The sequence below is a fragment of the Streptomyces sp. NPDC001515 genome, assembly GCF_053597115.1.
Genome location: NZ_JBSFHN010000036.1, coordinates 1 through 56,535 on the forward strand (window position 1 = coordinate 1; position 56,535 = coordinate 56,535).

Genomic DNA, 56,535 nt, shown 5'->3' on the forward strand with positions numbered 1-56,535 from the left:
GGGTGGTGGTGGCCCCCCGGCCGCCGGGGGGGGGGCGCGCCGGCGACCCGGTCGACGTCCGGCAGGCCCCGGTGTGGGGGCTGGTGCGGGCCGCGCAGGCGGAGAACCCGGGCCGGTTCGTCCTCCTCGACCTGGAGGACGACGCCCCGTCGCCCCGTACGCTCGCCACGGCGCTCGCCTCCGGCGAACCCGAACTGGCCGTGCGCGGCACGAAGGTGCTCGCCCCCCGGCTCGCCCGGTCCTCGGCGGCCGGCGGCGCGTCCCCGTGGGACCCCGAGGGGACCGTCCTGATCACCGGCGGCACCGGAGGGCTCGGGGCGATCGTCGCCCGGCACCTGGTGACCGGGCACGGCGTACGGCATCTGCTGCTCGCCGGACGGCGCGGACCGGAGGCCCCCGGTGCGGCCGGGCTCCGCGACGAACTGACCGCGCTCGGCGCCCGGGTGGAGATCGCCGCCTGCGACGTCTCCGACCGGGCGGCCGTGGCCGCGCTCATCGCCTCCGTCGGCCCCGCGCACCCGCTGCGCGGGATCGTCCACGCGGCGGGCGTCGCCCACAACGGACTGGTCGGGGCGCTCACCCCCGAACAGATGGACCACGTGCTGAAGGCCAAGGCGGACGCGGCCTGGTATCTGCACCAGCTGACCGCCCACCTCGATCTGACCGTCTTCGCGCTGTTCTCCTCGGCGGGCGGCCAGGTCATGGCGGCCGGCCAGGGCAACTACGCGGCGGCCAACGTCTTCCTCGACGCGCTCGCCGCCCACCGCCGCTCCCGGGGCCTCCCCGCCACCGCGATGGCCTTCGGCCTCTGGGCCACCGAGACCGGGCTCAGCCAGTGGCTCGGCGAGGCCGATCTCCAGCGGATGCGTCGCACCGGAACGCCCGCGCTGACCGAGGAGGAGGGCCTGTGGCTCTTCGACGCCTCGGTCGCCGCCGACGCCGCCGCGCTCGTCCCGCTCCGCGTCGACCCGGCCGCGCTGCGCGCCCGCACCGACGAGGTGCCCGCGCTGCTCCGGGGCCTGGCCCCCGCCGGGCGCCGCCGGGCCGGTGCGGCGGCGGCGACCCGGGAGGCCGGAGGGCTCGCCCAGAAGGTGCGCGGACTCGACGACGCGGCCCGCGACCGGGCGGTGCTCGACGCGGTGCTGCACCACGCCGCCGAGGTCCTGGGGCACGCGGACGCCACGGCGGTCGACGCCGAAGCGGGCTTCCTGGAGGCCGGGTTCGACTCGCTGACCGCCGTCGAACTCCGCAACCGCCTGGGCGCGGCCTCCGGTCTTGCCCTGCCCGCCATGGTCGTCTTCGACAGCCGCGACCCGCTCGAACTGGCCCGGCTGGTCTCGGCCCGCCTGGCCTCGGACGCCTCCCCGGCCGAGACGGCCGCCGCCCCGGAGCCGGCGGCGACCCCGCTGGACGACACCCTGTACGGGCTGTTCCTGTCCGCGATCACCGCGGGCGACATCCAGCCGGGACTGGCGATGCTCCGCTCGGTGGCCGCGCTGCGGCCCTCCTTCGCCACGGCGGCCGACCTCGACGCCCTGCCCGAGCCGGTGTCCTACGGGGCGCGCACCAAGCCCGGTGCGGACGGTTCCGGGCCCCGGCTGATCTGCCTCAGCACCCCGACGGTGGCCGGCGGCGTCCACCAGCACGCCCGCCTCGCGGCCCGGCTGTCCGTCCCGGTCTCCGGCCTCCCGACCCCCGGATTCGCCCGGGGCGAGGCCCTGCCCGAGTCCTTCGACGCGGCCGTCGACGTCCTCGCCGAGGCCGTCCTGCGCACGGCGGACGGCGAACCGTTCGTCCTGCTCGGCTTCTCCTCCGGCGGGCTCCTCGCCCACGCCACCGTGTCCCGCCTGGAGCGGGTGCACGGGGTGCGCCCCGCCGGGCTCGTCCTCCTGGACACGTATTCCATGGGCGCGGCCAACGACGCGATCTTCGACCAGATGGCCTCGGCCGTCGAGGACAAGGGGTCCACCCTCGGCGCGTTCAGCAGCGCCGAACTCTCCGCGATGGGCCGCTACGTCGAACTGCTCCCGCAGTTCACGCAGGCCGACATCGAGGCGCCCGTCCTCTTCGTCCGGGCCGGGGACCTCTTCGAGGCCGGCGAGCGCGCCGGGGTCGGCGAGGGCGCGTGGCAGGCCGACTGGAAGGGCGCCGACACCGTCGCGACCGTCCCCGGCACGCATTTCACCATCGTCGAACAGCACGTCGACACGACGGCCCCGGTGGTCGACGGCTGGCTGAAGGACCTGAAGGAGCGGATCTCCTCGTGACCACGCGGAACAACGCACTTGTACGAGCGCAGGAGGAAGACCGATGAGCCTGAGTACGCGGCACCCGGCGGCGGTGGACGCCCCGGCCGAGCGCATCCACGAGTTCATGCTGGCCGCGGCCCGCACCGCACCCGACTCCCCGGCCGCCTGGGAGGCCGCCGAGGACGGCACGCACCGGGTGCTCAGCTACCGGCAGTTGGAGCGCAGGGCGCACGCCTACGCGGTGACGCTGGACGCGCTCGGCCTGGACATCGGGGACCGTGTCGTCCTGGAGTCCGACAACTCGGCCGCCGCCGTGGCCGCGCTGCTGGCCTGCTCGATGCTCGGGCTCACGTTCGTCCCGGTGAGCCCGGACGTCCCGGACGCCCGGCTGCGGACCATCGTCGACACGGCGGAACCGGCCCTGCACCTCCAGACGGTCAAGGGCACCCGCGACGGCCTCCCGGAATCCGTCGGCACGGCCCGCTTCGGCCCGGACGGCGTGACCGTGGAGCGAGCGCCCGCCCCGCGCACCCGGCACCGCCGCGAGCCGGTCACCACCGACGCCGCGTACATGATCTTCACCTCCGGGACCACGGGCCGTCCCAAGGGCGTCGTGATGAGCCACCGGGGCGTCCTGTCCTTCTACCGGGGCATGCTGAGGCACCGCATCGTCACCCCGCAGGACCGTCTCGCGACGACCTCGCCCCTCCAGTTCGACTTCGCCCTGCTCGACATCGGCCTCGCGCTGGGCTCGGGCGCCCAGCTCATCCCCGTACCGCGTGAACTCATGCACTGGCCGCGCCGGTTCCTCCGCTTCCTCGCGGACACGGGCGCCACCCAGGTCGACGGCGTCCCGTCCATCTGGCGCCCCGTCCTGCGCCACGAGGCCGCCGGCCTGGCTGCCCTCGCCGGCCAGGTCCGCGGCGTCCTCTTCTCCGGCGAGGCGTTCCCCCTCCCCGAACTCCGCCAGCTGCAACAGCTCCTCGGCCAGGTCCGGGTGGTCAACTGCTTCGGCCCCACCGAGGCCATGGCCTTCTCCCTCACCGACGTCCCCAACCCCCTGCCCGAGACCGTCGACAAGCTCTCCATCGGCTTCGCCTACCCCGGCGCCGAAATGCTCCTCATCGACGACGACGGCCGCCCCGTCGAACGGCCCGGCGAGATCGGCGAGATCCACCTCCGCGGCCCGTCCCTCTTCACCGGCTACTGGGACGACCCCGAGGCCACCCGCGCCGTCCTCGTCCCCGACCCCCTCGACCCCCGCACCGGCCAGCGCGTCTACAAGTCCAGCGACCTCGCCTACCGGGGCGAGAGCGGCGAGCTGTACTTCGTCGGCCGCTCCGACCTCCAGGTCAAGATGCGCGGCAACCGCGTCGAACTCGGCGAGATCGAACGCCGCCTCCTCGAATTCCCCGACACCGAGGCCGCCGCCGTCGTCGTCCGCCCCCGCCCCGGCCAGGACCCCGAGCTCTACGCCTACGTCGTCCCCGGCCGCGCCTTCACCGCCGAACCCGTGGCCCTCAGCGCCTTCTGCCGGCAGACGCTCCCCGACTACATGATCCCCCGCAAGGTCGCCCTCGTCCCCTCCCTCCCCCTCACCCCCAACGGCAAGACGGACCGCCGGGCCCTGGCGGCACGGGCGGCGGAGGAGGGGTGAGGGAAGGGGGCCGGGCCGTGGGCCCAGCCCCCTTCCCGTGGGCGAGTGCCTGCACCGCCTGCTTGTGCGACAGCGCGATCAGGCGCCGTTCGGGGTCCACGAGAAGGATGACGACGGTGAGCCACTGGCCGACCCGGACGACGTCCTCGGGCTTCTCCACCGGTGTGTCGGCCAGTTCGCTGAGGTGGACGAGCCCTTCGAAGCCGTCCTCGCGGTCCTCGACGCGGACGAACGCGCCGAACGGGACGAGCCTGGTGACGCGGCCGGTGACGACGCGGCCGACCTGGTGCACGAGGTTCTGCATCGGATCCGGCTGGAGGGCCTTGAGGGACAGGTGCACGCGCTCGTCGATCATGTCGACGCCGAGGATCTCCGCCGTGACGGTCTGGCCTACGGTGACGACGTCGGTGACGGCGGCGACGTGCCGCCAGGAGAGCTCGGGGACGTTGATCATCGCGCAGAAGCCGCCGATGTCCACGAACGTGACGCCGAAGGGGGGTATCTCGGTCACCGTCCCGGTGACGATCTGACCGGGGCGCAGGGTCTTGAGCAGGGCCCAGTGGCGATCGCTCAGGGTCGGTTCGGTGCGCCAGCGGGCCCGCAGGACGCCGTCGCCGTCGGGCAGGACGGCGGTGAGGAGGGGCCGGCGTTCGTCCGCGTCCATGGAGAGCACCGCCGCGGCGCGGGCCCCCGCGGCCTGCGCTCTGAGCTCCGCGAACCGGGTCTCATCGGCCACGGTGCTCGTGATCCGGCCCTCCGGATCCTCCAGGACAAGCTCGATCAGCCCCTCTTCGGGAAGGCCAGCGAGCACACCGGGGACATCGTCCGACGGCCCCGGCCAGACCGCCAGCCGCGCCCGGGGAGCAAGCCCGCCCCGGACCTCGTCGAGCCCGCCCGCGCGGAGCCGGTGCCAGCGCGTGGCGTTGCCGACGTACGCCTCCTCCAGCATCCCGGCCTGCCCCGTCGCCACGCACCAGCCCACGCGCGCCCAGAAGTCGTCGTCCGCGGGCCGCTGTTCACCCGGTTCCGTGTCGTGAGCGATGTCGTACGGGGAGGCGTCGATGCGTTCCGGGAACAGCCCGAAGGAGCGGGTACGGGCCACCGCCTCCTCGCAGGGCTCGCCGCTCCCCACGTACACGTACTGGTCCCACCCCACATGAACCGCGAACCGCCCCTCCACTTCGAGCCGGCACCACGCCCCGCCGTCCCGCAGCATCACCCGCACCAGCTCCAGACCGACCCCGAGCGGGACGACCGCCCCGTCGTGAAAGCCCGCGAGACCGGCGGGGAGGAGCCCCTTCAGTCCGTGCCCCTCCACGGCGGGCTCCGCCCCGAACTCGGCCACCCCCGGCCCGATCTGCGGCTCCCGGATCTCCAGCCGGTCGACACCCGCCTCCTCCGCGAACGCCGCCACCGCGCGCAGGTACGCCGCCTCGACGGGCCCGTGGTCGCTGACCGCTTCGACGGTGCCGGTGTACGCGCCGGTCGCGTCGCGGTCGGCGGGGTCGTACTGGGTGATTCGGTGGACGTGGGGAAGCACGTCACCTTCCGTTCGAGACGAAGGGGGCAGGGGGCGGTCGGGCCGGGCTCGCGCTCACACCTTCTCGACGTGGACGCGGTGGCCCGCGAGAAGCTGGTTCATGTCATCCGTCTCCGGGGTGAAGACCGTGGTCTCGGCCCCTGGAGCCGCCTCCCGGCCGGCCACGGCCGCCAGGACGGCGTCGATGGCGTACTTGTGCCCGTGGAGGCCTGCCGTTCTCAGCATGTCGCGGGCCATGGTGATGATCTGGTCATCCGTGTGCACGACGCGGATCCGGGACAGCGTCCAGTTCGGTGATCGGGGCATTCCTCGACGCCGCGCTGGGACCACAACAGGGGCGGTTCACCGTCGAACCGGCCCATGGCCTCGGCTCACCCTCCCTCACACCACGTCGAACTCGTTCCCCTCCGGATCCCGCATCGCCGCCGCGAAGAAGCCCATCTCCGGCTCCTCCCGGAACTCGATGACCGTCGCACCGGCCTCGACGAGCCGGGCGGCCATGGCTCTGACGCGCTCGGTGCGGACATCGAGCGGGACGTCGCGACCGCCGCCGACCTTCAGGTCCAGATGCGAACGGTTCTTGACGGTCTTGACCTCGGGGACCTGCTGGAACCAGATCCGGGGCCCGTGGCCGGATGGATCGACGATGGACTCCGGAAGGTCCCCGGTGCCGGGCGGCAGCTCTTCCTCGGGCACGCCCATGTCCTGCCAGTACGCGCGCCAGGTGGTGTGGCCGGCGGGCGGGGGCTCGGGGACGTAGTTCAGGGCCTCGGCCCAAAAGGCCACCATTCGCTGCGGATTGGCACAATCGATGGTCAGCTGCACGGTCATCTCCATCCGGGCAGCCTCCCAGAGGGGTCTGACAGTCGGCCGTCCACCGCCGCCGCCCTCGGGCGACGGGCCAAGCGCAGTTCCGCCCAAACCAGCTTGCCGGGGCCGATGCCTAGGCTGATCTACGACTCCTTCCGCTCTACGACTCCTTCCGCTCCCTCGCGCTGAGTCCCGAGGCCGGCCTGGATGCGATCGCCAAGGCACATCGGCAGCGGGGACGCGCGTGATACTCAAGACGGCGTCACGTCGTGCGGCGCCCCGGGTCGCGCGTCAGCAGATCCGCGAAGCGGGGCAGGCCGGCCTTCGCGAGGCGGGCGACGGCTTCGGCGCGTGTCAAGGGTGGATTGCGTTTCTCCCGGGCGAGCCTGAACACGGTGTCGGTCACTTCATGGGGTAACTCGTCGTACAACGCGCACAGATAGGAATCCGGGTCGATCACCCGCAATCCGTGCTCGGCCAGTTCATCGGCAGGGAAGTCGGAGAGATTCCAGGTGATCAGCGCGTGCGCGCCGGCGGCCACCGCAGCTGCCGCATGGTGCCGATCGTCGGGGTCGTCGCCCGGCATCTCGTCGACGAGGTGTTCATAGAGCGCCGCCGGGATCTCGCAGTCGGCGAAGAAGCGTCGAACGGTCCGGGCGACCGCGGCGGCGGACTCCGGAGAACGTCCACCCTCCCGAACGATCACCCGCTCCCATTCGGCGAGCAGTCTCTCGGACCACACGATGTCGTGGACGGAGTCCTCGGTGAGGGCCAGCACCAGGTCCATCACCGAGAACGGAAACAGGACGTTCGTATCCACGAAGACCCGCGTTGCCACGCTCCCCCTCTTCCTTCCGTTCCGCTGCCGGTGGCATGGGCACCACCGGTGACACGCGCATCAATCGGACGGGCCGGTGTCCGCCAGAGCTTCGGCGATCTGGCGTCGGCCCTCCCTGCGGCGCTCGCGGCGTTGCTGGAACGCGAGTATGTCCGCGAGGCGGACCACGCGGTGGCTGCTGCCGGGGAGGTTGGTCGACGGGATGTCGCCGGCGTCGAGCAGACGGGCGACGAAGGGGCGGGACAGCCCCAGGAGCTCGGCCGCCTCGGCGGGGGACAGCTGCACCTCGGACGCCAGGACCGTCACCGCGTGCCCACGGGCCAGCTCGCCGGCCGAGGCCAGAAGGAGATGGACCAACTCCTTCGGCAGGGACAGTTCGGCACCGTTCGAAGTCCGCATCAGCAGCTCGACGGAGTCCGGCGCCATCCGGGCGGTCGCGGCGAGGGCCTGCTGGTGGGAGGGGTCCGGTTCGACCCTCTCGGCGTGGGCGAGAACGCTGGAGCGAGCCATGGCCGCCTCCGGTGACTGGGTCCTGCGCGGACTACATCTGAAATAACTGTAACCTGGGGGTCTGGTGTCGGCAACCCGGGAAGGGTGCGTCCGGCCTCTGTCAAGGGCGCTGGCTTTGGCCCGATAGCGCCCCGGGCCCGCCGCAACCCCTGCCCACCCCCGGCCCACCCCTAGGCCCCGGCGCGTTGGTACCCCTGATTCCGGGCGGGGAGGGCCGCTACGCGCGGGTACGTCCGTTCACTGGTGAGTACGTTCCCTCCCCCCAGCATTGGACCGTCCTCATGACCAGCTCCCCGAGCGAGAACAACACGAACGGACCGGAGACCGGAGCGGGCCGCAAGGAGTGGATCGCCCTGGGCGTTCTGCTGCTGCCCGTGCTGCTCGTCTCCATGGACCTGACCGTCCTGTACTTCGCGATTCCCTCGATCAGCGAGGACCTGCGGCCGAGCAGCGGGCAGCAGCTGTGGATGATCGACATCTACGGGTTCGTCCTGGCGGGGGTCCTGCTCACGATGGGTGCGCTCGGCGACCGGATCGGGCGCCGGCGGCTGCTGCTGATCGGGGCCGTGGTGTTCGGGGCGGGTTCGCTGCTCGCGGCGTACGCGAACAGCCCGGAGATGGTGATCAGCGCACGGGCGTTCCAGGGCATCGGCGGGGCGACGCTGATGCCGTCCACGCTGGCGCTGATCCGGAACCTGTTCCCGGACCAGACGCAGCGGCGTACCGCGCTGGCCGTCTGGTCGACCGGGATGGCGGCGGGCGCGGCGCTGGGGCCGGTGGTCAGCGGGGCGCTGCTGGCGTGGTTCTGGTGGGGCTCGGTGTTCGTCATCAACGTGCCCGTGATGCTGCTCCTGCTGGTGGCGGGGCCGTTCCTGCTGCCGGAGTTCAAGGACCGGGCGGCCGGACGGTTCGACCTGATCAGCGCGGTGCTGTCGCTGGCCGTGGTGCTGCCGGTGATCTACGGGTTCAAGAAGATCGCGGTGGACGGGTTCTCGGTGACGTACGTTGTCGCCATCGTGGTCGGGCTCGCGATCATCCCGGTGTTCCTGCGCCGCCAGCGCACCAGCAGCGATCCGATGGTCGACGTCTCGCTGTTCCGCAACCGGGCCTTCGGCGCCTCGGTCACCGTCAACATGCTGGCGTGCTTCACCCTGGTCGGGTACTCGCTCTTCTCCACCCAGTACATGCAGTCCGTCCTCGGCATGAGCGCGCTGAAGTCCGCCCTGTGGACGATCCCGGGCACCGTCGCCGTCGGCGCGGTCGTGCCCGTCGCCACCGTGCTGGTGCGGACCGTGAAGCCCGCCGTCATCATCGCGAGCGGCTTCGGGCTCGCCACCGTCGCCCTGCTGATGCTCACCCAGGTGCCCGACGAGGACGGCCTCGTCCTCATCCTCATCGGCATCATCGCGCTCGCCGTCGGGCTCACCCCGGTCCTCACGCTCGTCACCGAACTCGTCGTCGGACAGGTGCCGCCGGAGCGCGCCGGCACCGCGTCCGCCCTGCTCCAGACCTGCCAGGAGCTGGGCGGCGCCCTCGGCGTCGCCGTCCTCGGCAGCATCGGCGCCTCCGCCTACCGCAACAGCTCCGCGCTCGACCACCCCGCCGGGGTGCCGGCCTCCGCGTTGGACCAGGCCCGCGAGACCATCGGCGGCGCGCTCGCCGCGGCCGCCCAGCTGCCCGGTGAGACGGGCGGGACCCTCGTCGCCGCCGCGCGCTCCGCGTTCACCACCGAGGTGCACGCCGCGTCCGTGGCCGGGGCCGTCGTGATGGCCGGGGCGGCCGTCGTGGCCGTCGTCGGACTGCGCTCCGTCCAGCACGACAACGCGGGCGCCACCGCCGGGGCCGACGCCGCCGGGGCCGATGCCGATGCCGGCGCCGGGGAGCCGGTGGCCGAGCGGGCGGTACGGGCGTCCGCCTCCTCCGGAGCCCAGGAGCCCGGCGCCGGACTGGCGTAGCACCCCGCCCGTCACGGGGCCCACCCCTCACGGGCCCACCCCTCACGGGGCCGAGAACAGCCGTCCAGGGACGCATCCCCCGTCGTCCCCGGGCGGCTTCCCCATGCCCGAACTCAGCAAGAACGAAAAGGAGTTGACCGGTGCGACCTAAGGGTCCGGCTGGGGTCGGTTCTGGGGTCCGGTGGCCGATTCGCGTCCCTAGCATCGCTGTGTGTTCGAGCGCTCGCTCGAACGGCCGGGCACCAGGCTGGAGGAATATCCGCATGTCCCTGCTGGCAACCGATTCTGCCGAGGCGGCACGGTTCCGCGCCTACGGACCACGGCAGCTCGACGAGATCGCCGACCGCCACGGCCTGCCCGCCGACCTCCGCGAGACCGTCCGACTGGTGTCGATGGTGCTGCCGTTCCGCGTCAACGCGTACGTGCTGCAGGAGCTGATCGACTGGGACCGGATACCCGACGACCCCATGTTCCAGCTGGTGTTCCCGCAGAAGGGGATGCTGACCGAACAGAACGAGCGGGATCTCGCCCGGCTCTCCGCCGACCCGTCCGCCAAGGTCGCCCTGCGCGCCCTCGTCCAGCAGATCCGCGGCCGGCTCAACCCGCACCCCTCCGGGCAGAAGGCGCTCAACGTCCCCAGCCGCGACGGCGTCGAGATCCCCGGACTCCAGCACAAGTACCGCGAGACGGTCCTCTACTTCCCGAGCCAGGGCCAGACCTGCCACGCGTACTGCACCTACTGCTTCCGCTGGGCCCAGTTCGTCGGCGACAGCGAACTGCGGTTCGCCGCCCCGGACCCGCGCGGGCTGATCTCCTATCTGGAGGCCCACCCGGACGCCGGCGACGTGCTCGTGACCGGTGGCGACCCCATGGTGATGACCACCGAGCGGCTGCGCGGCCATCTGGAGCCGCTGCTGTCGCTGGAGAGCGTGCGGACCATCCGGATCGGCACGAAGTCCGTGGCGTACTGGCCGCAGCGCTACGTCACCGACCCCGACGCCGACGACGCCCTGCGGCTGTTCGAGAAGGTCGTCGCCTCGGGGCGCAACCTCGCCGTCATGGCCCACTTCAGCCACCCCCGCGAACTGGAGACCGACCTCGCGCGCCGCGCGATCGCCCGCATCCGGTCCACCGGGGCGCTCGTCTACTGCCAGGCGCCGCTGATCGCCAAGGTCAACGACGACGCCCGGGTGTGGGCCCGGATGTGGCGGGCCGAACTCGCCGCCGGGGCCGTGCCGTACTACATGTTCGTGGAGCGCGACACCGGCCCGCACGACTACTTCCGGGTGCCGCTCGCCCGCGCCGCGGAGATCTTCCGCGACGCCTACGCGACCCTGCCGGGCCTCGCCCGTACGGTGCGCGGGCCGGTCATGTCCGCGACGCCGGGCAAGGTCGCCGTGGACGGGGTCGTGGAGCGGGCCGAGGGGCTGTTCCTCCAGTTGCGGATGTTGCAGGCCCGCGATCCCTCGCTGGTCGGCCGTCCCTTCCTCGCGCACTACGACGCCGACGCCGCCTGGCTCGACGAACTGCGCTTCGACCACTCGGTGCCCGAGGACATCGCCCGCGCGGTCGTCGGCCCCGCCCGGTCCGGCGAACCCGAACTCTTCGGCAGCCGGGCCGTCGCCCCGGCGGGGAGGCCGTCATGAGCGGCAACGGCATGTCCCCGAACCTGGCGCTCAACCAGCTCGTCGCCGAGCGGCAGGCCGCCGGTGAGCCCCTGGTCCACCTCGGCTTCGGCGAATCGCGGCTGCCCGCCTTCGCCCCGCTCGTGGAGCGGCTGGCGGCCGGGGCGCGGCGCAACGCCTACGGTCCGGTGGCCGGCTCGCCCCGGGTACGGGCCGCCGTCGCCGGGTACTTCGACCGCCGCGGGCTGCCCACCGCCCCGGACCGGATCGTCGTCGCCCCGGGCAGCAAGCCGCTGCTGATGGCGATCGGGCTCACCGTTCCCGGCGATGTGCTGCTGCCCCGCCCGGCGTGGAACACCTACGCCCCGCAGGCCCGGCTGGCCGGCAAGCGGCCGATCGCGGTGCCGATTCCCGAGGAGTGCGGCGGGGTGCCGGACCCGGCCGTGCTGCGCGCGCACATCCGGGCCGCCCGCCGGCTCGGCCACGACCCGCGCCTCATGATCCTGACCCTGCCCGACAACCCCACCGGCACGCTCGCCCCGCCCTCGATGATCCGCACCCTGTGCGCGATCGCCGAGGAGGAGGACCTCGTCATCGTCTCGGACGAGATCTACCGGGACGTCGTGCACGACCCGGACGCCGACTACCTCAGCCCCGCCGAGGTGGCGCCCGAGCGCACCGTCGTCTGCACCGGGCTCAGCAAGAGCCTGGCGCTCGGCGGCTGGCGCATCGGCGCGGCCCGCTTCCCGGACGGCCCGTGGGGCGCCTCGGTGCGCGACGGGGTGGTCTCGGTGGCCAGCGAGGTCTGGTCGACGCTCGCCGGGCCGATGCAGGAGGTCGCCGCGTACGCCTTCGGCGAGCCCGAGGAGATCCGCGAACGGCTGCGCCACAGTGCCCGGCTGCACGGGGCCGTCGCCCGCGAGGTCCACCGGATCGCCGTCGGGGCCGGGGCCCGCTGCCGCCCGCCGACCGGCGCGTTCTACGTCTACCCCGACTTCGAGCCGGTCCGCGGGGAGCTGGGCAAGCACGGGGTGACCGACTCCGCCTCGCTGGCCCGGCGGATGCTCGACCACGGGATCGTGGTCCTGGCCGGGCACCTCCTCGGCGACGAGCCCGGCGCGCTGCGCTTCAAGTGCGCCACGAGCATGCTCTACGGCGAGACCGCCGAGCAGCAGGAGCAGGCACTGGCCGCCGCCGACCCGGTCTCCCTGCCCCATGTCCGCGCGGTGCTCGACCGGGTGGAGGCGGGATTCCGGCAGCTCTTATGACGGCCGTCCCGCGCGACGCGTACATGAGAGCGGCCCGACCGGGAAAGTGAATTCCCTGTCGGGCCGGGCGGGGGCGCTTTTTCTCAGGCGGCGGCTTCCGTCTTGGTGATCAGGGTATTCCAGAGGATGTCCGGGTTGGCGAAATTCTCCAGCTTCAGGGCGTCGTCCAGGAAACGCACGGAATAGGCGCTCTCCAGCGCCGCGAGCAGCTCGATCGTGCCCATCGAGTCCAGCCCGAGGTCCTTGAGCTGGGAATCGTCGGACAGTTTCTCGCCCGGCGAGAGATAGGGCAGGAACGGACGGATGACGGCCTCGAAGGCTTCGTCCCAGGTGTGATTCGCGAGTTCTGGCATAAGGGAATGATGAAGGCGTCCGTCGACGGCTGTCAATGTGTCACGGAAAGGTCCCGGGAATGTCCGGGAAGGTCGGCCGAATATTCCGATCACGTGCCGGGGAATGAGGAGCGGAATGAATTCAATGGCGTCGGGGGCGCTGCATGCGCGCTTCCTGCGGGGGCTGGAGAAGTCCCCGGACGGCGTGGCGGTCCGGGTGGGCGAGGACACCGTCGACTACACCACGGCCCATGAGACGGCCCTGGCCTGGGCGGGGGCGCTCCTCGCGGCCCCGGGCGGGCCGCCGGGCGCGATCGGCATCCTGACCGGGCGCGGCACCACCGCGTACCTCGCGATCCTGGCGAGCCTGTACGCCGGCCTGCCGGCCGTGCCGATGCCGGCCGACTTCCCGCCCGGGAAGATCGTCTCGATGCTGGACGCGGCCCGGGTCTCCGCCCTGGTCGTGGACGAGGAGGGCGCGGCGCTGCTGGCCGGCGGTCTCGGTGCGGAGCTGGGCGAGCTGCCGGTGCTGGCACCTCATCTGGACGCGGCGGGGGCGCGAGAGCTCGCCGGTGCCTCGGGACTGCCGGTGCTGGCGGCCGGTGCGGACACCGCGCTCGCGGAGCCCCGGTCCGTGAGGCCCGAGGACGTGGCGTACATCCTGTTCACCTCGGGGTCCACCGGACGGCCCAAGGGGGTGCGGCTCACCCACGGGAACACGGCGCACTACTTCGCGCTGATGGACGCCTGGTACGACTTCACCGCCGACGACGTCTTCTCGCAGGCCGCCGGGCTCAACTGGGACTCGGCCGTCTCGGACCTGTGGTGCGCCTGGGCGGCGGGTGCCCCGCTGGTGTCGGTGCCCCCGCACGCCTACCGCGACCTGCCCGGTTTCGTGGAGGCCCACGGCATCACGGTGTGGTTCTCGGCGCCCAGCGTGATCTCGCTGTCCCGGCGCACCGGCCGGCTGGTGCCCGGATCGATGCCGTCGCTGCGGTGGACGTACTTCGGCGGCGAGGCCCTCCAGTTCGACGACACCGACGCCTGGCAGAAGGCCGCCCCGCACTCGGCGGTGATCAACGTCTACGGCCCGACCGAGATGACGATCACGACCCACCGCCACCGCTGGTCCCCCGAGGAGTCGACGCGGCTCGGCGTCAACGGGGTCGTGCCGCTCGGGCTGCTCCACGACGGCCACGGCGAACTGCTCCTGGACGAGCGGGGCGCGGAGACGGAGTCCGAGGGCGAGCTGTGGCTCTCCGGCCCGCAGCTGTCCGCCGGGTATCTCGACCCGGAGGACGGGCGCGGCAAGTACCTGGAGCGGGACGGGGCGCGGTGGTACCGCACCGGGGACCGGGTGCGCCGGCTGGCCGGGGGCGAGCTGGTCTACCTCGGGCGGATGGACTCGCAGGTGCAGGTGCAGGGCTACCGCGTCGAGCTGGCCGAGGTCGAGCACGCGATGCGCGGGGCCTGCCCGGTGAGCGGGGCGGTCGTGGTGGGCGTACCGGTGGCGAACAGCACCGAGCTGGTGGCGTTCTACCTCGGTGCGGAGCACCCGCCCCGGGAGTTCCACCGGGAGCTGGCCGCCGTCCTGCCGCCGCAGCTCATCCCGCGTCACTACCACCGGCTGGACGAGTTCCCCCTCAACACCAACAAGAAGACCGACCGGCTGGCGCTCACCGCGCTGGCCGCCGAACGGCACGGCGCCCCGACTCCGGTCCCCGTACCGGCGCACGCCGCTTGAGACCGGCGCGGGCCGCTTGAGAGGCCCGCGCCGTCCCAGACCCGCTCCGGTGGGCCGCCGCCCCTCGGAGCCCTCGCACGTATCTCCGGAACCACCGTCACCACCGTCCTCAGGGAGACAGTCAGTCATGTTCACCAGACTCCGGTCGTCGCACCGAACGGCCCGCAGGTTCACCCTGTTCGCCGCCGTGGCGATGGCGACCACCCTCGGTGCCGCCCCGTCCCAGGCGTGCGTGCCGCAGGCCGAGTGGTCGACCGGCGGCCACGACCTGGCCAACAGCCGTTCCGCCTCGGCCGAACACACGATCACCACGGCCAACGCGAGCCGGCTCAAGGCCAAGTGGACGTACGCCACGCACGGCGACGTGTCGGCCACGCCGGCGGTCGTGGACGGCGCGGTGTACTTCCCCGACTGGGGCGGCTATCTGCACAAGATCAACGCCAAGACGGGCCAGGAGATCTGGTCGCACAAGGTCTCCGAGTACACCGGCGACCCGGACTCCGTCTCCCGGTCCAGCCCGACCGTCGTCAACGGCAAGATCTACATCGCCGACTGGACCAAGGCCCTGCTGATGTCGGTGGACGCCCGGACCGGGAAGCTGGTCTGGAAGAGCGAGATCGACACGCAGTACAAGGCCGTGCTGACCCAGTCGCCGGTCGTGCACAACGGAGTCGTCTACCAGGGCGTCTCCTCCCGCGAGTCCGAGGGCGCGTACGACCCGTCGTACCCCTGCTGCACCTTCCGCGGCAGTGTGAACGCCATCTCCGCGGCCACCGGCAAGGTGCTGTGGCGCCAGTTCACCACCCCGGACAACGGCGGGAAGCCGGGTGGCTACAGCGGGGTCGCCGTCTGGGGCACCCCGGCCCTGGACCCGTCGACGAACACGGTGTACTTCACCACCGGCAACAACTACACCGTCCCGCAGTCCGTCTCCGACTGCCAGACGGCCGGCGGCACCCCGCCGACCTGCTACGCCGAGGACAACTACGTCGACACCGTGATGGCCCTGGACATGACCACGGGCAGGATCAAGTGGCACACCGGCGCCAAGCGGTTCGACGCCTGGAACACCGGCTGCCTGCCGGGCCTGCCGCCGAACAACTGCCCGCCGAACCCGGGCTACGACTACGACTTCGGCGACGGCGCCCACCTGTTCACCATCAAGGGCGCGGACGGCCGCGCCCGCAAGGTCATCGGCGCGGGCGAGAAGAGCGGCGAGTACTGGCTGATGGACGCCACCACCGGTGAGGTCGTCTGGAGCGCGGCGGCCGGTCCCGGCGGGCACGTCGGCGGCATCGAGTGGGGCACCGCCAACGACGACAAGCGGATCTACATCGCCGAGGCCAACTTCAACCGGCTGGACTACCAGATGGCCGACGGCTCGACCACGAACCGCAGCTCGTTCGCCGCGCTCGACCCGCGGACCGGCAAGATCCTGTGGCAGGTCGAGGACCGCACCGACGGCTTCGCCTGGGGCGCCCTGACCGCCGCGAACGGTGTCGTCTTCGGCGGCTCCACCAGCGGTCACATGTACGCGTTCGACGGCGCGACCGGGCAGTACCTGTGGGAGTTCGCCGCGCCCTACTCCTCCAACGCCGGCCCGGCCGTCGTCGACGGCACCGTCTACTGGGGCAACGGCTACGCCCGGTTCGCGGCCGGTGGCGGCACCACGGGCAGCAGCACCGAGGGCACGTTCTACGCCTTCACCGTGGACGGCAAGTAACCGACGCACGGGAGGGGCCGGTGCCTTCGGGCGCCGGCCCCTCCCGTCGTGCGCGGGGCGGTGCCGCTCAGGCGGCCACCGGCATCCGGCGCCGCTGCGGCCGCATCGCCGACCGGGGCGTCACCGGCAGCACCTGGAAGCTCCGCGTGGTGCGGCCGACCCGGGTGAACAGCCCGTCCGCGCCCGACACGCACAGCCGCTCGACCCCGGCCTCCTTCAGCGCATCCACCACCGACGGCCAGCGCACGGTGCGCACGAAACCGTCGAGCAGCATGTCCCGGACGCCCTCGCCCGTGGTGACCGTCCGGCCGTCCTGGTCCGCGATCACCGGCAGCCGGGGGTCCGACCAGGTCAGCGGGGCGAAGATCTCCTCCGCGACCCGGTCGCGCAGCCCGCCGAAGAGCGCCGAGTGCATCGGCGGCTTCATCGTGTACATCGCCATCCCGCCCAGCGCCCGGATCCGGCGCTGGAGCCACTCCAGAACCGATTCGTGGACGGTGAGCATGGTGAAGTCCTCGTCCACGACGCAGGAGACGTCGCTCCACTCGCCGCGCTCCTCCAGCTCCCCGCGCAGCAGCTCCACGCCCTCCCGGCCGACCCGGGCGATCGACTGGGTGACCAGGGCCGGGTGCTCCCGGGTGAAGTAGTCCTCCATCGTCTCCGCGAGCCGGGCGGTCATCGTCACCGCGTCCTCGAAGCCGAGGACGCCGGAGTGGACGGCGGCGGCGCGCGCGCCGAAGCTCGGACCCGTCACACAGACCGGGTCGATCCCCATGCGCTCGGTCGCCCAGCGGCCCAGGGCCAGGCAGTTGACCACGAACGAGATCTGCCCGTAGAGGGAGTAGTCGCCCTCGGTGCGCTGGTATCGGTCGGCCAGCCGGTAGCCGAGGGTGTCGTCGGCCCGCGCGAACAGCTCGCGCGCGTACGGGTTGACCAGCATGAACCGGCCGACCTCGGAGAAGGCCGTCGGCTGCATGCCGGGGAAGACGATGGCCGTCTTCGGCGCTCCGGCGCCGTGGGTGTGAGTGTCCATGCGCCGAGCCTCGCGCGCGCCAGGGGCCCGGGAGCACCCCTGCCACCCCCTGAGTCGGGGGCGCGCGCGGCGGCGCAAGCGAGCCTTAAGCGCGGTTGCGGAGGATCGGCGGGAACGAGGGCCGCACCATCCACGGGCCCGCAGACGCGAGGGGATGCCGCGGATGTCAGAGTCACGCTTCGCCACCTTCACCGAACTGCTCCGCGACCGCACGGCCGAACTCGCCGACGAGGACGTGCACGTCTTCCTCCGTGACACGGCGGCCGGACCGGTGGCCGAGCACCTCACGTACGGGGAGCTCGACCGCGAGGCGAGACGCATAGCCGCCTGCCTCCAGGACTACGGCGTGGCCGAGCAGCCGGTGCTGCTCGCCTACTCCTCGACCGTGGAGTTCCTGAAGGCGTTCGCCGGCTGCCTGTACGCGGGCGCCGTCGCGGTACCCGTCCCGCTGCCGGGCGAGGCCGGCCGCGACAAGCGGCTCAACCGCACCACCGCCGTCCTCAAGGACACCGGGGCCGCGGTCGTCCTCACCGAGACCTCCGCCGCCCCCGAAGTGGCGCTCTGGCTGGCCCGCAACACCCGCTCGGCCGCGGAGTGCCTGGTCACCGACGTGGCCGAGATCGGCGACCCGGAGGCATGGCGGCCCGTCGCCGCCCGCGCGGACGACCTGGTCTTCCTCCAGTACACCTCCGGCTCGGTCTCCGAACCGCGCGGCGTCACCGTCTCGCACCGCAATCTGCTGGCCAACCAGGCGAGCCTGCGCACCCTGCTGCGCACCACCCGCGAGGACGTCTTCGGCAGCTGGCTGCCCTACTTCCACGACATGGGCCTGGTCGCGCATCTGCTGCACCCGGTCTACCTCGGCAGCCACAGCGTGCAGGTCACCCCGCTCTCCTTCGTGCGGCGCCCGCTGCGCTGGCTCCAGGCCATCGACCAGTACGGCGTCACCGTCGGCGGCGGCCCGAACTTCTGCTACGACCTGTGCGTCCAGCGGGTCAAGGACGAGCAGATCGCCGCGCTCGACCTGTCCCGCTGGCGCCTCGCCCTCAACGGGGCCGAACCGGTCCGCGCCGAGAGCCTGGACGCCTTCGCGCAGCGGTTCGCGCCCGCCGGTTTCCGCCGCGAGGCGCTGCGCCCCTGCTACGGGCTGGCCGAGGCCACGCTCGTCGTCTCCGGCGGAGAGCCCGGCACCCCGTACACCAGCAAGGAGTTCGACCGCACCGCGCTGGAGCGGGACCAGGCGGTCGGCACCCAGGCGCCCGAGGCGCGTCGGCAGACGCTCGTCGGCAGCGGCGCCCCCGTGGACATGGAAGTGCGCATCGTCGACCCGCTGACCCACCACGAGCTGCCGCCGGGCGCCGTGGGCGAGATCTGGATCCGCGGCTACAGCGTGGCGCGCGGCTACTGGCGGCGGCCCACCGAGACCGTGCGGACCTTCCGGGCCAGCCTCAACGACGAGGAGAGCAACTTCCTGCGCACCGGCGACCTCGGCGTCCTGGAGGACGGCGAGCTGTTCGTCACCGGGCGCCTCAAGGAAGTCATCATCATCAACGGCCGCAACGTCTACCCGCAGGACGTGGAGTGGGCCGCGCGGACCGTCAGCCCCGCGCTGACCTTCGGCGCCGGGGCGGCGTTCTCCGTGGACGCGGGCCGCGAGCACCTGGTCCTGGTCCAGGAGGTGCGCGGGGTCGGCGCGACCGAACTGCGGGCCGTGGCCCAGAAGATCCAGGCCCTGATCGGCCGCGAATTCGAGATCCCGGCCGGGAACGTGCTGCTGGTCCGCCCCGGCACGGTGCGCCGCACCAGCAGCGGCAAGGTCCAGCGCACCCTGATGCGGACCCTGTTCCTCGACGGGGTGATCCGCGGCGAGTACGAGGTGCTGAGCCCGGACGTGTGGGCGCTGGCGCGGGCCGAGGACGTGCTGTTCGGAGGGGACCTGCTGCGGCCGGAGGGAGCCGACGGAGGAAGGCGGTGGTGACGTCCCCGACCACCGGGCTCCCGCAGGCCGCCGGGCTGCCCCAGGCCACCGGCGTCCAGACGGCCACCGGGCTGCCCCCGGCGTCCGGCGGGGCCGCGCCCTGGCGCGAGAGCGCCGTACGGGCCCGGGTCGCCGCGCTGGAGGACCTGCTCGGGGACCCGTCGGACCCGGCCAACCCGGCCGGATACGGCGCGCTCCTGGAGGCGGACCGGGCCGAGGTGCCGTTCGCCCGGGGAGAGGCGCTGCTCGACGACTTCGGGATCGTCGACGAGTACGTGCCGCGGTCGCTGGGCGGTCGGCTCGACGCGATGGACACCCTCGTCCGGGTGCTGCGGCCGGTGATGCGCCGTGACGTGGGCCTGGCCATCGGGCACGGCATGACGACGTTCATGGCCGCGTCCGACGTCTGGACGGTGGGCAGCGACCGGCAGCGGGAGTGGCTGGCCGGGCTGCTGCGCGCCGGCGGCCGGGCGGCGATCGCCCAGCACGAGACCGCGCACAGCAACGACTTCGTCCGCAGCCAGGTGACCGCGCGCCGGGGCTCCGGCGGCGGCTATGTCATCAGCGGCGGCAAGCCGATGATCAACAACCTGGAGCGGGCCGGGGCGCTCGTCCTGTTCTGCCGGACCGACCCCGCGCCCGGCAGCCGCAGCCACTCCGTGCTGCTCCTGGGCCCCGACCAGCTGTCCGACGCCCGTGCGGCCGTCACCGGCCGCCGGATGCCCGTGGGGCTGCGCGGCTGCCGGTTCGGGGCCGTGGAGTTCGACGACTGCCCGGTCCCCGAGTCCGCGCTGCTGGGCCCCGAGGGCAGCGGCATCGAGACCGCGCTGCGCTCCTTCCAGATCAGCCGGACCGTGTTCGCCGCGACCGCCGTGGCCGCCCTGGACACCAGTCTGCGCACCGCCGTGCGCATCGGCCGGGAGCAGACCGGCGGCTGGCACGGCCGGGCCACCGACGGCAGCCGGACCGGCGCGGCCGTCACCAACGCGTTCGTCAGCCTGCTGCTGTACGACGCCCTCGCCGTGGTCGCCTCGCGCGCCCTGCATCTGCTGCCCGCCGAGACCAGCGTCAGCTCGGCGGCCCTCAAGTACCTGATGCCGCGCATCCTCACCGAGTCCATGTACGACCTGTCGATCGTGCTGGGCTCGGACTTCTACACCCGCGAAGGCACCCTGGGCATCTTCCAGAAGCACGTCAGGGACCTGCCGCTGCTCACCCTGGGCCACGCCGGCACCGTCGCCTGCCAGGCCACCGTCATCCCGCAGATGCCCCGGCTCGCCCGCCGCTCCTGGTTCGTCGAGGAGGAGGCGCCGGCCGGGCTCTTCCGGCTGGACGGGGACCTGCCGCCGCTGCGCAGCGACCGCCTCGCCCTGGCCTGCGGCCGGGACTCGCTGAGCGCCTCGCTGCTCGCCGTCGCCGCCCGCATCGAGGGGCACGGCCCGGTGGAGCGCGCCCTGCGCACCCTGGCGGGGCTGCTCGTCGAGGAGTTCCGGGACGTACGGGGCCGGGTGCTCGGTCTTGAGGCGGCGAGCGGGAGCAGTGCGCAGCCGGCCCGGTTCGCCCTGATGGACCGGTACACGCTGCTGCTGGCCGCCGCCGCCGTGCTCGGCGTCTGGGACCAGGCGCGGTACGGCAGCGATCCGTTCCTGGCCGATCCGTGCTGGGCCGCCGCCGCGCTGCACCGCATCTGCGGGCGGCTCGGCACCCGCGTCCCCGATCTGCCCCCGGAGTGCGAGACGCGCATCCGGCACGAGGTCCAGCTCCGCTTCTCCACCCGGACCAGCTACGACCTCTACTCGACCCCGATCCCGGGCTGACCGAAGGAGTCCCGCCATGACCATCCCCACCGGCCGGTCCACCACGCCTGCCGACACCGCGAAGGCCGACGGCGTGTACGAGTGGCTGTCGGACCGCCTCTCGCTGTATCTGCGGCGGGCGCCCGAGTCGATCGACCCGACCGTTCCGCTCGCCGAGTACGGCATGGACTCGGTGGCCGCGCTCAGCCTCTGCGGCGATCTGGAGGAGGAGTTCGGCCTGGAGGTGGAGCCGACCCTGCTGTGGGACTTCCCGACCGTTTCGGCGCTGGTGCGCCATCTGACGGCCGTGCTGCCGGACGCCCCGGCGGACGCGGCGACCGCGCGGGACCCGCGCTGATGGGGGACATCGCCGTCGTCGGCATCGACTGCGCGTTCCCCGGGGCGGCGGGCGTGCGGGCGTACTGGGACCTGCTGATGGGCGGCCGGGCCGGCACCGGCCCGGTGCCCGGACAGCGCTGGGAGGCGCGGGACTTCCCCTCGGTCGGTGGCAGCGGCGGTTTCCTGGAGGACGCCGATGTCTTCGACAGCGACTTCTTCTCCATCACCCCGCGCGAGGCCGCCGCCATGGACCCGCACCAGCGGCTGCTGCTGCCGTGCGCCTGGCGGGCCCTGGAGGACGCCGGGCGGGCGCCGGGCGGGCTCGCGGGCAGCGGGACCGGGGTCTTCGTCGGGGTGATGGGCGGCGAGTGGGGCCGGCTGACCATGAGCGATCTGGCGCAGGTCACCCCGCTGCTCGGGTCGGGCAGCAGCGCCGGGATGGCCGCCAACCGCATCTCGTACCACTTCGACTTCACCGGTCCGAGCCTCGCCGTCGACACGGCGTGCTCCTCCTCGCTGGTCGCGGTGCACCTGGCCGCGAACTCCCTGCTGTCCGGGGAGTGCGACACCGCGCTGGCCGGGGGCGTGAACGTGGTGCTCTCGCCGTCGCTCGGGCTGGTCTACGGGCAGTTGGGGCTGGCCGCCGCCGACGGGCGGTGCAAGCCGTTCAGCGCGGAGGCGGACGGGATCGGCCGCAGCGACGGCGTGGGTCTCGTGGTGCTGCGCCGGCTGGACGACGCGCTCGCCGATGGCGACCGGGTCTACGCGGTGCTGCGCGGCAGCGCCGTCAACCAGGACGGCCGCAGCAACGGCATGATCGCCCCCAACCGCTGGTCCCAGGAGCGCGTGCTGAACGCCGCCTACCGGCGGGCCGGCGTCGATCCGGCGCGGGTCGCGTTCGTGGAGGCGCACGGGACCGGGACCGTGCTCGGCGACGCCATCGAGTGCGCGGCCCTCGGCTCGGTGCACGGGGTTCCGCGCGAGCAGCCCTGTGCGATCGGCTCGGTCAAGGGCAATCTGGGCCACACGGAGGGGGCGGCCGGGATCGCCGGGTTCATCAAGACCGCGCTGGCCCTGCACCACCGGATCGTTCCCGCCAGCCTCTTCGCGGAGCGGGAGAACTCCCGACTGCGGCTGGCCGAGCGCGGGCTGCGGCTGCTCAAGTCCCCCTCGCGGCTGCCGCGCGGCGAGACCGTCGCCGGGGTCAGCAGCTTCGGCATGGGCGGGACGAACGCCCACGCCGTCCTCGCCAGCGCACCGCGCGCCCCGCGCCCCGTTCCGGCCCGGTCACGCGCGGACGCCGGGGCGGCCGGGGTGTTCACCGTCACCGCTGACACCCCCGAGGCGCTGTGCCGCAACCTCGCCGCCCAGGCCGACGCCGTCGCGGCCCGTGCCCGGGGCGGGGCGGCGGCGCTGTGCCGGACCAGCAACCGGGTCAAGACCGGGCTCCCGCACCGTTTCGCGCTGACCGTGTGCGACACCGACGAACTCGTGGCCGGGCTGCGCCGGGCCGTGGAGCGGCGGACGCCCGCGCCGGGCGTGCTGGACGCGGCCGGGGACCGCCCGTGGGGGCGGCCCGTGGTGGCGTTCCTGTTCACCGGGCAGGGCAGTGAGTATCCGGAGATGGCGGCGGGGCTGTACCGCGCCTCGCCCGCCTTCCGCCGGCGGCTCGACGAGGCCGACGCGGCGGTGGCCGCGCATCTGGGCGCCTCGGTGCGTGACGTGCTGCTGGGCGAGGCGGAGTGGTCGGACCGGCCCGAGCTGGTCCAGCCCGCCCTGTTCGCCGTGGAGTGCGCGCTCGCCGCCGCCCTGACCGCGCTGGGCGTCGTCCCGGCGGCCGTGCTCGGCCACAGCCTGGGCGAGTACGCCGCCGCCGTCACGGCCGGGGTGCTGGACCTGGACGAGGGTGCGCGGCTGGTGGTCCGGCGGGCCCGGCTCACGGCCGCGCTGCCCCCGGGCGGCACCATGATCTCCGCGACCGCCGGGGCCGAGGTGCTGGCCCCGGCCCTGGCCGCCGAACCGGAGGTGGTGGCCGCCGCGCTCAACGGCCCGGCCGACACCGTCCTTTCGGGGCCGGGCGGGGCGCTGGCCCGGGTCGCCGGGGAGCTGGCCGCGCTCGGCATCCGGACGAAGGAGCTGTCCGCCCCGTACGCCTTCCACACCCCGGCGATGGCGCCGGTCGCCGCCGGGCTGCGGGAGGAAGCGGTGCGCTGCGCGCCCGCCGCGCTGCCGCTGGCCTCGACCCGTTACGGCCGGATGCTCCACGAGGAGCCGATGGACGCCGCCTACTGGGCCGGGCAGACCGAGGAGCCGGTGCTCTTCGACGCCGCGCTCGGCGCGCTGATGGGCGCGGTCGCCCCGACCCATCTGATCGAGATCGGTCCGCAGCCGCAGCTCAGCCGGATCGCCGCGCGCGCCGGCCGGCTGCGCGGCGCGGAGCTGCTGCACCCGGTTCCGGGCCCGGAGGCCACCGGCCGCGAGCTGGCGGAGACGGTCGCCGCTCTGTACCGCTGCGGACTCGATCCGGTCTGGGAGGAGCTGTACGGGCCCGGCACCGGCACCGATGAACCGCTGGCCCCCTATGTGTTCTCCTCCGCGCACCGGTACTGGGACCGGCCCCCTTCGGCGGTCGCCCCCGAGCCGGTCCGGGCCCCCTCGGCCCCGAGCGCGCCGGAGGCGGCACCGGCCCCCGTTGTTTCACGTGAAACGGGCGAGGACGCCGTTCTGGACGCCGTGGTCGAGGCCGTCACCGAGGTCGGCGGCTATCCGGTGGAGCGCGTGGTGCGCGAGGCGCGCTTCCATGAGGACCTGGGCTTCGACTCGGTGATGATCATGCAGTTGAAGAATCGGGTGGAGGCGCGGCTGCCGAGGGTCGGAGAGGTCTCCGTCCAGCAACTGCTGCCCGCGCTGCGCTCGGTGGGCTCGCTCGCGGAGTTCCTGGACGGCGTGATCATGGCGAGGTCGGCATGACGGCCGTCCATGTCGCCGCGACCGGCACCGCCCTGCCCGGCGAGCCGGTGGACAACACCGTGCTCGGCGCGATGCTGGGCGTCAGCCGGGAGTGGATCGACCTCTTCGTCGGCACCCGCACCCGCTACTTCGGCTGGGACCCGGTCACCGGAGAGGTGCGCGGCTCGCTCGCGGACCTGTGCGCCGAGGCCGCCGCCCAGGCCGTGCGGTCCTCGGGGCTGGGCCTCGCGGACATCGAGTTCCTGGTGCTCGCGACCGCCACGCCCGACACGCTGCTGCCGACCACGGCGACCGAGGTGGCGGACCGGCTGGGCCTGGACCATCTGCCCGTCTACCAGATCCAGGCCGGCTGCTCCGGCGCCGTCCAGGCCCTCGACCTGGGCCGCAGTCTGATCGCGGGCGGGCTCCACGCCGGGCTCGTCATCGGCGGCGACGTCACCCACCGCTTCCTGTCACCGCACCGGGACACCGCGAAGATCCCCACCGGGGAGCTGGTCAACTACGTCCTGTTCGGAGACGGGGCGGGCGCCGCCGTCCTCACCGCCGAACCCGAGGGCGAGCGGGTCGCCGTCCGCTCGGTCCTCAACTCCTGGACGGGGCGCGGCCGCAAGCCCGGCCAGCTCCTCGACTGGTACGGCACCACCGACCGCACCTCGGACCGGCCGATGCTCGCGGAGGACTACAAGGCGATCGAGGAGCATGTGCCGCCGATCGCCTCGGAGATCCTGTGGGAGCTGCTGAGCGGCCTCGGCTGGGAGCTGGACGACCTCGCCTTCCTGCTGCCGCCCCAGCTCTCCGAGCGGATGACCGCGCGCATCGTGGACCGGCTGCCGGAGAGCGCCGCCCGGCAGATCCACTGCGTCGCGGACACCGGCAACACGGGCAACGCGCTGCCGTTCCTCCAGCTCGACCGGCTGCTGCCCGAACTGAAGGAGGGCGACCGGGCGGTGGCCCTCTGTGTGGAGTCCAGCCGGTGGATCCGGGCCGGCTTCGCCCTGGAGAAGGGATGAGGCGGCGATGACCACGGGACTGGACCGGCTGCGCGATCTGCGCCGACGCGCCCTCCTCGAAGACGCGTACGACCAGGTGGCGCCCGCGCTCGCCGAGGAGGGCCCGGACGGGGCGCGGGCCGACGCCGCCGCGGCCGGCCGGCTGCTCGGGGGCGTCGACCCCGAGGCGGTCCTGCGCCACCATCCGGGGACCCCGGTCGTCACGGTGGCCGTCACCGGCCAGTCCACCGTCGGCCAGGTGCTCGACCCGCTCCGGGGCGAACTGGCCCGCCACGGGATGCTCCTGCGCGCGGTGGCCGGAGAGCACGGCACGTATCTGCGCGATCTGACCGCACCGGACAGCGAACTGCGCACGGCGGGCTGCGAGCTGACCCTGTGCCTGCTGGACGCCGAGACGGTGTTCTCCCAGGTGCCCGGGGTCTGGCGCCCCGAGCACGTGGCCGAGGCCGCAGAGGAGGTCCTGGAGCGGTGCGCGGCCCTGGCCGCCGCCGTGCCCGGCACCCTCGTCCTCAACACGCTGCCGCTGCCCCTCACGTACAGCAGGCAGCTCGTCGACCACCGCTCGCGGGCCCGGCTCGGAGCGCTGTGGCGGGAGTTCAACGCCCGGCTGCTGCGGCTCGGCGAGAGCGCGCCCGGGACCGTGGTCATCGACCTCGACCCGCTGATCGGCGCGGGCGGACCGGTCACCAGCCCGGCCCTGGCCCGCTACGCCAAGGTGCGGCTGGGCGCCGAACTGCTCGCCGGATACGCCCGGGAGGTCGCCCATCTGGCCCGTGCGCTGCGCGGGCGGACCCGAAAGTGCCTGGTGCTGGACCTCGACCACACCCTGTGGGACGGGATCCTCGCCGAGGAGGGGCCCGACGGCATCGCCGCTGCGGGCACCCTGCGCGGCGAGGCGTTCGGGGCCTTCCAGACCTGCGTCGCCCAGCTCGCCTCGCAGGGGGTACTGCTCGCCGTGAGCAGCAAGAACGACGAGGAGGAGGTGGCGCGGGTGCTGGCGGACCATCCCGATCTGGTGCTGCGGGAGAAGGACTTCGTGGCGGTGAACGCGAACTGGCGGCCCAAGGACGCCAACCTCGCGGACCTCGCCCGCCGGCTGGAACTGGGCACCGACGCCCTGGTGTTCGCGGACGACTCACCGGCCGAGCGGGCGCAGGTCCGCCACGGGCTGCCCGCCGTCGCCGTGGTGCGGCTCGACGGCGCGGAGCCCGCCGAGCACGTGGCGCGGCTGCTCGCGGACGGCTGGTTCGACACGCTGAGCCTGACCGAGGAGGACCGGGCGAGGACCGGGGAGTACCGGGCCCGGCGCCGCCGCCAGGAGCTGCGCGCGGACGCGGGCTCGCACGAGGGGTTCCTGGCGGCGCTGGGCGTCCGGCTGGAGGTGGGGCCGCCGCGCCCGCACGAGCTGGCCCGGATCTCGCAGCTGACCCTGCGGACCAACCAATTCAATCTGACCGGCGGCGGCCACGCGGAGGCGGCGCTGGCCGGGCTGGTGGACGGCACCGGGACGGACGGCCGGCTGCTGCTGGTGGCGCGCGGCGCGGACCGGTTCGGGGACAACGGGCTGGTGGGCGCCGCGCTGATCACGGAGTCCGGGGAGCGGTGGGACGTGGACAACGTGTGGCTGAGCTGCCGGGTGCTGGGGCGCGGCATCGAACACGCCTTCCTCGCCGTAGTGTTGGGCAGAGCCCGGCGCCTGGGACTGACCTCGGTGGGCGCCCGCTACGTGCCCACCGTCCGCAATCGCCGGGCCCGGGACTTCTATCCGTCCTGTGGGTTCGTCGCCCGCGGCCTCCGCGAGTCGGGGGAGCGCGGGGAGGGGGCCTCGGAGTACCGCCACGACCTGACGGTGCTGCCGGAGGTCCCCGGCCACATCCGTGTCACCGAGTCCGGAAGGGCACCCCGATGAGCGCCGCTGAACCGGTCGGCCTCGACGCGTTCCTGCTGATGGTGGGCGACGATCTGGGGCTGGACGTCGAGGGCCCGGACGGGGCCGACGTCCCGCTGACCGATGTGCCCGGCTGGGACTCGCTCAATCTGCTCCGGCTGCTGGCCCTCCTGGAGGAGTCCGGCCATGTGGTGCCGGTGCACCGTCTGCTGGAGGCGCGCAGCCTCCGGGACATTCACACCCTCGTGAAGGAGTACGGATGACCGCCCCGGGCGACGTCACGCTCGGCTCACCGCTCGGTGAGCCCATCGCCGTGGTTCCCGGGGGTGATTCGTGGAACAGAGCCAGAGAGGACCTCGCCGCCCACGGCAGCGCGCTGGTCTACGCGTGGCTGAAGGACCTGGAGCCCGCGGTGCCCGAGGGTGACGGACTGCGCGAGCTGCTGGGGCGGGACTGGACGCGCTATCTCGATCTCACCCACTCGGATGTGCGCAATCGCTATGTCGCCTCGCGGATGCTCCTCAAGCACGCGGCGGGGGCCGTCCTGGCCAGCGAGCCGGCCGGGCTGGAGCTGGCGTACGGTCCGACCGGCCGCCCGTATCTGCGCGGCTGCGACCAGATCGACATCAGCCTCAGCCACACCGAGGACCTGCTGCTGGTGGGGCTGACGACCTGCGGGCTGATCGGGGTGGACGCGGAGCGGGCCGACCGCGACATGTACGGCGGGGGGCTGGCCCGGCACATCTGCACCCCCTACGAGGCGGTCCTGCTCTCCGGGATGCCGGAGGCGGAGCGCAACGGGGCGCTGGTGCGGCTGTGGACGCTGAAGGAGGCGTACAGCAAGGCGATCGGGCAGGGCATGCAGTTCCGGTTCACCGAGTTCGGCTTCGGTCCGGACGGGCGGCCGGTGCGGGTGCAGCGGCCCGACGGCACGGCGGGCACCGGTGAGGAGTGGACCTTTCGCACCTTCCCGCTGGAGGACGGCTATGTGGTGAGCGCGGCGGTGTACGACGCGGGGTTCGGCAAGCTCCAGGACGCCCAGGTGACGACGATGCTCGACCAGGACTGCGTGGACGCGATCACGGAGGCGCTGGACGACGGGGCGGGCACCGGCGCATGAGGGGTGCGGCGGCGTCCCGGTCAGTAGGGCGGCGGGGGCCCGTCGCCGCTGAGCATCTCCTGGCGGGCCGCGTTGTAGCCCGCCTGGAAGCGGCTGGTGGCCTCCAACTGCTCGGTGATCTCGGCGATGTGACGCCGGCAGGTGCGGACGGACATGCCGAGCCTGCGGGCGACCATCTCGTCCTTGTAGCCCTTGGTCATCAGCCGGATGATCGACCACTTCAGCTCGTCGGCGGAGGCCGGCGAGCGCTGGCTCTCCACGACGTACGGCGACGAGCCCTCCCAGAGGTACTCGAAGACCGAGCAGAGGAAGGCCACGAGGGTCGGTTCGCGGACCACGGCCGCGCCCGGGGGTCTGCTCGCGTCCACGCAGCGTTCCGGCAGGAAGGCCACTTCCCTGTCGTAGATGATCAGCCGGTCTATCACCTCGTCGGCGGTCCTGACCTCGGCTCCGTGCGCGGTGACGTCGCGGACGTAGGAGCGGGTGGGCAGGTCGTTGCGCGCGGTGTGCTGGTAGATGGTCCGGATGCAGACCCCGCGCGACAGGATCGACAGGGCGCTGGCGCGGGCGTCGTCGAGCAGATCGGCCGGGCGCGCGCCGCCGGGCTGCACGGTGATCAGCTCGCTGGTGCAGGTCTGCCCGAGATGGTCCAGCAGGGCCTGGATGCGGGCGGGGTCGGTGATGACGTCGAAGGCCTCCAGGTGATTGCGCACCCGGCGGCCCTCGAAATACAGGGGGGTCAGCGACATCAGTTTGGCCCGGACCTCGGTGACGGCCTGCTGGAGGTCGCGGATCTGCCGCTCGGCGGGGCCGACGAGGGAGGCGGCGGCGGCGTCGGGGGTGACGGGGGTCAGCTGGTGGGAGTGGCCGGGCACCGACTGGAGCAGCCGGACCCCTGACAGGACGCTCTCCACCCGGGCGACCTCGTCGTGCGACAGCGACAGGTCGTTGGCAATCCGTTCCCGATCGAAGCGACCGCACTCGACGGCGAGCCCGTAGGCCGCAGCGCTCACGTCATCCAGTTCGGCGAAGCCCGAATCTGCGTACTCCCCTTGGAACACGCCAGCCCCCACTGGTCGGTGTAATTGCTGCCACGTAACTTTACGCCAACGGGAAGCCCTTGGCGTGAATGATCAGTATCCGAGACTCTTTTCTCGTCGGCCCGAGCCTCCAAAGCCGGAGATATCGGGTGGTGAACTAGACGTACGTAAGTCTCATTCGTCGACCGAGGGGAGTCGCAATGGCAACTTATGGTAAAGAATCTTTGGTGGTCTTGACTTTGCTTCTGGGTGCACTTCTGGCCGTTCTGGGGGGACAGTTCATGTCGGGCGTGTCGCAGGGGGCGTCGGCCGGAGCGGGTACGCACACGGCGGCCGCGACGCCGGGCGGAGCGCTGCAGGCCACCCTGGTCGAGCCGAAGGACGACCGCTGGGGCTGACCCTCCGGGACGGCCGCGACGACGACTCAGACCGTGCTCCCCGCCACGCAGGTGCGGGGGGCATCGTCATGTCCGGCCCCGGCCGGCACCCGCGCCGGTACGGCGATGGCGCTGACCAGCACGCCGTCCTCGGCCGCCCAGCGCCCGCTGAACGAAGTGGGGCCCGCCGGGGAGAGGGTGTCCGGGTCCGCCACCAGCCGTGCGTGGAAGGTCTCCTGCACCGCGTCCACGCTCACCAGGGCGTCGGTGAAGTCCAGTTCCTGGCCGGTCAGCGGGAACCAGGTCTTGTAGACCGCCTCCTTGATGGAGAAGAGCAGCCGGTCCCAGGCGATGTCCGGGACGGCCCAGGCGAGTTCACGGATTCTGCGCAGTTCCCGAGGAAGCGCGATCGATTCCAGCACCCCCGCCCGCAAAGGGGCGTTGGGCTCCGCGTCGATCCCCACCGAGAGGAAGTCCCGGCCCCGGGCGAGCGCCGCGCCCCGGAATCCCGCGCAGTGCGTCATCGAGCCCACCACGGACGGCGCCCACTGCGGGACGCCGCGCCGGCCCGGAAGGACGGCGGCCGGCGCCACCCCGAGCGACCCCATCGCCCGCCGGGCGCACCAGCGCACGGTGCCGAACTCCAGCCGTCGCTTGGGCACGGCGTCGCGGATCAGGTGCTCCTCCTCGGGGAAGAGGAAGACCCCGGCCGGATCGGCGGTGGCCTCGGCGGTGGCGACGGTCGAAGGCAGGAGCTTCGTGAGCACGGCAGATCCTTCAGGTGGGAGCGTCGGGTGGACGTCTCCCACGCTCCCGCCGGCGCCGCCCGCCCGACCAGCGGCGACGGCCCCGGCGCGGGGGAACGGCCCGCCCGGACCGCTCTTCCTGCCAGGGCGCTGCCATCGGCGCCCCGGGCCCGCCCCCGGCTGCGTACGGCCTGCCGGTGCCCACCGCCCCCCTTGCCATGCCCCTGCTAGGGTTCGAGCCCCCTCGGTCACGCTCCGTCAACTCTGGGGTCCGAGAGGGGTGTTGGTTGCCCGGTGTGCCCGTCCAGCCTGGGTGAATGGCGCACGGATACCTCATGGGCATCAGCGACCTCCATGTCGCATTCCCGGAGAACCGCCGGATCGTGGAGGAGCTGTATCCCGACTCTCCCGCGGACTGGCTGATCATCGCGGGCGACGTGGGCGAGTCCCCGGACGATCTGGGGTGGGTCCTCGATTTGCTCACCCCGCGCTATGCCACCGTGATATGGGCCCCCGGAAACCACGATCTGTGGACGCTTCGCGATGATCCTGTGTCGCTGCGTGGAGACGCTCGGTATCGGCGATTGGTCGAAATCTGCCGCTCGTACGGAGTGCACACCCCCGAGGATCCGTATCCGGTCTGGTCCGGACCGGGCGGACCGCTGCTCGTGGCCCCGCTCTTCCTGCTGTACGACTACAGCTTCCGGACCCCCGAGGCCGCCACCCGGGAGCAGGCGCTTGAACAGGCGTACGAAGCCGGGGTGGTGTGCAGCGACGAGTTCCTGCTGCACCCCGACCCCTACCCCTCCCGCGCGGCCTGGTGCCGGGCCCGGGTCGCCGCCACCGAACAGCGGCTCGCCGCCTGCGATCCCGAGCTGCGTACCGTGCTGGTCAACCACTTCCCGCTGGTCCGCACCCCCACCCGGATCCTGCGCCACCCCGAGTTCGCCCAGTGGTGCGGCACCGAGCTGACGGCCGACTGGCACACCCGCTTCCGGGCCGCCGTCGTCGTCTACGGGCACCTCCACATCCCGCGCACCACCTGGTACGACGGCGTCCGCTTCGAGGAGGTCTCGGTCGGCTACCCCAGGGAGCGCCGCCACCGGGGGCAGACCCGGGTCGCGCCCCGCCGGCTCTTCCCCGTACCGGGGGATTGCTGACTGGCAGGTTCCGGCCACCGGCGATCCCACCCGCCCCCGGCTCGACCGGAGCAGTATGGATTCTCAAGCACTGCTCGATCGGTCCTGTATCCGGTTCGCGTTCCTTTTCGTCGAGCGCGCGGAACGTGGGCACTGGGGGATCTCATGGTGTTGTTCCGTCGCGCCGAAGAACTTTCTCTTCTGGAAAAACTGATCGAAGGATGCGGGGAAGGAAATTCAGGACTCCTTCTCATCGAGGGCGCCGTCGGCTGCGGGAAAAGTGAATTCCTGGAGACCGTCGCGGTACAGGCCGAGAAACGCGGCGGAATTGTGCTGCGGGCGATGGGAACGGCGGAGGAACGCCGCCATCCGCTCGGCGTGCTGCGCCAGCTCACCGCCGAGGCCCCGCCCGGCGTGCTGCCGCCGCCGTCACCCGACGAGGCCGGCCGGGTCGGCGCCATGCGCCGGTTCGCCGCCGCCGTGTGCGAGCTGAGCACCACCGCGCCCGTCGTCGTCTGCGTCGACGACCTCCACCACGCCGACGCGCTCTCCGGACGCCAGCTCCTCCACCTCGCGCGCGGCACCCGGGGCGCCCAGGTGCTCCTGGCGCTCACCGAATCCGTCCACGAACACGGCGACGACCCGCTGCTGCGCACCGAACTGCTGCGGCTGCCGCACTTCTCCCGGCTCCGCCTGGAGCGCTTCACCCCCGACGAGGTCCGGGCGATGCTCCCCGGGCACACGGAGGCCGAGGCAGCCCGCCTCCACCGCGCCAGCGGCGGCAACCCGCTGCTGCTGCGCGCCCTGCTCCAGGACCCCGGCGCCCGGCCCGGCGACGCCTACGCCCAGGCCGTGCTCGCCTGCCTGCACCGCTGCGGGCCCGCCACCCCCGCGCTCACCGAGGCCGTCGCCGTACTCGGCCCGCTGGCGACCGCCGCGCACGTCGCCCGGCTGGCCGCGACCACCGAACCCGCCGCCGCCCGCGCGCTCGCCGCCCTGGAGGACGCCGGACTGCTGACGCGCGGACGCGGCCTGTGCCACCCGGCCGCACGCGCCGCCGTCCTGGAGGAGACGGACCCCGAGGCCCGGCGCGCGCTCCACCGGGAGGCCGCCCTGCTGGCCCGGGGCGCGGGCGCCCCCGACACCGCCGTCGCCGCCCAGCTCCTCGCCGCCCGCCACACCGGTGAGGAGTGGGCGCTGCCCGTGCTGCGCGCCGCCGCCGACCAGCACGCGGCCGACGGCGCGCCCGACCGGGCCACCGCGCTGCTGACCCTGGCCCGGGAGGCGTGCCCGGACGAGGCCCGCCGCGCCGAGGTGAGCGTCCGGCTCGGCGTCGTCACCGCCCGCACCGACCCGGCCGCCGCCGAACGCCACCTGGCCGAGCCGCTGGCCGCGCTCGCCGAGGGCCGGCTCGACGCGCGGGCGCTGGGCCCGCTGGCCCGGACGCTGGCCGCGCAGGGCCGGATCGACGAGTCGACCGAGGTGCTCGAACGGCTCGCGGCCGGAGAGGGCCGCCGGCCGGGCGCCGAGCGCCGGAGCGGCGACATCCCGGGCGAGGACCCGCTCGACGGGCTCTCGGCCTTCCCGCAGTGGGGCGCCGGGGGACGCCGCGCGGCCGGCGGGCCCGGTCCGCATCCGGCGGTCCGCACCGGCCGGGGCCCCGTGCACCCGGCCGCCCTGTGGGCGCTGCCCGCCGAGGCCGACGAGGGGGCCGCCACCCACGCCGCCGAACTCTTCCTGCGCGGGACCAGCCTGGCCGAAGGCATGGTGGAACCGGCCGTGCAGGCGCTGCGCACCCTGCTCCACCTGGAGGGCGCCGAGCGCGCCCTGCCCTGGTGCGAGACCTTCGCCGGGCAGGCCGCCGCCCGTGGCGCCACCGGCTGGCAGGCGGTCTTCACCGGGCTGCTCGCGGAGGCCCGGCTGCGGCTGGGCGATCTGACCGGGGCGGCCGAGACCGCCGAGGACGGGCTGCGCGCGGTGCCGGCCCGGGGCGGCGGGGTGCAGTTGTGCGCGCTCACCGCCACCCTGGTCCGGGCCCGCACCGCCATGGGGCGCCCGGACGCGGCGGCCGCCGCGCTCAGCCGGCCCGTGCCCGAACGGCTGACCGGCAGCGTGCAGGGGCTCGCCTATCTGCGCGCCCGGGGCCACTACGCGCTGGCGACCAGCCGCTTCCACGCGGCGCTCGGAGACTTCCTGGACATCGGGCGGCACATGAAGCGCTGGGGCCTGGACCGCCCCCGGGTGCTGCCCTGGCGGTCCGACGCGGCGGAGGCGCTGCTGCGGCTCGGCGAGACCCACCAGGCCGACCGCTTCCTCGCCGACCAGCTGACCACCCGCGACGCCGACGACCCCTGGGTGCGGGGCGTGTCCCTGCGGCTGCGCGCCCAGTTGCGCGAGCCGAGGGAGCGCCAGGCGATGCTCACCAAGGCGGTGGACGACCTCCACCGCTCCGGCGACCAGTACGAACTGGCCCGCGCGATGAGCGACTTCGGCCAGGTCCTCCAGACGCTGGGCGAACCGGCCCGCGCCGCCATGGTCAACCGCCGGGCCTGGCACGTGGCGAAGGAGTGCGGGGCCGAGGCGCTGTGCGTACGGATCCTCCCCGGGCACACCGGTGAGGCGCAGCGGGCGGCGTCGGCGGCCGACGCCCCGCACGCCGAGCGGGTGGCGAGCCTCAGCGAGTCGGAGAAGCGGGTCGCGCTGCTGGCCGTGCACGGCCACACCAACCGCGAGATCGCGCAGAAGCTGTACATCACGGTGAGCACGGTCGAGCAGCACCTCACCCGGGTCTACCGCAAGCTGGAGATCCCGGGCAGACAGGCGCTGCCGGTCGATTTCCACCTGGGGGTCGCGGAGTTCATCTGACGGCGCGGCACCGGGTGGCAAGGTGATGGCAAGCCCGTGCGGGCTCCCGCCCCGTATGGCAGGCACCTGGTGCTCCGCCGTCCCGCCCGCCGCCGGTCCCGCGCCCGGCGGCGGTCCGCGGTGGCCCGGGGGCCGGGGCGTCCCGGAAGGTCGGTCATGAGCCGCAGCCCACCAGGGAGGGCACCCATGACCACCGCACCCAGGCACGACCGGCCCGGCCGCACCGCGAGCACCGGACAGCTGCGCGACACCGTGCTCGACCGGGTCGAGGACCGGCTCGCCCGGCTCCTCGCCGACGAGTCCCGGATCCGCCGCACGGCCGATCCGCGCAGCGTGGTGCTGGTGGCGGGCGTCGCGGAACTCGTCCAGGCCGGTGCCGAACGCGCCCATCCGGTCATCTGCCTCACCGGCTATCTCGCGGCCGGCGGCGACCCGGACGCCGAGGACGTGGTGGACGCCTGCGCCGCGCTGGAACTCCTCGACACCTGTCTGATGATCCGCGAGGACGTCCGGCAGAACGCCACGCTGCGCCGGGGCATCCCCACCCTCCACATCAGCCACGCCGCCGAGCACGAACGCAACGGCTGGCGGGGCGAGTCGCGCCGCTTCGGCGAGGGCACCGCCGTCCTCGCCGGGGACCTCGCGGCGGCCTACGGGGACCGCTTCGCGGCCGGACTGCCGCCCCGGGCCCGGGAGCTGTGGGAGAACCTGCGCGTCGAACGGACCCTGGGCGCGCACGCCGAGGCCGCGGCGGCGACCGAGTACCTGGACGACGCCTGGCCCGGCCAGTGCCTGGAGGACTGCGGGGCGGGCTGCGGCGCCGGCTGGTACGGGCTGCGCCACGCCCTGCTGATCGGCGCGGCCCTCGCGGACCGGGACGATCTGCGCGAGCCGTACGAGGAGTACGCCCGCGCGCTGCACGGGGCCTGGCGGATCCGGGGCTTCCTGCGCGGCGGGCCGGGTTTCGACGGGGACGCCCAGTTCCTCCGGGACGTCTTCTTCGACGCCTCCGCCCGCGAGAGGGCCGAGGACACCGTCGCGGAGCTCCTGGCGCGCGCCGACGCGGCGGTGGCCGGGGCACCGGTCGCCCCGCGCTGGCGCGCCGAACTCGGGGCGTTCGCGCGCCGGGTGGCCGGCTGCGAATGAGCGCGGGGCGGCACGGTCAGCCGGGGGGCCGGCGGGGGCTGCCCGGACGGGAGCGGAGCAGCCAGGCGCGCAGCGCGTCCCGGCGGAGCCGGCCGTGCTCGTCGCGGGGGAGCGCGCCGACGATCTCCAGCCGGGTCGGCAGGAACGCCTCGGCCACCCCCCGCGCGGTGAGGTGCTCGCGCAGTTCGGCCGGTCCCGGCGGGCGGTCCCGGGCGCTGGGGACGACGACCGCGCAGGGCAGTTCGCCGTGCTCCGGATCGGTGTAGGCGACCACCGCGGCTTCCGCCACCCGGGGGTGGGCCAGCAGCCCCTCCTCCACCTCCGCGACCGGCACCATGAAGATCGCCCCGGTCCGGGTCCCCGCCCGCGCCAGCACCCGGACCCCGCCGCCGGGGTCGGTCGTCGCGAGGTCCCCGGTGTCCAGCCAGCCGTCGCCGTCCTCCCAGGTGGAGACGGGGGCGGCGGCCCCGTGCCGCCAGGTGGCCAGGGCGACGGAGGGGCCGCGCACCCGCAGCGGCGCGGGGCCGCTCCCCGGGCCCGCCGCCATCTCCAGTCCGCTGAGCGGCCGGGCCGGCCCGTCCGCCGGGACCAGGGCGCCCATGCCGAGTTCGGGCGCGCCCCAGGCGGAGAGCACCGGGACGCCGAAGACCTCCCGCAGTTCGTCGGCGAGCGGGCGCGGGGTGCTGGTCCGGCCGCCGGAGAGCACCAGCCGCAGCCGGTCCGGGCGGCGGGGGCGCCGGCGCCGGGTGGTGAGCAGTTCGGCGAAGTAGGCGGGTTCGGCGTAGACCTGGTCGACCCCGGCGTCCGCCATCAGGTCGAGGCAGCGGGAGGGGTCCCAGACGTCCTGCCACACCCCCGTCCCGCCGACGGCCAGCGGCCAGCAGACCGTGTAGATCAGGGAGGCCAGCGAGGTCAGCGGCAGGGTGCTGAGGAAGACCTCGCCGGGCCGCCGCCCCGGGCCGCGCGGATGGTTCTGGGTGGCGACGTTGGCGAAGAGCGTGTCGGGGGTGTGCAGCACCGAGGTGTACGCGTCGCGCAGCCCCATCACGCTGATCAGCAGGGCGGGACGGTCGGCCGGGACCGGGCGGACGAGCCCGCCGCGCCACGCGGGCGCCCGTTCGTGGGCGGTGCGGACGAAGTACGCGGTGAAGTCGACGGCCCCGGTGGGCGCCGCGTCCCCGAGGACCACCCGGTGGCGCAGCCACGGCAGTCCGGGGGCGAGGTCCGCCAGCGCCTCGGCGTGCGGGAAGCCCTCCCAGACGTCGGGGACCACGCAGAGCCGGGCGCGGGTGCCGTCCAGGATCTTCCGCAGCCCGTGGGCGCGCACGGTCGGCAGGACGGGCACGGCGACCGCCCCGGCCCGCCAGCACGCCAGGGTGAGCGCGGCCGTCTCCCAGCGGTTGGGCAGCTGGAAGGCGACCGGATCGCCCGGCGCCACCCCGAGGGAGGCCAGGGCGGCGGCGAACCGTTCGACGTGGAGCGCGAGTTGGGCGTACGTCACGGTGGTGCGGCCCCGTCCGGCCGGGCTCAGCACCCGTTCGGCGACGATCGCGGGCCGGTGCGGGTCGGCGGCGGCCGTGCGGTGCAGATCGTCGAGGAAGGTGGCCTCCCGCCACCAGCCGGCCGCCCGGAACCGCCGGACGGTCTCCTCGGGCGCGGCCAGTTCCTTCAGACGGCGCTCCGCCGTCCCCGTGCCCCGGGTCAGGCCCATCGCCCCACCGCCCCGGCCACCTGCACCCGCGAGGTGCAGCCCAGCCGCCGCATCACCTGCCGGACGTGGTTGACGACGGTCCATTCGGAGATGTCCAGCCGGGCCGCGATGTGCCGGTTGGTCAGCCCCTCGGCCACCAGCAGCGCGACCTGCGCCTGGCGCGGGGTGAGGGACTGCGCCTCGGCGGCGGCCCCGGCCACCGGGGCCCGGGACGGCGCGGGCGAGGACAGCGCCTCGGCCACCGCCGTCGGCGCGGACATCCGGACGCCCTCCGCCCACGCGGTGGCGAAGTCCGGCCAGTCCAGCCGGGCGCCCAGATCCGTGCGGGCCCGCTCCGCGCGGCTCCGCCACTCCTCCGGGACCCGGGCCCCGGTCCGCTGGCGCAGCGCGTCCGCCGCCGCGAGCAGCCGCACCGCGCGGGGCCGCTGCGCGGGCTGCGTGCGGAGCAGCAGCAGGGCGAACTCCTCCAGCAGACCGGGGAGACGGGTGCGTTCGCCGATGGCGTCGTAGAGCCGCAGCGCCTCCCGCAGCGCGGCCTCGGCCGGCTCCGGCTCGTCGCCCTCCAGGGCCAGCGCGGCCGAGGCGCGCAGCGCGGCGGCGAGCCCCCGGCCGTCGCGGATGCGGCGGAAGGTCTCCTCGGCGCGCTCCAGCAGGGCCTGGGCGCGGCGCCGGTCGCCCTCGGCGTGCAGGGCGGCGGCGAGGGCGACGGACGCCTCGGCGGTGGGGCCGGTCACCCCCATCGTGGACAGGGCGCTGTGCGCGGTGACCAGCACGCCGCGCGCGGCGGCGGGATCGCCCGAGCGCAGCAGGGCGGTGCCCAGGCCCAGCGAGGCGAGGGCGTTCTGCCGGCGGTCGCCCACGCTCTTGCCGAGGGCCAGCGCCCGCCGGTGCCGGCGCACCGCCTCCTGCGGATCGCCCAGCTCCAGCGCGAAGACCCCGGAGAGATCGGCGAGCCGGGCCCGCAGCGCCTCCGTGAGCCGCTGCCCGTGCCCCTCGGCGACGGTGTCGCACCACTCCAGGCCCTCGCGCAGCCGCCCCTGTGCCAGCCACGGCAGCCGGCAGCCCAGCACCATCGCCGCCGCCGCTTCGGCGTCGCCCCGCTCGTGCAGCCGCCGCAGCGCCGCCCGCACGTTGGCGCTCTCGGCGGCGGCCTCCCGCAGCAGCCGGTCCTGGCCGGTGCCGGAGAGCCCCGGCAGGGCGGCGGCGACCAGCAGGCGGTAGCGCTCGGCGTGCGCGTCGGCGCCCTCCGCCTCGGGGGTGCGGGCGCGGGCGTAGGAGCGGACGGGTTCGGTCACCGCGAGCCGCGGCCCGCCCGCCTCCTCCCCGACGACCACCAGCAGCCCCCGGTCCAGCAGGGCTTCGAGCCCTTCGTCGTCCTCCGGCCCGGCGGCGGTGGTCCCGAAGCCCGGTTCGTACGCCGAGAGCCGCCCCAGCAGCGCTTCGGCGGCCGGGTCCAGGCCCCGGCAGCTCCATTCGGCGAGCGCGGCCAGCGAACGGTGCCGGGCGGGTGCGTTGACCGGCCCGCCGGACAGCACGGTCGTACGGCCGCGCAGCCGGGCCGCGAGCAGCTGCGGGGAGAGCAGCCGCAGCCGCAGCGCGGCGAGTTCGAGGGCGAGCGGCAGCCCGCCGAGCAGGGAGCAGATCTCCGCGACGGCCGCGCCGTTCTCCAGGGTCAGCGCGAACGACGGGTCGGTGTCCCGGGCCCGGCGGACGAACAGCGCCACGGACGGCACCGCGTGCGGGTCCTCCGCCTCCGCGTCGCCGTCGCCCGGCACGGCGAGCGCGTCCAGGGGCAGCAACTGCTCCCCGTAGACACCGAGCGGTTCGACGGCGGTGGCCAGCACCACCACCCCCGGATCACCGGCGAGCGCGACGACGGCCTCGGCGGCCGGAACCCGGGCCTCGTGGTCGCAGCCGTCCAGCAGCAGCAGGACCCGGCCGTCGTCGGCATCGGGCCCCGGGCCCCGGGCCCCGGTCCGGGCCCGTACCAGCGCGGTCAGTCCGCCGGGCCCGGCGTCGTCCGCCGCGTCGAGCGCCACCACGCGGGCGAAGGCGCCCGTGAGGGCGTGCGCCGCCGCGCGGGCCAGCCGGGTCTTGCCCACCCCGGCCCGCCCGGTGAGCGTCACCAGCCGCACCGAGGGGGCGAGCAGCCGTTCGCGCAGCGCGGCGGCCTCCCGCTCCCTGCCGATCAGGTCCGTGTCCGGACCGAGTGCCACCGACATGGTTCTCCTTACATCGGGCCTCGTGCGGGACCGGACGTCGCGTGGGTCACACCGGGGACGGCACGGCGGCCGGGCCGCCCTGTGGGATGCGCCAGAGTCCGGGGCGTATCTCCACCGGCCCGGAGCCCGGCGCGGCGGCCGGGTCCGCGTCGTCGAGGGCGCGCAGCGAACGGCGTGCGTACAGCCGCAGACGGGGGTCGTCCAGAGCGTCCGCGAGGCTCAGGCACTCCTCGAAGAGGGCGCGGGCGGTGGCCGGTTCGTGCTGGGCCAGGGCGACCAGGGCGCGGGCCCGGGTGGCCTCGTAGAGGCCCCTCGGATGGTGCGACGGCGAGAGCGTGGCCAGGGCGGAGCCGAGCAGCGCGGCGGCCTCGCCGGCCGCCCCGCCGTCCAGGAGGAGTTCGGCCAGACCGGTCAGGGCCCGGCCCGTCTCCTCCCGGTCACCGGCGGTCCCGGCGGGGGCCAGGGCGCTCAGGAACCGCTCACGGGCCCGGTCCGGCCGCCGGTAGCGGGCGTCGAGTTCCGCCGAGAGCCGCAGCATCCGGGCCTCGGCCGCGCGGTCGGCGCAGCGCCGGGCCGCGTCGAGGGCCAGGGCGTAGCACTCCTCCTCGGCCTCCGCGTCGGGCGGTGCGCCGTCGGCCAGCCGGTCCGTGAGCCGTACGGCCGGTTCCCAGAGCCCGGCCGCGTGGGCGGTGCGGACGAGCCGGACGAGCCCGTCCGCGTCGGGTCCGCCGGCGCGCCGGGGCTCCGCCGCGCCGTCCGCGTACGCCAGGCAGACCCGGCGGACGGCCCGCGCGACCGTGTCGGGGTGCTCCTCCTCGGCCAGCCGTTCGGCGGCGAGCAGCCGCAGCAGCTCCGGGAGGTGCCAGGCGCCTCGGGCGACGGCGACGAGCCGTTCGTCCGCCAGGGCTTCGAGGGAGGAGAGCGCCCGCCCGGGGGCCAGGCCGAGGGCGGCGCCGGCCCGCGCGGCGTCGAAGGGGCCGGGCGGCAGCAGGGACAGCAGCCGGAACTGCCGGCGCCGTTCGTCGGTACAGCTCTCGTACGCGGCGAGGAGCCCCGCGCGTACGTCGGTGTCGCCGGTGCGCAGCGCGTCGAGCCGGCCGTCCTCGGCGCGCAGCCGGGACAGCAGGGTGCCGGACGTCCAGTGCGGCCGGGCCGCGAGCTGGGCGGCGGCGGCGCGCACGGCGCGCGGCAGCAGTCCGCAGAGGACGCCGATGTCCCGCGCGTCCTCGGGGGTCACCCGGCCGCCGTTGCCGTCGAAGAGCCGGGCCAGCAGCCAGCCCTCCTCCGGCCGCCACGGGCCGAGGAGCACGGTGCGCAGTCCGGGCAGCCCGACGGGCACCCGGCGGGAGGTGACGAGGAGCGTGTGGCCGAGCGCGAGCAGCGGACGGACCTGGGCCTGCGAGGTCACCCCGTCCACCACCAGCAGCGACCGGCCCTCCCCGGCCCGTGCGGGGCGCGGCGGGCGTCCGCCGCCGTCGGGGACGTACAGGCGCAGCCCGCCGGGGAAGGCGTCGGCGGCCCGGTGCGCGGCCTCGACCGCCAGGGCCGTCTTCCCGGCGCCCGGCATGCCGGTCACCGCGACCACGCCCCCGGCCGCCCCGGCGGAGGCGCGCAGCAGGCGTTCCACGGCGACGAGTTCGTCCGCGCGGCCGAGGAACGCCGGATCGGGGGCGGGCAGCGGACGGTCCCCGTCCGGTGCGCGGTCGCGGGCGCGGCCGGGGGCCGGTTCGGGGCGGGCCAGTCCGGGATCGCCCTCCAGGATGAGGCGTTGCAGCCGGCGGGACCCCGGACCCGGTTCGATGCCGAGTTCGTCCACCAGGGTCCGCCGCAGCAGGGTGAAGACGCGCAGGGCCTCGGCCTGCCGTCCGCACCGGTACAGGGCCACCATCAGATGGGCGTGGAACTCCTCGCGCAGCGGGTAGGCGGCGGCCAGCTCCCGCAGCTCCGGGACGAGTTCGCGGTGCATGCCGAGGTGCAGTTCGGCCCGCACCCGCTCGTCCAGCGCGGTGGTGCGCGCCTCGTCCAGGCGGACGGCGGCGGCGTCCAGCAGCGGTCCGTGCGCGATGTCCGAGAGCACCGGGCCGCGCCACAGGGCGAGGGCCCGCCGCTGGAGGTCGGCCGCGGCGGCGAAGTCCCGGTCGTGCAGGGCCTGGTGGCCGCGCCGGGACAGATCGAGGAAGGCGGTGCTGTCGAGTTCGCCGGGGGCGAGCCGCACCAGATAGCCGGGGCGGCGGGTCACCAGCAGCTCCCGCCCTCGGTCGGCACCGGCGGCGCCGAGCGCCTTGCGCAGATGGGAGACGTACACCTGGAGGGTCGTCGGGGCGGTGCGCGGCGGGGCGTCGGGCCAGAGTTCGTCGATGAGGCCGTCCACGGACACCACCTCGTTCGCGCGGACCAGGAGCGTGCCGAGGACCGTCCGCAGTTTGGCGGCGCGGGGCGCGGAGGGGCCGGCCTCAAGAGGGCCCAGGATGCCGAAGCGCATGGGGTCCACCGCCTCAGAGGTCCTGGACGACGCAGGTGCGGGCCTCGGCGACCGCCCACCGCTGCTGGGTCAGGGTCAGGGTGACCGGCACACTGGGCCGGCCCTCGGCGTCCCGGCCCAGCGGACCGGCCACCGCCACGCAGCGCAGCGGAAGTTCGCGCTCCGCCTGGCCCCGGAAGTGCACCTGACAGGCGGCCAGCGCGGAGCGCGCCGCCTCCAGACCGTGGGCGCGCCCCGCCGTCAGCAGCGAGGTCTGGCGCAGCGCCTCCAGCAGGTGCGGTCCGGAGAACTGCCCCGCCTGCCGGGGGTCGGTGGCGTCGAAGACGGGGGCGATGTGCTCGGAGAGCACCCAGGTGCTGATCCGGCCGCGCGCCGCGTCGGCGGGCTCGCTGATCACCACGTTGGCCCCGGACGCCCGGCCCACCTCGCCGCATCCGGCCGGGCGCGGCGGCGCGTCCGGGGCGTCGCCCAGCTCCGGCACGGCGCGCATCGCCTGCCGGGCGTGCGCCACGTGCTTGCGGTACAGCTTCGGCATCAGGAACACCATTCCGGCCGAACCGGTGGCGCAGGGCCGCCCGCCGATCGCCACGTCGAGGTGGAAGTCGAGCCCGCGCGGCACCTCGGCGACCACGTTGGCGGGCCGGGCCCTGAGCCGTGTCTCCATGACGACGCCCCGGTCCGCGCCGGGGCCGGTGCGCCAGGCGGAGAGGTCGGTGAGGTCGAGGTCGAAGCGGTAGAAGAGGCCGGGGCGGTCGCCGGGCACACCGAAGTAGCGGTGGCCGACGAGTTCGCCGACCTCCCGGACGCCGCCGGTCGCGATCTGGAGGTCGTGGAAGCGGCCGGGGCCGTCGTTGAGGAGCGGATGGGCGACGGGCGTCTCGCCGACGAGCGTGAAGCGCTCGGGGCCGGGGCTCGGCGCGTCCAGACCGGGGTGGGACCGCGCGGCCGGGTGGTGGATCAGGTGCTGGGCACCGCTCCCGGCGCCCGGCGCGGCGCTCGCGAGTCCGTGGATGGCGGGAGCCGAGCTCGTACGGTTGTCGACGGTCATGTCCCTCCCCTTCTCCCGGCCCATGGTGGGGCGCCCGCCGGCGCGCCAGCCACCCGCCGCCGCCGGCCACAAGGTGCATGGCAGGAAGGTGTCGGCGCGATGCGGCGGCCCGGGGCACCGGCCGGGCGGACCATGGCGGGAGAGTCCCGGGCCGTGTCCGGCGGGGCGGGGGCGCGCTGTGGCCCCGGTGCGCCGGGCGGGGCTTAAGCCGCGTCCATGGTGGAGCACGGAAGCTGTTCCCGACAGCCCCGCCGAGGGACATCCCCCGCGTCCTCGGCGGGGCTTTCCGCAGGGAGGCACCCGATGACCGTCACCGGAACCGAAGACGGCCGTCCGCCCGCGCCCCTTCCCCCGCGCGCCGCACGGCCCGCGCGCCCCGGCGCCCCGATGCGCCGGGTGCGGTTCGGCTACGCGTCCGGCTCGCTCGTCTCCGGCACGTTCACCACGCTCCCGGGGCTGCTGCTGCTCCCGTACCTCACCGACACGCTCGGGGTCGGCGCGGCGCTGGCGGGCACGGTCGTGTTCCTGCCCAAGGCATGGGACGCGGTCCTCAACCCGTTCGTGGGCCGGGCCAGCGACCGGACCCGGAGCCGCTTCGGCGCGCGCCGCCCGTACGTCCTGTGGGGCGGGCTGCTCACCGCGCTCGGCTTCGCGCTGACCTTCGCGGGCCCGGCGCCCGGCGCGGCCGGCGCCTGGTGCGCCGCCGCCGGCTATCTGCTCACCGCCACCGCGTTCGCCTTCTTCCAGGTGCCGTACGTGGCGATGCCCGCCGAACTCGCCGACGACGAGGCGGACCGGATGCGGCTGGTGGCGGGCCGGGTCGCCGTCATCGGGATCGCCGCCCTGGTCACCGGAGCGGTCGCCCCCGCACTCGTCGACGCGGGTGGCGGCGGACTGCCGGGCCATCGCTGGGCGGGCGTGTTCGGCGCGGTGGTGGTGGCCCTGGGCGCGCTGTGGGTGTTCGCGGGCACGGCGGGCGCCGGGACGGGCGGCGGTACCGGCCCATCCCGAACCGCGCCCGGCACACCTCGTACGGCACCCGGCACATCCCGAACCGCGCCCGGCGCACCCCGCACGGCGGCGAAGGGCGCCGCCGCCCAGCCGTCCCTGCGGGCGCAGTTCGAGGCGGCACGGGCCAACCCGCCGTTCATGGCGCTGCTGCGCTGTCTGGTGCTCCAGTCGGTCGCCACCGGGGTGCTGCTGGCGGGCGCCCCCTACTTCGCCGACCACGTGCTGCACGACTCCTCGGGGGTCGGGGCGCTCGTGGCGGCGTTCGTCGCGCCGAACCTGCTGACGGTGCCGCTGTGGTCCCGGCTGCGCGGCCCGCGCGGATACACCCTGGCCACCGCGTTGTTCACGGCCGGCTGCCTGCTCTTCCTGGCCTCGCCGGTCCTGCCCGAGGGCGCGGTCCTGGTGACGATGGCCCTGGCCGGGACGGGCCACGCGGGCCAGTTGCTCTTCCTCTACGCGATGCTGCCGGACTGCATCGCCCGCGACACGGACCGCACCGGGCGCCGCGACGGTGGCGTCCTGTCCGGGGTGTTCACGACCGTCGAGGGCCTGGGCGTGGCGGCGGGCCCCTTCCTCTACGGCCTGGTCCTCCAGCTCACCGGCTATGTCTCCTCCGGCACCGGCGACGCCGCCGAACAGTCCCTGACGGCCCGCACCGGCATCCTGACGGGCTTCGGCGCGCTGCCCGCGCTGGCCGCCGTCGGGGCCGCGCTGCTGCTCCGGGCGTACGACCGCCCCTACCGACCCCTCATCGGTGGCCCGGACACGGACACGGGTATCCGGGGGAGCGGCCCCGCTGGATGATGAGCACGATCCGGACGTGCGGGCATCGGGGGGTGGCTGTGGTGACGTACACGCGGGACTGGGACACGGCCCAGGTCGGGTTCGGCCCTGAGGTACGGGAACTGATCGCCGCGGCCCTCGCGCCGCGGGAGCCCTCCTTAGTCGTGCGGGCGGGGACGTACGTCGTCGATCCGCCGTTCTTCGGCAACGGCGACATCGGGCGCCTCGCGGTGTGCGGAGCCGTCAACGACCTGGCCGCCACCGGCGCCGACCCCCGCCATCTCGCCCTCGGCATCGTGCTGGAGGCCGGCCTGCCCCTCGACCTGGTCCACCGGCTCACCGCCTCGGTCCGCGAGGCCGCCGCCGAGGCCGGGGTCGCGGTGACCGCCGTCGACACCAAGGTCGTCCGGGCCGGCGAGGCGGACCGGGTCTACCTCACGGCCACCGCCTTCGGAGAGCGCGCGGGGCCCGCGCTCGGAGCGGACCGCGTCCGGCCCGGTGACCGGATCGTGGTGACCGGCCCGCTGGGCGACCACGCCGCCCATCTCCTCTCCCTGCGCGACGGACTCGGCTACGAGTACCAGGTGGAGAGCGACTGCGCCCCGCTCGGCGGGCTGCTGCGCACCGTCCGCGCGGATCTGCGCCATGCCGTCCCCGTCACCACCGGCGGCCTCGCCGAGACGCTGCGGCTGACCGCGTCCGCCCGGCGGCTGACCCTGGGCGTGGACGAGTCCGCGCTGCCCGTCCGGTACGAGACCCGGGTCGCCCTGGCCACCCGGGGGCTCGCCCCGCTGGACGCGGCCTGCGCGGGCTGTCTCTGCCTGTTCGTCCCGGCCGACCGTGCCGAGCGGGTCCTCGCGGTGCTCCGCGCCCGCCCGCAGGGCCGGCACGCGGCCGAGATCGGTGAGGTCACGGCCCATCCGGCGGGCGCGGTCCAGGTCGTGGCCCCGGACGGCACCCCCCTGCGCGCCCGCAGCGCGGGCCCCCTCCCCGAACGCCTCCACTGACCCGTCCCCGGCGGTCTGTCAGTGCCCGCCCGTACGTTGGAGGGGCACAGACGGAACGGCACGGGAGTGCGCACATGGAGTGGCGGTGCACCGGACTGCGGTGGCCCGAGGACGACGGGGGCCCCGTCCTCGGCTGGCGCAGGGGCGCGGACAGCCGGTCCAGCGCGCTGGCGTACGGGTCGGGGCTCGGCTTCCGCGCCACCGGCCCGCGCACCTGCGTCGGGGCGCGCGGGAACCCCTGCCCGCTCGCCGCCCCCGTTCCCGGGCGCGGCACCGGCGCCCGCTGTCCCGAGTGCGGCCGGCTCGACCGGGCCCATTCGGTGGCCGCCGACACGATCCCCGACGACCCGCGCACCTACCGCGTCTACCTCGCCTGGTTCGGTCCCGGCACGGTGAAGGCGGGCATCACGGCGGAGCAGCGCGGCGCGGCCCGCCTGCGGGAGCAGGGCGCCGTCGTCTTCACCTGGCTGGGTCGAGGCCCCCTGATGGCGGCCCGCCGCGCCGAGGAGACGCTGCGCGCCGCCCTCGGGGTGCCGGACCGCGTGCCGTACGCCCGCAAGCGCGTCCTGCGCGTTCGGCTGCCCGACGCCCCGGCCCGCACGGCCGAGCTGGCCCGGTACTACGACCGTGCCGCGGCGCTGGAGGGAGCCGGCTGGCCGGAGGCGCTGGAGAGGCTGCCGTTCGGGCCGGTCGACCACACGGGGATCTTCCGGACCGGTGACGGGACCGGTCCCGTGCGGGCGGTCACCGCGCTCAAGGACGGGGGAGCGGTGGCGGGCCGGCTGGTCGCGGCGGCCGGCCCCGATCTCCATCTGGCGACGGCGGCGGACGGCGTGGTGATCGTCGACACCCGGCTGATGACCGGCTGGACGCTGACGGCGGCCGACGCGGACGCCGGGGTGGGGGTGCCGACCGTCGCGGTGGGGGGCGGCGCCGCGCAGGACGGCCTGTTCTGAGATCGTCGCAGGACGACGGAGGAAGGGGCGGTCCGCATGGGTGACGAGCACGACGATGTGGTGCGGTTCTGGCGAGGGCTCGGGCTGCCCGGTCTGATCGACGTGCATACGCACTTCATGCCGGAGCGGGTGCTGCGCAAGGTCTGGGCGTACTTCGACGCGGCCGGTCCGCTGACCGGCATGGAGTGGCCGATCACCTACCGCCACGACGAGGACGAACGCCTCGCCCTGCTCCGCGCGTTCGGGGTGCGCCGCTTCACCTCGATGCTCTACCCGCACAAGGCGGGCATGGCCGCGTGGCTGAACGGCTGGGCGGCCGATTTCGCCGCCCGCACCCCGGACTGCCTGCACACGGCGACGTTCTTCCCCGAACCGGAGGCCGAGCGGTACGTCCGGGACGCCGTGGAGGCCGGGGCCCGGGTCTTCAAGGCGCACCTCCAGGTCGGCGCGTACGACCCGAACGACCCGCTGCTGGAACCGGTCTGGGGGCTGCTCGCGGAGGCGGGCATCCCGGTCGTGACCCACTGCGGCTCGGGCCCCGCCCCCGGCAAGCACACCGGTCCGGACCCCGTCGCCCGCGTCCTGGCCCGCCACCCCCGGCTGCCGCTGATCGTGGCGCACATGGGCATGCCCGAGTACGCGGAGTTCCTGACGCTCGCGGAGACGTACCCCGAGGTCCGCCTGGACACCACGATGGCGTTCACCGACTTCACGGAGAACTTCACGCCCTTCCCCGAGGCCGCACACGGCCGGCTCGCGGACCTGGGCGACCGCATCCTCCTCGGCACGGACTTCCCGAACATCCCGTACCCGTACGCCCACCAGCTCCACGCCCTGGAGCGCCTCGGCCTGGGCGACGCCTGGCTGCGCGCGGTCTGCCACGACAACGCGGCGGCGCTGTTCGGGGTGTGAGGGGACTCGCCGGGGCTCCCCGGGGGCGTCGCGGGGCGTCGTGGCCTCACCCGGCCGAGAGCACCGCCTCGACCGCGTCGGCCGTACGGCGGGCGTAGTCCGCGTCCAGGGCGGTGGGATCGAAGAGCAGCCGATACCACATGGGGCCGTAGACGACGTCGACGACGAAGTCGAGATCGACATCGGGGCGGGTGAACTCGCTGCGCTCACGCGCCCGTTCGAGCAGGGCGCGGACCGCGTCGCGGCGGGGCAGGATGAGCCGCTCCCACACGGTGTCGGCGAACTCCTCGTCCCCGATGGCCTCGGCGGCCAGGGCGCGGTTGAGGGTGCCGCTGATGCCCTGCTGCGCGTGGAAGGTCGCGGTCAGCAGCTCGGTGAGGTCGCCGTGGAGGCTGCCGGTGTCGGGGGTGGGGAGCTTGCCGGCGGCGAAGGCGACGAGGGCGTCGAGGATCACCTCCCCCTTGTTCCGGTAGCGCCGGTACACGGTCTGTTTGGAGACGCCCGCCCGGGACGCGATGCCTTCGATGCTCACGGCCCGGTAGCCGTTCTCGGTGACCAGGTCCATGGTCGCGCGCAGGATGGCGCCGTCCGCGCCGGGGTCTCTGGGTCGTCCGCTCATGAAGCCACCTTAAGGGATTGACATACGGACCGCACCGTAATGTAATTCCATTACGAACCGCACCGCACCGTATTGAAAGTGAGGGCGTGATGGCCTCGCACCGTTCCGGACCGGCCCTGTGGGCGCTGGCCCTGGGTTACTTCTCCTTCGGCACCTCCTCGCTCGCCGTGGTCGGCCTCAGCGCCCCCATCAGCGGGGACCTGGGCGTCACGCAGGCCCAAGTGGGCCTCCTGGTGACGGTGTTCGCGCTGACGTTCGCCTTCGCCGCACCACTCGCCCCGGTCTTACTGGGCCGGCTGGGCCGCAGAAGCGTTCTGCTGGCCGGTCTGGCGGTCATGGCCGCCGGGGGCCTCGCCGCCGCCCTCGCCCCCGACTACGGGGTGTTGTGCGCGGCGCGCGTGCTCACCGCCCTCGGCGGGGCCGCCTTCGGACCGGCCGCCTCGGTCACCGGATCCCTGCTCGTCCCCGCGGAGCGCCGGGCCCGCGCGCTGGCCACGGTCTTCGCCGGGATGACCGCCGCGACCGTGCTCGGTGTCCCGCTCAGCACCGGCCTGGGCCAGAGCGTCGGCTGGCGCTGGACCACCGTCGGCGTCGCCGCCCTCTCCCTGCTCGCCCTCGTGCTGGTCGCCGTCCTCGTCCCGGTCGTGGAGCGCGGCACCCCGGCCACCGTCTCCGCGTTCTCCCCGGTGCTGCGGACCGCCGGTGTGCTCCCGGCGATCACGACGACACTGGCCTTCATGGCCGCGCAGTTCACCGTGTACGGGGTCGCGGGTGCCTATCTCGCCGACCGCTTCCACGCCACCACGGGCCAGGTCGCCACGCTGCTCCTGGTGTTCGGCATCGCCGGAGTGGCGGGCAACGCGGCGGCGGGGCGCGTCTTCGAGCGGTGCGGCGGCCCCCTGACGATCACGATCGCCCTGGCCGGGTTCGGCGCCGCCTTCGCCGCGCTGCTGCTGGTCCCGGGCCGCTTCGCGGCGGCCGTCGCCGCCTTCACCGTCTGGGCCGCGTTCAGCCAGCTGTTCCAGGCACCCCAACAGGCCCGGCTCGTCGCCCTCGTCCCCGAGCAGCGTGCCCTCGGCCTCGCCCTCAACGCCTCCTCCCTCTATCTGGGCATGAGCCTGGGCAGCCTGCTCGGCTCCACCCTGCTGCCCGCACTCGGCGCTCTCCGGCTGCCCGCGGCGGGACTCCTCCCGCTCGCCGCGGCCGCCGCCGCCCACCGCGCCTCCGGCCACCGCCGCCCCCGTACCCCCGCCACCGCGACCACCCCTCCGGTGCCGGCCACGGCCCCCCGCCCCTGACGCCACCCGAGCGCCACGACGGACCACCACCGCACCACCACGCACCACCACCGCAGCACCTCGCACCAGCACCGCGCCACCACCGACACCACAGCGACGAAGAACAGGACCACCGACATGACCGGCAAGAACACCACCCTCGTCCGCGACTTCATGGAGACCGTCTGGAACGAGGGCCGCACCGGCGAGGCCGCCGCCTACGTCGCCGCCGACCTCATCCAGCACAACCCCAACCTGCCCGACGGGCGCGACGCGCTGACCGGCCTGATCGGCATGCTGCGCGGCCAGATGCCCGAGATGCGCTTCGAGATCAAGCGCACCGCGGCCGAGGGCGACCTCGTGTTCGTGCACAGCCTCTTCACCCCCGCCCCGGGCGCCGACGGCCAGGCCGTCGTCGACGTCTACCGCCTGGAGGACGGGCTCATCGCCGAGCACTGGGACGTCCACCAGGACATCCCCGCCACCACGGCCGGCGGCCACCCGGCCGTCTGACCCGCACCACCGGCCGCCGGGCCGGGCCCCCGCACGGGGCCCGGCCCGGCGGTCTCGCGCACGCTTTCTCAGGCAATTCACAGAATCGGAAAAGGACTCTCTCAGAGGCGTCTCACAGGGTTGCCGTCATGACGACGACGACCTCGCCCCAGGGGCGTACCGAACTGCTCAGGCCGGACCGGACCCCCGTCCGCGTCCTGGTCGTGGACGACGAGGCCCCGCTGGCGGAGCTGCTGTCGATGGCACTGCGCTACGAGGGGTGGGAGGTGCGCAGCGCGGGGGACGGCGCCGGGGCCGTGCGGACGGCGCGGGAGTTCCGGCCGGACGCGGTGATCCTGGACGTGATGCTGCCCGACACGGACGGGCTGGCCGTCCTGGGGCGGCTGCGCCGGGAGCTGGCCGACGTCCCCGTGCTGTTCCTGACCGCGCGGGACTCCGTGGAGGACCGCATCGCCGGACTCACCGCCGGCGGCGACGACTACGTCACCAAGCCGTTCAGCCTGGAGGAGGTCGTGGCGCGGCTGCGCGGGCTGATCCGGCGCTCGGGGACGGCCGCCGTGCGCAGCGAGTCGACGCTCGTGGTCGGGGACCTGACGCTGGACGAGGACAGCCACGAGGTGAGCCGGGCCGGCGTCAACATCCATCTGACGGCCACCGAGTTCGAGCTGCTGCGCTTCCTGATGCGCAACCCGCGCCGGGTGCTCAGCAAGGCGCAGATCCTGGACCGGGTGTGGAACTACGACTTCGGCGGCCAGGCCAACGTGGTCGAGCTGTACATCTCGTACCTCCGCAAGAAGATCGACGCCGGCCGCTCTCCGATGATCCACACCCGGCGGGGCGCCGGCTACCTCATCAAGCCCGGGGAGTAGCCGCGTGAAACGGCTGGGCAGGGGCCCGTGGACGCTGCGGACCCGGCTCGTCGTCTCCGCCGTGTCGCTGATCGCGGTCGTCGCGGCGGTGATCGGCACGGTCACCGCGATCGCGTTCCACACGTACATGTACGGGAAGCTGGACGGCCAGCTCCGGGACATCGCGGTCCGGGCCGACCGGATGCCGGGCGGACCCGCGCCCGGGGGCGGGCCTGCCGCCAGGGACCCGCTGGGGTTCATCGGGCTGGGCGGCCAGCCCCTCAAGACCTTCGGCGCGCTCGTCGCGGACGGGCGGGTCACCGCGTCCCAGGTCGCCAAGGACGGCGGCTTCGACGCCTCCGAGAACACCGAGCCGCTGACGGCCGCCCAGACGGAGGCGCTGGAATCGGCCGGTGTCCCCGCCGACGGCGAGGCGCACGACGTCGATCTGCCCGGCCTCGGCGGCTACCGCGTGCAGAGCACCGCCCCCGGGGACGGCGGCACGGCCGTCCTCGTCGGCATCCCCACCGCCGAGGTGGACGGCGCCATCACCACCCTCATCCTGGTCGAGGTCTGCGTCACCGCCGCCGGCCTGATCGCCGCCGGACTCGCGGGCGCCGCCATCGTCGGCGTCGCCCTGCGTCCGCTGCGCCGGGTCGCCGCCACCGCGACCCGCGTCTCCGAACTCCCCCTCCACAGCGGCGAAGTAGCCCCCCTCGAACGCGTCCCCGAGGCCGAGGCCGACCCCCGTACCGAGGTCGGCCAGGTCGGCGCCGCCCTCAACCGGATGCTCGGCCACGTCGGTTCGGCCCTCGACGCCCGCCAGAAGAGCGAGATGCGCGTCCGCCAGTTCGTCGCCGACGCCAGCCACGAACTGCGCACCCCCCTCGCCTCCATCCGCGGCTACGCCGAACTCACCCGCCGGGGCCGCGAGGACACCGGCCCCGACACCCGCCACGCCCTCGGCCGCATCGAGTCCGAGGCCCAGCGCATGACCGGCATGGTCGAAGACCTCCTCCTCCTCGCCCGCCTCGACGCCGGCCGCCCCCTCTCCTACGAGACCACCGACCTCTCCCCGCTCCTCGTCGACGCGGTGAGCGACGCCCGCGTGGCGGCAGCCGGCGTCCCGGGGGCCGGTTCCCCTCCGGCTCCCGGCCACCACTGGCGCCTCGAACTCCCCGAGGCCCCCGCCACCGTCCTCGCCGACCCGCCCCGCATCCAGCAGGTCCTCGTCAACCTCCTCGCCAACGCCCGCACCCACACCCCGCCCGGCACCACCGTCACCGCCCGCGTCCGCGCGGAACCCGGCCACCCCTGGGTCACCCTGGAGGTCCAGGACAACGGCCCCGGCATCCCGCCCGGTCTCCTCCCCCACGTCTTCGAACGCTTCGCCCGAGGCGACGCCTCCCGCTCCCGCCACGCCGGCTCCACCGGCCTCGGCCTCGCCATCGTCCAGGCCGTCACCACGGCCCACGGCGGCGTCGCGGAGGTCCGGTCGGTGCCGGGGGAGACGGTGTTCTCGGTGCGGCTGCCCGCGGGGGGCGGGCTCGGTCATACGAGCGGGCTCACCCGTGCCGCCGGATGACGGGAGCACCGGACCGGCCGGCGCACCCCGGAGCCGGGCGGGCCGACCGCCCCCACGTCAGAGACGGTGACGTCCACAAGCCCGAGCGGCGGTTGCTCAGAGCGATGTTCCGGCACCGAGGTGTCCGGCCCTGATGGCCCCCCGCAGGATGTGGGCGATCTCTTCGGGCTTGAGGTCGATGCCGTCGATCCCCTCCAGGGTCAGCGGAATCTCCTCCAGCGCGTACTCCCCACGGCCTTCGGCGCTGAACTCGGGACCGGTGCGGTCGTCGAAGGACCAGGTCGCGATGCGGGCGAGGTAGAAGAGCTGACGTTCGTCGTCGGACTCCATCGTGTGGAGCAGACGGACGATGTCGGCCTTCCCCGCGATCTCCTCGTGGATCTCGCGGTGCAGAGCCGGCCGCCGTCGACGTGGACGGACTGTCCCGTGAAGAACGACGCCGAGGGGCCCACGAGAAACGCCACGAGGGCCGCGACTTCCTGGGGCCGGCCACGGCGCCGGACACGCTGGCGCCTGATCCGGTCCTCCGGCCGCGCGCGATGCTGGGCGGGGAGGGCGTTCTCGGTGCGGTTGCCTGCGTTGAGCGGTCGGCCCGCGTCGGGCCCCTTGACCGCGTCCTTCGCTGATGTCAGCCGGGCGCCAAACGCGTGCCGGACGGCGGTGATGAAAGCGGACCAGGCGGTCGGCTCGAAGACGATCGCGGGTCCGTGCGGTGCCTTGGAGTCCCGGACGGGTACGCCACCGGCGTACCCGTCCGCGTTGTTCTCGCTGTGCGTGGACTTGCGCCAGGTCGGGAGAGCCGTCGCCTCAGGAAGGGTGTGCACCTTCGTACTCCTTCGCATAGTCACGGATCAGGGTCGCGCTCTTCACGTTGTCGAGAGCCTTCGACCGCGCGACGTCGAGCATGGTCGTCAACATCCGTACACGAGCGGCATCGACCACCGAGACCCCGGAGGCGAACGACTCGACATAGGCGAACGCGGTGCCGTCGGGCTGCGTGAGCAGGCTCAGGCTGCCGCCCAGCAGGGGGTGCTCGCCGCAGGAAAAGGGAAGCACCCGCACCCGGACCGCGCGATGGTTCTCGATCACGTCGAGTGTGTGCCGCAGCTGCCCGGCCATGACAGCCGGGCCACCCATCGGCCGCCGGAGGGCCGCTTCATCCACGACGGCCAGGTACGAAGGCGGAGCGGCGGCACGCAACACCGAACGCCGCTGTGCGCGCGTCGCCACGAGAAGCGCGATCTTCTTGGCATCCGTGCCCGGCATCGACTCGGTGAACAACGCGGACGCGTAGTCGTCCGTCTGCAACAGGCCGGGAAGAACACTGGAGTTGAACGACAGGATGCTCGCAGCCCGCTTCTCCTCCCCAAGCACTTTGCGCCCGTATGCCGGTACGTCGGCCGCGACCGCCACCGCGAGGGGGCCCGTGAACAGGCCGTCCGGGACGTCAGCGACCCGTCGGATCGCGGCCAGCGGCCGGGGTCGGCTTCGTGGGCGACGCGGGGGACTTCGTGGCTGTCAGGAAGAGCCCCCGGTCCGTCGGCCCGCATCATGGGGAGGGCTTGTCAGACCCGTCCGCCATGCTTCCCGCATGAACGAACGCGACTTCTGGCAGCTCATCGAAGCGTGCCGTCCCACGGCCCCCGATCCCGACGCGGACGAGCTCGCCGCCGCGCTGGCGGCCCGTCTCGGGAAGGGGCCCGTGGCCGACGTCGTCGGCTTTGCCGAGCAGCTTTCGTGGGCCTTGTACAGGCTGGACCGGAGGGAGTTCGGGGAGGGGCTGTCGGGGGACCAGTTCCTGTACACCCGGGCGGCGGTCGTCGCGGCCGGCCGGGAGGAGTTCGCGGGCGTGCTGGGGGATCCCGAGCGGTTCAGGCCGTACGCCGAGGAGTTCGTGTGGGCCGAGGCGCTGCTCTACGTACCCGACAGGGCGTACAGGGCCCTCACGGGTGAGGAATGGGACCGGGGCACGCGCTACAGCTACGAGTCCTACGCGAATACGGAGGGGTGGGCCTCCGCGTAGGCGCTCGCGGAGAGGGCAACCGGTCGCTGCCCGTTCGCTTTGATATGTCTCCTAGGTGCCCGCCGCCTTGGTCAGGGACGCCACCACCGTTCCGTCGGCGGCGCGGGCCGTGATGACGAGGTCGGGGGTGGACGCGGATTCCGGCCGGGGGGCGTCGGCGTAGAAGGCGGTCCAGCCGGGGTGGCCGGCCAGGGTGACGAGCCGCGCGTGGTGCGTGCGGCCGGCAACGGTGACGGTGATCGTGACGCCGTCGACGGGGCCTCGGTAGACGCCGGCGTGGAGGGCCCCGGAGGGGGTTCCGAACGAGAGGGCGGTGATCCTGCCTTCGGGGACGTCGGCCACGGCGAGGGTCGGATGCGTGGGGGCGGCGGAGGACTTCGGGGCCCTCAGGAACAGGCCCCGGTCCGTCAGCCACAGCGTGGTGGTGCGGCCTGGCGCGATCTTCTGCCCGGGGGCCAGGACGCGTACGGGCGAGGACGCCGGGGCGGAGGCGGCGGGGGGTGCGGGGGCGTCGGGGCCGGAGGGGGTGAGGGAGAGGGCGCCGAGGGCGGTGGCGGGGACGAGGACGGCTGCGGCCAGGGCCGTGGAGAGGGCGGCACGGCGGCGCCGGCGGAGGGTGCGGCCCAGGTGGACGGCCGTGTCCACGGGGGCGGGGTCCACCGGGAGGGCGGCGGCCGCCCGCTTGAGCGCGGTGGCGAGGTCGTCGTCGGGGTTCATCGGACGGCTCCCTTCTGCGGGACGGGGTGGCGGAGCGGGGGAGGGGGCGGGGCGGGGTGCCGGGCCAGGGCGGTCAGGACGCCGTCCTCCCGGAGTCTGGCCAGGGCCCGGGTGATCTGGCTGCGGACGGTGCTGGTCCGGACGCCCAGGGCCGCGGCCACCTGGGCATGGCTCATGTCCTCGAAGTAGCAGAGCACCACCGCGGACCGCTGCCGGGCCGGCAGCCGGCCCAGGGCGGCGACGATCGCGTCACGGCTGTCGACACGGGCGGTCTGGTCGGCCACCGGGGTCTCCGGCAGACGGGCGGTGAACCACTCGCGCACGGCCCGCCGGCGGAACCGGTCGGCGTGGGCGTGGACCATGATCTGCCGTACGTACGCGGCCATGTCGTCGCTGTGCCGGACCCGGTCCCACTTCACGTATGCGCGCGCGAACGCGTTCTGCGCCAGATCCTCGGCATCGTGGTGGCTGCCGGTCAGCAGATACGCCGTACGCAGCAGACTGGGCCACCGGGCCGTCATGAAGAGCCGGAACTCGTCGTCCCGGTCCCGTCCCCGGCTCATCCGGCCGCGCCGGGGACGGCGAGGTCCGGCGTCGGGGCGTCCTGCGGTGTTCCCTCGGTGTGTGTCACGGCTGAACCTCGGCGGGGAAGAGGGCGGGCGGCGGGAGGAGGGGCGGTGGTCGCCGCTGCCGCTCCCCCCGGCGCGGCAGCGGCAACGGTCACTGGCTGCGGACGTTGACCGACGGCTTCACGCCCGCCGCACCCTTCGCGTCGAAGACGTAGTACGCCCCCCAGCCGGGCTTGCCGGCCGGCGTGACGACCTCGGCCTGGAGCGTGCGGGTCCCGAACGTGAGGGCGACCTTCGTCGTCGACGTCACCGGACCCCGGTAGATCCCGGCCCAGAGTGCACCGGAGGCGTCGCCCTGACTGAGCGTGGCCACCTTCCCGGGCAGCACCTCCGCGACCCGCAGACCGCTCGGCGTGGCCGGGGCGGTCGCGGAGGCGACGTTCAGGCCCTTCGACGTGAGCCACAGCGTGCGGCCGGCGACGGAGATCCGTTCGCCCGGCGTCACCACCCGCACGGCGCCGGTCGCGGTGGCGGCGGGGTGGGAGACGACGGCG

The 56,535-nt window shown here is 74.3% G+C and carries 46 protein-coding genes and 1 pseudogene (1 of these 47 only partly in view); 27 read left to right on the forward strand and 20 right to left on the reverse strand.

What is annotated here, in order from left to right; all coding sequences use genetic code 11:
* Together ACWCXC_RS30190 and ACWCXC_RS30195 are read left to right on the forward strand one after the other, a co-directional pair.
* Positions 1-2,267: type I polyketide synthase (locus ACWCXC_RS30190; protein WP_450891098.1), on the forward strand; the 2,267-nt coding region annotated here is incomplete at its 5' end.
* Between the two features lie 43 nt (positions 2,268-2,310).
* Positions 2,311-3,906, forward strand: a complete 1,596-nt coding sequence (locus ACWCXC_RS30195) for an AMP-binding protein (protein ID WP_450891099.1) — start codon at positions 2,311-2,313, stop codon at positions 3,904-3,906.
* Here ACWCXC_RS30195 and ACWCXC_RS30200 read toward each other — a convergent pair.
* The 5 genes from ACWCXC_RS30200 to ACWCXC_RS30220 form a co-directional block, all read right to left on the reverse strand.
* Positions 3,845-5,446 carry a S1 RNA-binding domain-containing protein gene (locus ACWCXC_RS30200; protein ID WP_450891100.1) on the reverse strand — a complete coding sequence of 534 codons (1,602 nt, stop codon included), beginning with the start codon at positions 5,444-5,446 and terminating at the stop codon, positions 3,845-3,847. The two genes, ACWCXC_RS30195 and ACWCXC_RS30200, sit on opposite strands and share 62 nt — an antisense overlap.
* Positions 5,447-5,500: 54 nt before the next feature.
* Entirely contained in the window at positions 5,501-5,752 is a 252-nt protein-coding gene (locus tag ACWCXC_RS30205) for a hypothetical protein (protein ID WP_450891101.1), read from the reverse strand.
* Between the two features lie 75 nt (positions 5,753-5,827).
* Complete coding sequence (locus ACWCXC_RS30210) at positions 5,828-6,283, reverse strand: VOC family protein (protein ID WP_450685778.1); 456 nt, start codon at positions 6,281-6,283, stop codon at positions 5,828-5,830.
* 235 nt (positions 6,284-6,518) lie between these two features.
* Positions 6,519-7,094, reverse strand: coding sequence for a PIN domain-containing protein (locus ACWCXC_RS30215; protein ID WP_450685912.1), 576 nt, complete (start codon positions 7,092-7,094; stop codon positions 6,519-6,521).
* Positions 7,095-7,154: 60 nt separating this feature from the next.
* Complete coding sequence (locus tag ACWCXC_RS30220; RefSeq protein ID WP_450685913.1) at positions 7,155-7,604, reverse strand: helix-turn-helix domain-containing protein; 450 nt, start codon at positions 7,602-7,604, stop codon at positions 7,155-7,157.
* A 281-nt stretch (positions 7,605-7,885) separates the two neighbouring features.
* Between ACWCXC_RS30220 and ACWCXC_RS30225 the strand changes: the two genes are divergently transcribed.
* The 3 genes from ACWCXC_RS30225 to ACWCXC_RS30235 all read left to right on the forward strand — a co-directional run bounded on the left by ACWCXC_RS30225 (position 7,886) and on the right by ACWCXC_RS30235 (position 12,452).
* Positions 7,886-9,559 carry an MFS transporter gene (locus tag ACWCXC_RS30225; protein ID WP_450891102.1) on the forward strand — a complete coding sequence of 558 codons (1,674 nt, stop codon included), beginning with the start codon at positions 7,886-7,888 and terminating at the stop codon, positions 9,557-9,559.
* A 263-nt stretch (positions 9,560-9,822) separates the two neighbouring features.
* Positions 9,823-11,205 carry a KamA family radical SAM protein gene (locus ACWCXC_RS30230; protein WP_450685915.1) on the forward strand — a complete coding sequence of 461 codons (1,383 nt, stop codon included), beginning with the start codon at positions 9,823-9,825 and terminating at the stop codon, positions 11,203-11,205.
* Positions 11,202-12,452, forward strand: a complete 1,251-nt coding sequence (locus ACWCXC_RS30235; RefSeq protein ID WP_450685916.1) for a pyridoxal phosphate-dependent aminotransferase — start codon at positions 11,202-11,204, stop codon at positions 12,450-12,452. The genes ACWCXC_RS30230 and ACWCXC_RS30235 overlap by 4 nt, the downstream gene beginning before the upstream one ends.
* A gap of 83 nt (positions 12,453-12,535) precedes the next feature.
* On the opposite strand, the gene ACWCXC_RS30240 is transcribed toward ACWCXC_RS30235, so the two are convergent.
* Complete coding sequence (locus ACWCXC_RS30240) at positions 12,536-12,805, reverse strand: phosphopantetheine-binding protein (protein ID WP_450891103.1); 270 nt, start codon at positions 12,803-12,805, stop codon at positions 12,536-12,538.
* Positions 12,806-12,929: 124 nt separating this feature from the next.
* Here ACWCXC_RS30240 and ACWCXC_RS30245 point away from each other — a divergent pair, with 124 nt between their 5' ends.
* Together ACWCXC_RS30245 and ACWCXC_RS30250 are read left to right on the forward strand one after the other, a co-directional pair.
* Entirely contained in the window at positions 12,930-14,528 is a 1,599-nt protein-coding gene (locus ACWCXC_RS30245) for an AMP-binding protein (protein WP_450891136.1), read from the forward strand.
* A 127-nt stretch (positions 14,529-14,655) separates the two neighbouring features.
* Positions 14,656-16,251 carry an outer membrane protein assembly factor BamB family protein gene (locus ACWCXC_RS30250; protein WP_450891104.1) on the forward strand — a complete coding sequence of 532 codons (1,596 nt, stop codon included), beginning with the start codon at positions 14,656-14,658 and terminating at the stop codon, positions 16,249-16,251.
* Between the two features lie 67 nt (positions 16,252-16,318).
* Here ACWCXC_RS30250 and ACWCXC_RS30255 read toward each other — a convergent pair whose 3' ends face one another.
* Positions 16,319-17,284, reverse strand: a complete 966-nt coding sequence (locus tag ACWCXC_RS30255; RefSeq protein WP_450681719.1) for an ACP S-malonyltransferase — start codon at positions 17,282-17,284, stop codon at positions 16,319-16,321.
* A 154-nt stretch (positions 17,285-17,438) separates the two neighbouring features.
* On the opposite strand from ACWCXC_RS30255, the gene ACWCXC_RS30260 reads away from it, so the two are divergent.
* Genes ACWCXC_RS30260 through ACWCXC_RS30295 form a run of 8 tightly spaced genes read left to right on the forward strand, consistent with a single transcriptional unit; the run spans position 17,439 to position 28,385 of the window.
* A complete protein-coding gene (locus ACWCXC_RS30260; protein ID WP_450891105.1) occupies positions 17,439-19,262 on the forward strand; it encodes a fatty acyl-AMP ligase in 1,824 nt (607 codons plus the stop codon).
* Positions 19,259-21,079: an acyl-CoA dehydrogenase gene (locus ACWCXC_RS30265; protein ID WP_450681721.1), complete on the forward strand. Its 1,821-nt coding sequence runs from the start codon at positions 19,259-19,261 to the stop codon at positions 21,077-21,079. Before ACWCXC_RS30260 ends, ACWCXC_RS30265 begins: the two co-directional genes overlap by 4 nt.
* 16 nt (positions 21,080-21,095) lie before the next feature.
* Complete coding sequence (locus ACWCXC_RS30270; RefSeq protein WP_450681722.1) at positions 21,096-21,416, forward strand: acyl carrier protein; 321 nt, start codon at positions 21,096-21,098, stop codon at positions 21,414-21,416.
* Entirely contained in the window at positions 21,416-24,367 is a 2,952-nt protein-coding gene (locus ACWCXC_RS30275; RefSeq protein WP_450891106.1) for a type I polyketide synthase, read from the forward strand. The genes ACWCXC_RS30270 and ACWCXC_RS30275 overlap by 1 nt, the downstream gene beginning before the upstream one ends.
* Positions 24,364-25,377: a 3-oxoacyl-ACP synthase III family protein gene (locus ACWCXC_RS30280; protein ID WP_450681724.1), complete on the forward strand. Its 1,014-nt coding sequence runs from the start codon at positions 24,364-24,366 to the stop codon at positions 25,375-25,377. The genes ACWCXC_RS30275 and ACWCXC_RS30280 overlap by 4 nt, the downstream gene beginning before the upstream one ends.
* A gap of 7 nt (positions 25,378-25,384) precedes the next feature.
* The gene (locus ACWCXC_RS30285; RefSeq protein ID WP_450891107.1) at positions 25,385-27,286 is read left to right on the forward strand and encodes an HAD-IIIC family phosphatase; all 1,902 of its coding nucleotides are present in this window, start codon (positions 25,385-25,387) and stop codon (positions 27,284-27,286) included.
* Positions 27,283-27,528: a phosphopantetheine-binding protein gene (locus ACWCXC_RS30290; RefSeq protein WP_450681726.1), complete on the forward strand. Its 246-nt coding sequence runs from the start codon at positions 27,283-27,285 to the stop codon at positions 27,526-27,528. Before ACWCXC_RS30285 ends, ACWCXC_RS30290 begins: the two co-directional genes overlap by 4 nt.
* Positions 27,525-28,385, forward strand: coding sequence for a 4'-phosphopantetheinyl transferase family protein (locus ACWCXC_RS30295; protein WP_450681727.1), 861 nt, complete (start codon positions 27,525-27,527; stop codon positions 28,383-28,385). Before ACWCXC_RS30290 ends, ACWCXC_RS30295 begins: the two co-directional genes overlap by 4 nt.
* Positions 28,386-28,405: 20 nt before the next feature.
* Here the strand turns inward: ACWCXC_RS30295 and ACWCXC_RS30300 are convergent, their stop codons facing one another.
* Positions 28,406-29,398 carry a LuxR C-terminal-related transcriptional regulator gene (locus tag ACWCXC_RS30300; protein WP_450891108.1) on the reverse strand — a complete coding sequence of 331 codons (993 nt, stop codon included), beginning with the start codon at positions 29,396-29,398 and terminating at the stop codon, positions 28,406-28,408.
* A 451-nt stretch (positions 29,399-29,849) separates the two neighbouring features.
* Positions 29,850-30,569, reverse strand: coding sequence for a 4'-phosphopantetheinyl transferase family protein (locus tag ACWCXC_RS30305; protein ID WP_450681729.1), 720 nt, complete (start codon positions 30,567-30,569; stop codon positions 29,850-29,852).
* Positions 30,570-30,865: 296 nt separating this feature from the next.
* On the opposite strand from ACWCXC_RS30305, the gene ACWCXC_RS30310 reads away from it, so the two are divergent.
* The 3 genes from ACWCXC_RS30310 to ACWCXC_RS30320 all read left to right on the forward strand — a co-directional run bounded on the left by ACWCXC_RS30310 (position 30,866) and on the right by ACWCXC_RS30320 (position 35,698).
* Positions 30,866-31,708, forward strand: coding sequence for a metallophosphoesterase family protein (locus tag ACWCXC_RS30310; RefSeq protein ID WP_450891109.1), 843 nt, complete (start codon positions 30,866-30,868; stop codon positions 31,706-31,708).
* Positions 31,709-31,852: 144 nt separating this feature from the next.
* On the forward strand, positions 31,853-34,552 hold the full coding sequence (locus ACWCXC_RS30315) for an AAA family ATPase (RefSeq protein WP_450891110.1): 2,700 nt from the start codon (positions 31,853-31,855) through the stop codon (positions 34,550-34,552).
* A gap of 186 nt (positions 34,553-34,738) precedes the next feature.
* On the forward strand, positions 34,739-35,698 hold the full coding sequence (locus ACWCXC_RS30320; RefSeq protein ID WP_450681732.1) for a polyprenyl synthetase family protein: 960 nt from the start codon (positions 34,739-34,741) through the stop codon (positions 35,696-35,698).
* Between the two features lie 16 nt (positions 35,699-35,714).
* On the opposite strand, the gene ACWCXC_RS30325 is transcribed toward ACWCXC_RS30320, so the two are convergent.
* The 4 genes from ACWCXC_RS30325 to ACWCXC_RS30340 are packed head-to-tail and all read right to left on the reverse strand — an operon-like array spanning position 35,715 to position 43,161.
* Complete coding sequence (locus tag ACWCXC_RS30325) at positions 35,715-37,409, reverse strand: AMP-binding protein (protein ID WP_450891111.1); 1,695 nt, start codon at positions 37,407-37,409, stop codon at positions 35,715-35,717.
* Positions 37,400-39,631, reverse strand: coding sequence for an ATP-binding protein (locus tag ACWCXC_RS30330; protein ID WP_450891112.1), 2,232 nt, complete (start codon positions 39,629-39,631; stop codon positions 37,400-37,402). The genes ACWCXC_RS30325 and ACWCXC_RS30330 overlap by 10 nt, the downstream gene beginning before the upstream one ends.
* Positions 39,632-39,677: 46 nt before the next feature.
* Positions 39,678-42,113 carry a BTAD domain-containing putative transcriptional regulator gene (locus ACWCXC_RS30335; RefSeq protein WP_450891113.1) on the reverse strand — a complete coding sequence of 812 codons (2,436 nt, stop codon included), beginning with the start codon at positions 42,111-42,113 and terminating at the stop codon, positions 39,678-39,680.
* 13 nt (positions 42,114-42,126) lie between these two features.
* The gene (locus tag ACWCXC_RS30340; RefSeq protein WP_450681736.1) at positions 42,127-43,161 is read right to left on the reverse strand and encodes an AfsA-related hotdog domain-containing protein; all 1,035 of its coding nucleotides are present in this window, start codon (positions 43,159-43,161) and stop codon (positions 42,127-42,129) included.
* Between the two features lie 303 nt (positions 43,162-43,464).
* On the opposite strand from ACWCXC_RS30340, the gene ACWCXC_RS30345 reads away from it, so the two are divergent.
* The 4 genes from ACWCXC_RS30345 to ACWCXC_RS30360 all read left to right on the forward strand — a co-directional run bounded on the left by ACWCXC_RS30345 (position 43,465) and on the right by ACWCXC_RS30360 (position 47,830).
* Positions 43,465-44,976, forward strand: coding sequence for an MFS transporter (locus ACWCXC_RS30345; protein WP_450891114.1), 1,512 nt, complete (start codon positions 43,465-43,467; stop codon positions 44,974-44,976).
* Between the two features lie 41 nt (positions 44,977-45,017).
* Entirely contained in the window at positions 45,018-45,962 is a 945-nt protein-coding gene (locus tag ACWCXC_RS30350; RefSeq protein WP_450681738.1) for an AIR synthase-related protein, read from the forward strand.
* A 74-nt stretch (positions 45,963-46,036) separates the two neighbouring features.
* Entirely contained in the window at positions 46,037-46,918 is an 882-nt protein-coding gene (locus tag ACWCXC_RS30355) for a DUF2797 domain-containing protein (protein WP_450681739.1), read from the forward strand.
* Positions 46,919-46,954: 36 nt separating this feature from the next.
* Positions 46,955-47,830 carry an amidohydrolase family protein gene (locus tag ACWCXC_RS30360; protein ID WP_450681740.1) on the forward strand — a complete coding sequence of 292 codons (876 nt, stop codon included), beginning with the start codon at positions 46,955-46,957 and terminating at the stop codon, positions 47,828-47,830.
* 46 nt (positions 47,831-47,876) lie between these two features.
* Here the strand turns inward: ACWCXC_RS30360 and ACWCXC_RS30365 are convergent, their stop codons facing one another.
* On the reverse strand, positions 47,877-48,449 hold the full coding sequence (locus ACWCXC_RS30365) for a TetR/AcrR family transcriptional regulator (protein WP_450891115.1): 573 nt from the start codon (positions 48,447-48,449) through the stop codon (positions 47,877-47,879).
* Between the two features lie 89 nt (positions 48,450-48,538).
* Here ACWCXC_RS30365 and ACWCXC_RS30370 point away from each other — a divergent pair, with 89 nt between their 5' ends.
* From ACWCXC_RS30370 to ACWCXC_RS30385, 4 genes are all read left to right on the forward strand, one after another.
* Positions 48,539-49,747, forward strand: a complete 1,209-nt coding sequence (locus ACWCXC_RS30370; protein ID WP_450891116.1) for an MFS transporter — start codon at positions 48,539-48,541, stop codon at positions 49,745-49,747.
* A 117-nt stretch (positions 49,748-49,864) separates the two neighbouring features.
* Entirely contained in the window at positions 49,865-50,239 is a 375-nt protein-coding gene (locus tag ACWCXC_RS30375) for a nuclear transport factor 2 family protein (protein WP_450681743.1), read from the forward strand.
* Positions 50,240-50,367: 128 nt separating this feature from the next.
* Positions 50,368-51,108, forward strand: a complete 741-nt coding sequence (locus tag ACWCXC_RS30380) for a response regulator transcription factor (RefSeq protein ID WP_450681744.1) — start codon at positions 50,368-50,370, stop codon at positions 51,106-51,108.
* 4 nt (positions 51,109-51,112) lie between these two features.
* Positions 51,113-52,672: a HAMP domain-containing sensor histidine kinase gene (locus ACWCXC_RS30385; protein ID WP_450891117.1), complete on the forward strand. Its 1,560-nt coding sequence runs from the start codon at positions 51,113-51,115 to the stop codon at positions 52,670-52,672.
* Between the two features lie 96 nt (positions 52,673-52,768).
* Here the strand turns inward: ACWCXC_RS30385 and ACWCXC_RS30390 are convergent, their stop codons facing one another.
* From ACWCXC_RS30390 to ACWCXC_RS30400, 3 genes and pseudogenes are all read right to left on the reverse strand, one after another.
* On the reverse strand, positions 52,769-53,002 hold the full coding sequence (locus ACWCXC_RS30390) for a hypothetical protein (RefSeq protein ID WP_450891139.1): 234 nt from the start codon (positions 53,000-53,002) through the stop codon (positions 52,769-52,771).
* 125 nt (positions 53,003-53,127) lie between these two features.
* Positions 53,128-53,514 (reverse strand): annotated as a pseudogene (locus ACWCXC_RS30395) (DUF397 domain-containing protein); the annotation flags it as partial.
* On the reverse strand, positions 53,480-54,085 hold the full coding sequence (locus ACWCXC_RS30400) for a DUF5753 domain-containing protein (RefSeq protein ID WP_450891118.1): 606 nt from the start codon (positions 54,083-54,085) through the stop codon (positions 53,480-53,482). The gene ACWCXC_RS30400 and the pseudogene ACWCXC_RS30395, both read right to left, overlap by 35 nt.
* Positions 54,086-54,263: 178 nt before the next feature.
* Between ACWCXC_RS30400 and ACWCXC_RS30405 the strand changes: the two genes are divergently transcribed.
* Positions 54,264-54,695: a DUF4240 domain-containing protein gene (locus ACWCXC_RS30405; protein ID WP_450891119.1), complete on the forward strand. Its 432-nt coding sequence runs from the start codon at positions 54,264-54,266 to the stop codon at positions 54,693-54,695.
* Positions 54,696-54,746: 51 nt separating this feature from the next.
* Here the strand turns inward: ACWCXC_RS30405 and ACWCXC_RS30410 are convergent, their stop codons facing one another.
* The 3 genes from ACWCXC_RS30410 to ACWCXC_RS30420 all read right to left on the reverse strand — a co-directional run.
* Positions 54,747-55,412, reverse strand: coding sequence for a hypothetical protein (locus ACWCXC_RS30410; RefSeq protein ID WP_450891120.1), 666 nt, complete (start codon positions 55,410-55,412; stop codon positions 54,747-54,749).
* A complete protein-coding gene (locus ACWCXC_RS30415) occupies positions 55,409-55,975 on the reverse strand; it encodes a SigE family RNA polymerase sigma factor (RefSeq protein ID WP_450891121.1) in 567 nt (188 codons plus the stop codon). The genes ACWCXC_RS30410 and ACWCXC_RS30415 overlap by 4 nt, the downstream gene beginning before the upstream one ends.
* Positions 55,976-56,132: 157 nt before the next feature.
* Positions 56,133-56,535: the 3' portion of a hypothetical protein gene (locus tag ACWCXC_RS30420; RefSeq protein WP_450891122.1), read on the reverse strand. The gene runs 131 nt beyond the window's last position; the window shows 403 of its 534 coding nt (coding positions 132-534); the start codon falls outside the window, past its right edge — the gene reads right to left on this strand; the stop codon is at positions 56,133-56,135.

Excerpts from the sequence above, each read along its gene's own strand:
- ACWCXC_RS30345 (WP_450891114.1), top strand. The coding sequence starts at position 43,465 with ATGACCGTCACCGGAACCGAAGACGGCCGTCCGCCCGCGCCCCTTCCC.
- ACWCXC_RS30370 (WP_450891116.1), top strand. The coding sequence starts at position 48,539 with ATGGCCTCGCACCGTTCCGGACCGGCCCTGTGGGCGCTGGCCCTGGGT.
- ACWCXC_RS30325 (WP_450891111.1), bottom strand. The coding sequence starts at position 37,409 with ATGGGCCTGACCCGGGGCACGGGGACGGCGGAGCGCCGTCTGAAGGAA.
- ACWCXC_RS30220 (WP_450685913.1), bottom strand. The coding sequence starts at position 7,604 with ATGGCTCGCTCCAGCGTTCTCGCCCACGCCGAGAGGGTCGAACCGGAC.
- ACWCXC_RS30290 (WP_450681726.1), top strand. The coding sequence starts at position 27,283 with ATGAGCGCCGCTGAACCGGTCGGCCTCGACGCGTTCCTGCTGATGGTG.
- ACWCXC_RS30365 (WP_450891115.1), bottom strand. The coding sequence starts at position 48,449 with ATGAGCGGACGACCCAGAGACCCCGGCGCGGACGGCGCCATCCTGCGC.
- ACWCXC_RS30355 (WP_450681739.1), top strand. The coding sequence starts at position 46,037 with ATGGAGTGGCGGTGCACCGGACTGCGGTGGCCCGAGGACGACGGGGGC.
- ACWCXC_RS30340 (WP_450681736.1), bottom strand. The coding sequence starts at position 43,161 with ATGACCGTCGACAACCGTACGAGCTCGGCTCCCGCCATCCACGGACTC.
- ACWCXC_RS30280 (WP_450681724.1), top strand. The coding sequence starts at position 24,364 with ATGACGGCCGTCCATGTCGCCGCGACCGGCACCGCCCTGCCCGGCGAG.
- ACWCXC_RS30415 (WP_450891121.1), bottom strand. The coding sequence starts at position 55,975 with ATGAGCCGGGGACGGGACCGGGACGACGAGTTCCGGCTCTTCATGACG.
- ACWCXC_RS30225 (WP_450891102.1), top strand. The coding sequence starts at position 7,886 with ATGACCAGCTCCCCGAGCGAGAACAACACGAACGGACCGGAGACCGGA.
- ACWCXC_RS30375 (WP_450681743.1), top strand. The coding sequence starts at position 49,865 with ATGACCGGCAAGAACACCACCCTCGTCCGCGACTTCATGGAGACCGTC.
- ACWCXC_RS30250 (WP_450891104.1), top strand. The coding sequence starts at position 14,656 with ATGTTCACCAGACTCCGGTCGTCGCACCGAACGGCCCGCAGGTTCACC.
- ACWCXC_RS30210 (WP_450685778.1), bottom strand. The coding sequence starts at position 6,283 with ATGGAGATGACCGTGCAGCTGACCATCGATTGTGCCAATCCGCAGCGA.
- ACWCXC_RS30205 (WP_450891101.1), bottom strand. The coding sequence starts at position 5,752 with ATGCCCCGATCACCGAACTGGACGCTGTCCCGGATCCGCGTCGTGCAC.
- ACWCXC_RS30285 (WP_450891107.1), top strand. The coding sequence starts at position 25,385 with ATGACCACGGGACTGGACCGGCTGCGCGATCTGCGCCGACGCGCCCTC.
- ACWCXC_RS30380 (WP_450681744.1), top strand. The coding sequence starts at position 50,368 with ATGACGACGACGACCTCGCCCCAGGGGCGTACCGAACTGCTCAGGCCG.
- ACWCXC_RS30240 (WP_450891103.1), bottom strand. The coding sequence starts at position 12,805 with ATGCCAGAACTCGCGAATCACACCTGGGACGAAGCCTTCGAGGCCGTC.
- ACWCXC_RS30255 (WP_450681719.1), bottom strand. The coding sequence starts at position 17,284 with ATGGACACTCACACCCACGGCGCCGGAGCGCCGAAGACGGCCATCGTC.
- ACWCXC_RS30410 (WP_450891120.1), bottom strand. The coding sequence starts at position 55,412 with ATGAACCCCGACGACGACCTCGCCACCGCGCTCAAGCGGGCGGCCGCC.
- ACWCXC_RS30335 (WP_450891113.1), bottom strand. The coding sequence starts at position 42,113 with ATGCGCTTCGGCATCCTGGGCCCTCTTGAGGCCGGCCCCTCCGCGCCC.
- ACWCXC_RS30390 (WP_450891139.1), bottom strand. The coding sequence starts at position 53,002 with ATGGAGTCCGACGACGAACGTCAGCTCTTCTACCTCGCCCGCATCGCG.
- ACWCXC_RS30260 (WP_450891105.1), top strand. The coding sequence starts at position 17,439 with ATGCCGCGGATGTCAGAGTCACGCTTCGCCACCTTCACCGAACTGCTC.
- ACWCXC_RS30330 (WP_450891112.1), bottom strand. The coding sequence starts at position 39,631 with ATGTCGGTGGCACTCGGTCCGGACACGGACCTGATCGGCAGGGAGCGG.
- ACWCXC_RS30360 (WP_450681740.1), top strand. The coding sequence starts at position 46,955 with ATGGGTGACGAGCACGACGATGTGGTGCGGTTCTGGCGAGGGCTCGGG.
- ACWCXC_RS30315 (WP_450891110.1), top strand. The coding sequence starts at position 31,853 with ATGGTGTTGTTCCGTCGCGCCGAAGAACTTTCTCTTCTGGAAAAACTG.
- ACWCXC_RS30310 (WP_450891109.1), top strand. The coding sequence starts at position 30,866 with ATGGCGCACGGATACCTCATGGGCATCAGCGACCTCCATGTCGCATTC.
- ACWCXC_RS30275 (WP_450891106.1), top strand. The coding sequence starts at position 21,416 with ATGGGGGACATCGCCGTCGTCGGCATCGACTGCGCGTTCCCCGGGGCG.
- ACWCXC_RS30230 (WP_450685915.1), top strand. The coding sequence starts at position 9,823 with ATGTCCCTGCTGGCAACCGATTCTGCCGAGGCGGCACGGTTCCGCGCC.
- ACWCXC_RS30320 (WP_450681732.1), top strand. The coding sequence starts at position 34,739 with ATGACCACCGCACCCAGGCACGACCGGCCCGGCCGCACCGCGAGCACC.
- ACWCXC_RS30245 (WP_450891136.1), top strand. The coding sequence starts at position 12,930 with ATGGCGTCGGGGGCGCTGCATGCGCGCTTCCTGCGGGGGCTGGAGAAG.
- ACWCXC_RS30405 (WP_450891119.1), top strand. The coding sequence starts at position 54,264 with ATGAACGAACGCGACTTCTGGCAGCTCATCGAAGCGTGCCGTCCCACG.
- ACWCXC_RS30270 (WP_450681722.1), top strand. The coding sequence starts at position 21,096 with ATGACCATCCCCACCGGCCGGTCCACCACGCCTGCCGACACCGCGAAG.
- ACWCXC_RS30235 (WP_450685916.1), top strand. The coding sequence starts at position 11,202 with ATGAGCGGCAACGGCATGTCCCCGAACCTGGCGCTCAACCAGCTCGTC.
- ACWCXC_RS30195 (WP_450891099.1), top strand. The coding sequence starts at position 2,311 with ATGAGCCTGAGTACGCGGCACCCGGCGGCGGTGGACGCCCCGGCCGAG.
- ACWCXC_RS30295 (WP_450681727.1), top strand. The coding sequence starts at position 27,525 with ATGACCGCCCCGGGCGACGTCACGCTCGGCTCACCGCTCGGTGAGCCC.